This window comes from Nioella sp. MMSF_3534 (genome assembly GCF_030732985.1).
Lineage (GTDB): Bacteria > Pseudomonadota > Alphaproteobacteria > Rhodobacterales > Rhodobacteraceae > Nioella.
Genome location: NZ_JASHJX010000034.1, coordinates 1 through 48,340, shown reverse-complemented (window position 1 = coordinate 48,340; position 48,340 = coordinate 1). Strand labels below are relative to the sequence as shown.

The 48,340-nt window shown below is 62.4% G+C and carries 47 protein-coding genes; 17 read left to right on the top strand and 30 right to left on the bottom strand.

The genetic code is table 11. The annotated features are described in order from the left end of the window. Positions 1–70 precede the first annotated feature (70 nt). From RBB16_RS14470 to RBB16_RS14415, 12 genes are all read left to right on the top strand, one after another. Positions 71–403, top strand: coding sequence for a carboxymuconolactone decarboxylase family protein (locus tag RBB16_RS14470; RefSeq protein ID WP_306046841.1), 333 nt, complete (start codon positions 71–73; stop codon positions 401–403). Positions 404–431: 28 nt separating this feature from the next. Then, complete coding sequence (locus RBB16_RS14465; protein WP_306046840.1) at positions 432–911, top strand: peroxiredoxin; 480 nt, start codon at positions 432–434, stop codon at positions 909–911. A 171-nt stretch (positions 912–1,082) separates the two neighbouring features. Continuing rightward, entirely contained in the window at positions 1,083–2,813 is a 1,731-nt protein-coding gene (locus tag RBB16_RS14460) for a sigma-54-dependent Fis family transcriptional regulator (RefSeq protein ID WP_306046839.1), read from the top strand. Positions 2,814–2,919: 106 nt separating this feature from the next. After that, entirely contained in the window at positions 2,920–4,551 is a 1,632-nt protein-coding gene (locus RBB16_RS14455; protein ID WP_306046838.1) for an ABC transporter substrate-binding protein, read from the top strand. A gap of 84 nt (positions 4,552–4,635) precedes the next feature. Next, entirely contained in the window at positions 4,636–5,493 is an 858-nt protein-coding gene (locus RBB16_RS14450) for a carbohydrate ABC transporter permease (RefSeq protein ID WP_131541800.1), read from the top strand. Further along, positions 5,490–6,422, top strand: a complete 933-nt coding sequence (locus RBB16_RS14445; RefSeq protein WP_306046837.1) for a sugar ABC transporter permease — start codon at positions 5,490–5,492, stop codon at positions 6,420–6,422. Before RBB16_RS14450 ends, RBB16_RS14445 begins: the two co-directional genes overlap by 4 nt. A 9-nt stretch (positions 6,423–6,431) precedes the next feature. Then, a complete protein-coding gene (locus tag RBB16_RS14440; RefSeq protein ID WP_306046836.1) occupies positions 6,432–7,535 on the top strand; it encodes an ABC transporter ATP-binding protein in 1,104 nt (367 codons plus the stop codon). A 3-nt stretch (positions 7,536–7,538) separates the two neighbouring features. Then, a complete protein-coding gene (locus RBB16_RS14435) occupies positions 7,539–8,600 on the top strand; it encodes an ABC transporter ATP-binding protein (RefSeq protein WP_306046835.1) in 1,062 nt (353 codons plus the stop codon). Between the two features lie 607 nt (positions 8,601–9,207). Continuing rightward, positions 9,208–9,369: a Flp family type IVb pilin gene (locus RBB16_RS14430; protein WP_306046834.1), complete on the top strand. Its 162-nt coding sequence runs from the start codon at positions 9,208–9,210 to the stop codon at positions 9,367–9,369. 133 nt (positions 9,370–9,502) lie between these two features. Continuing rightward, positions 9,503–10,945 (top strand): CpaF family protein, encoded by a 1,443-nt coding sequence (locus RBB16_RS14425; protein ID WP_306046833.1) that lies wholly within the window; start codon positions 9,503–9,505, stop codon positions 10,943–10,945. Further along, positions 10,935–11,915, top strand: coding sequence for a type II secretion system F family protein (locus tag RBB16_RS14420; RefSeq protein ID WP_306046832.1), 981 nt, complete (start codon positions 10,935–10,937; stop codon positions 11,913–11,915). The genes RBB16_RS14425 and RBB16_RS14420 overlap by 11 nt, the downstream gene beginning before the upstream one ends. Then, on the top strand, positions 11,908–12,876 hold the full coding sequence (locus RBB16_RS14415; RefSeq protein ID WP_306046831.1) for a type II secretion system F family protein: 969 nt from the start codon (positions 11,908–11,910) through the stop codon (positions 12,874–12,876). The genes RBB16_RS14420 and RBB16_RS14415 overlap by 8 nt, the downstream gene beginning before the upstream one ends. Before the next feature lie 7 nt (positions 12,877–12,883). On the opposite strand, the gene RBB16_RS14410 is transcribed toward RBB16_RS14415, so the two are convergent. Genes RBB16_RS14410 through cpaB form a run of 5 tightly spaced genes read right to left on the bottom strand, consistent with a single transcriptional unit; the run spans position 12,884 to position 17,207 of the window. Beyond that, positions 12,884–14,257, bottom strand: coding sequence for a pilus assembly protein TadG-related protein (locus RBB16_RS14410; protein WP_306046830.1), 1,374 nt, complete (start codon positions 14,255–14,257; stop codon positions 12,884–12,886). After that, positions 14,254–14,694 (bottom strand): pilus assembly protein, encoded by a 441-nt coding sequence (locus tag RBB16_RS14405; protein WP_306046829.1) that lies wholly within the window; start codon positions 14,692–14,694, stop codon positions 14,254–14,256. Before RBB16_RS14405 ends, RBB16_RS14410 begins: the two co-directional genes overlap by 4 nt. Beyond that, a complete protein-coding gene (locus RBB16_RS14400; RefSeq protein ID WP_306046828.1) occupies positions 14,687–15,160 on the bottom strand; it encodes a pilus assembly protein in 474 nt (157 codons plus the stop codon). The genes RBB16_RS14405 and RBB16_RS14400 overlap by 8 nt, the downstream gene beginning before the upstream one ends. Continuing rightward, on the bottom strand, positions 15,151–16,419 hold the full coding sequence (locus RBB16_RS14395) for an AAA family ATPase (protein ID WP_306046827.1): 1,269 nt from the start codon (positions 16,417–16,419) through the stop codon (positions 15,151–15,153). Before RBB16_RS14395 ends, RBB16_RS14400 begins: the two co-directional genes overlap by 10 nt. After that, positions 16,416–17,207, bottom strand: coding sequence for a Flp pilus assembly protein CpaB (gene cpaB, locus RBB16_RS14390; protein WP_306046843.1), 792 nt, complete (start codon positions 17,205–17,207; stop codon positions 16,416–16,418). The genes RBB16_RS14395 and cpaB overlap by 4 nt, the downstream gene beginning before the upstream one ends. Positions 17,208–17,773: 566 nt before the next feature. Between cpaB and RBB16_RS14385 the strand changes: the two genes are divergently transcribed. Continuing rightward, the gene (locus RBB16_RS14385; protein ID WP_306046826.1) at positions 17,774–19,033 is read left to right on the top strand and encodes an aminotransferase class V-fold PLP-dependent enzyme; all 1,260 of its coding nucleotides are present in this window, start codon (positions 17,774–17,776) and stop codon (positions 19,031–19,033) included. A 3-nt stretch (positions 19,034–19,036) separates the two neighbouring features. On the opposite strand, the gene gph is transcribed toward RBB16_RS14385, so the two are convergent. The 15 genes from gph to RBB16_RS14310 form a co-directional block, all read right to left on the bottom strand. Then, positions 19,037–19,705, bottom strand: coding sequence for a phosphoglycolate phosphatase (gene gph, locus RBB16_RS14380; RefSeq protein WP_306046825.1), 669 nt, complete (start codon positions 19,703–19,705; stop codon positions 19,037–19,039). Between the two features lie 40 nt (positions 19,706–19,745). Continuing rightward, on the bottom strand, positions 19,746–20,651 hold the full coding sequence (locus RBB16_RS14375; RefSeq protein WP_306046824.1) for an MBL fold metallo-hydrolase: 906 nt from the start codon (positions 20,649–20,651) through the stop codon (positions 19,746–19,748). Positions 20,652–20,773: 122 nt separating this feature from the next. Then, positions 20,774–22,000 (bottom strand): 5-aminolevulinate synthase, encoded by a 1,227-nt coding sequence (gene hemA / locus RBB16_RS14370; protein WP_306046823.1) that lies wholly within the window; start codon positions 21,998–22,000, stop codon positions 20,774–20,776. Further along, complete coding sequence (locus tag RBB16_RS14365) at positions 21,997–22,431, bottom strand: DUF302 domain-containing protein (RefSeq protein WP_306046822.1); 435 nt, start codon at positions 22,429–22,431, stop codon at positions 21,997–21,999. The genes hemA and RBB16_RS14365 overlap by 4 nt, the downstream gene beginning before the upstream one ends. Before the next feature lie 66 nt (positions 22,432–22,497). Further along, a complete protein-coding gene (locus RBB16_RS14360) occupies positions 22,498–23,757 on the bottom strand; it encodes an NAD(P)/FAD-dependent oxidoreductase (protein WP_306046821.1) in 1,260 nt (419 codons plus the stop codon). A gap of 59 nt (positions 23,758–23,816) precedes the next feature. Further along, positions 23,817–24,491 carry a c-type cytochrome gene (locus RBB16_RS14355; RefSeq protein WP_306046820.1) on the bottom strand — a complete coding sequence of 225 codons (675 nt, stop codon included), beginning with the start codon at positions 24,489–24,491 and terminating at the stop codon, positions 23,817–23,819. 4 nt (positions 24,492–24,495) lie between these two features. Beyond that, positions 24,496–25,536: a c-type cytochrome gene (locus RBB16_RS14350; protein ID WP_306046819.1), complete on the bottom strand. Its 1,041-nt coding sequence runs from the start codon at positions 25,534–25,536 to the stop codon at positions 24,496–24,498. Next, positions 25,520–26,791: a sulfite dehydrogenase gene (soxC, locus tag RBB16_RS14345; protein WP_306046818.1), complete on the bottom strand. Its 1,272-nt coding sequence runs from the start codon at positions 26,789–26,791 to the stop codon at positions 25,520–25,522. Before soxC ends, RBB16_RS14350 begins: the two co-directional genes overlap by 17 nt. 53 nt (positions 26,792–26,844) lie before the next feature. Further along, the gene (gene soxB / locus RBB16_RS14340) at positions 26,845–28,542 is read right to left on the bottom strand and encodes a thiosulfohydrolase SoxB (RefSeq protein WP_306046817.1); all 1,698 of its coding nucleotides are present in this window, start codon (positions 28,540–28,542) and stop codon (positions 26,845–26,847) included. 99 nt (positions 28,543–28,641) lie between these two features. After that, positions 28,642–29,490 carry a sulfur oxidation c-type cytochrome SoxA gene (soxA, locus tag RBB16_RS14335; protein ID WP_071689719.1) on the bottom strand — a complete coding sequence of 283 codons (849 nt, stop codon included), beginning with the start codon at positions 29,488–29,490 and terminating at the stop codon, positions 28,642–28,644. 41 nt (positions 29,491–29,531) lie between these two features. Next, positions 29,532–29,855: a thiosulfate oxidation carrier complex protein SoxZ gene (gene soxZ, locus RBB16_RS14330; RefSeq protein ID WP_071689718.1), complete on the bottom strand. Its 324-nt coding sequence runs from the start codon at positions 29,853–29,855 to the stop codon at positions 29,532–29,534. 24 nt (positions 29,856–29,879) lie between these two features. Next, on the bottom strand, positions 29,880–30,302 hold the full coding sequence (gene soxY, locus RBB16_RS14325; protein WP_071689717.1) for a thiosulfate oxidation carrier protein SoxY: 423 nt from the start codon (positions 30,300–30,302) through the stop codon (positions 29,880–29,882). Between the two features lie 38 nt (positions 30,303–30,340). After that, complete coding sequence (soxX, locus tag RBB16_RS14320) at positions 30,341–30,799, bottom strand: sulfur oxidation c-type cytochrome SoxX (RefSeq protein WP_071689716.1); 459 nt, start codon at positions 30,797–30,799, stop codon at positions 30,341–30,343. A 106-nt stretch (positions 30,800–30,905) separates the two neighbouring features. Beyond that, on the bottom strand, positions 30,906–31,481 hold the full coding sequence (locus RBB16_RS14315; protein WP_306046816.1) for a thioredoxin family protein: 576 nt from the start codon (positions 31,479–31,481) through the stop codon (positions 30,906–30,908). Between the two features lie 22 nt (positions 31,482–31,503). Next, complete coding sequence (locus RBB16_RS14310; RefSeq protein ID WP_306046815.1) at positions 31,504–32,241, bottom strand: cytochrome c biogenesis CcdA family protein; 738 nt, start codon at positions 32,239–32,241, stop codon at positions 31,504–31,506. 81 nt (positions 32,242–32,322) lie between these two features. On the opposite strand from RBB16_RS14310, the gene RBB16_RS14305 reads away from it, so the two are divergent. From RBB16_RS14305 to RBB16_RS14290, 4 genes are all read left to right on the top strand, one after another. Beyond that, on the top strand, positions 32,323–32,700 hold the full coding sequence (locus RBB16_RS14305) for a thioredoxin fold domain-containing protein (protein WP_306046814.1): 378 nt from the start codon (positions 32,323–32,325) through the stop codon (positions 32,698–32,700). Positions 32,701–32,916: 216 nt separating this feature from the next. Next, positions 32,917–33,264, top strand: a complete 348-nt coding sequence (locus RBB16_RS14300) for a metalloregulator ArsR/SmtB family transcription factor (protein ID WP_306046813.1) — start codon at positions 32,917–32,919, stop codon at positions 33,262–33,264. 35 nt (positions 33,265–33,299) lie between these two features. Next, positions 33,300–34,352 carry a YeeE/YedE family protein gene (locus tag RBB16_RS14295; protein ID WP_371931250.1) on the top strand — a complete coding sequence of 351 codons (1,053 nt, stop codon included), beginning with the start codon at positions 33,300–33,302 and terminating at the stop codon, positions 34,350–34,352. Positions 34,353–34,438: 86 nt separating this feature from the next. Continuing rightward, complete coding sequence (locus tag RBB16_RS14290; protein WP_306046812.1) at positions 34,439–35,512, top strand: hypothetical protein; 1,074 nt, start codon at positions 34,439–34,441, stop codon at positions 35,510–35,512. A gap of 125 nt (positions 35,513–35,637) precedes the next feature. On the opposite strand, the gene RBB16_RS14285 is transcribed toward RBB16_RS14290, so the two are convergent. From RBB16_RS14285 to RBB16_RS14240, 10 genes are all read right to left on the bottom strand, one after another. After that, entirely contained in the window at positions 35,638–36,360 is a 723-nt protein-coding gene (locus RBB16_RS14285; protein ID WP_306046811.1) for an alanyl-tRNA editing protein, read from the bottom strand. Next, a complete protein-coding gene (locus RBB16_RS14280; protein ID WP_306046810.1) occupies positions 36,360–38,741 on the bottom strand; it encodes a DUF3772 domain-containing protein in 2,382 nt (793 codons plus the stop codon). The genes RBB16_RS14285 and RBB16_RS14280 overlap by 1 nt, the downstream gene beginning before the upstream one ends. Before the next feature lie 6 nt (positions 38,742–38,747). Then, positions 38,748–39,776 (bottom strand): cysteine synthase A, encoded by a 1,029-nt coding sequence (locus tag RBB16_RS14275; RefSeq protein ID WP_306046809.1) that lies wholly within the window; start codon positions 39,774–39,776, stop codon positions 38,748–38,750. Positions 39,777–39,891: 115 nt separating this feature from the next. After that, positions 39,892–41,007, bottom strand: coding sequence for a gamma-glutamylcyclotransferase (locus RBB16_RS14270; protein WP_306046808.1), 1,116 nt, complete (start codon positions 41,005–41,007; stop codon positions 39,892–39,894). Between the two features lie 9 nt (positions 41,008–41,016). Then, on the bottom strand, positions 41,017–41,460 hold the full coding sequence (locus tag RBB16_RS14265; protein WP_306046807.1) for a TrgA family protein: 444 nt from the start codon (positions 41,458–41,460) through the stop codon (positions 41,017–41,019). 4 nt (positions 41,461–41,464) lie between these two features. Beyond that, a complete protein-coding gene (locus RBB16_RS14260) occupies positions 41,465–42,676 on the bottom strand; it encodes a cyclopropane-fatty-acyl-phospholipid synthase family protein (RefSeq protein WP_306046806.1) in 1,212 nt (403 codons plus the stop codon). Positions 42,677–42,735: 59 nt separating this feature from the next. Next, positions 42,736–44,115, bottom strand: a complete 1,380-nt coding sequence (locus tag RBB16_RS14255; protein ID WP_306046805.1) for a deoxyribodipyrimidine photo-lyase — start codon at positions 44,113–44,115, stop codon at positions 42,736–42,738. A gap of 54 nt (positions 44,116–44,169) precedes the next feature. Then, on the bottom strand, positions 44,170–45,396 hold the full coding sequence (locus RBB16_RS14250; protein WP_306046804.1) for an aminotransferase class V-fold PLP-dependent enzyme: 1,227 nt from the start codon (positions 45,394–45,396) through the stop codon (positions 44,170–44,172). Positions 45,397–45,637: 241 nt separating this feature from the next. Then, the gene (locus RBB16_RS14245; RefSeq protein WP_306046803.1) at positions 45,638–47,287 is read right to left on the bottom strand and encodes a BCCT family transporter; all 1,650 of its coding nucleotides are present in this window, start codon (positions 47,285–47,287) and stop codon (positions 45,638–45,640) included. 362 nt (positions 47,288–47,649) lie between these two features. Beyond that, positions 47,650–48,105 (bottom strand): GNAT family N-acetyltransferase, encoded by a 456-nt coding sequence (locus tag RBB16_RS14240; protein WP_306046802.1) that lies wholly within the window; start codon positions 48,103–48,105, stop codon positions 47,650–47,652. Positions 48,106–48,340: the final 235 nt, after the last annotated feature.

Genomic DNA, 48,340 nt, shown 5'->3' with positions numbered 1-48,340 from the left:
CAGCTCTGACCCCATCCCCGCCCGCCCGGTCCCCTCCCGCCGGGCGGGCCTATTCCCATGGAAAGACAAGATGAGCACACACAAGGAAAAACTGGCCGAGACCAACAAACGATTGATGGGCCTGTTCAAAGCCGATCAGAAAACCATGCTGGCCTTCAAGGGTCTGGGCGATACCGCTGTTCGAGAGGGAAGCATCTCGTCAGCCATGAAAGAATGCATCGCTGTGGCCATTGCAGCGGCACGGGGCTGTGAGGATTGCATCCTCTACCACGTCAACGAAGCGAAAACCCATGGCGCCAGTCGCGAGACCCTTGTCGAGGTGCTGGCCGTGACCATCGAGATGTCGGGCGGCCCCGGCACGGTTTACGCCGCAAAAGCGCTTGATGCCTTTGATAACCTTTGACGATATCCAACACTTCAGGGAGTTTCCGATGGAAGCAGGATCAACGATACCCTCAACGCCGGTGCAGCAATTCATCGGCGGTGAAATCGTCCAGATCGACCTTTCCGAACGGTCGGCCGGCAAGACACTTGTTCTGGTTGCACTGGTCGGGGCGTTTACCCCGCCCTGCTCGGATGATCACGTGCCGGGGTATGTCCAGAACCTTGCGCGCCTGAAAGCGAAGGGCGTTGATGAGGTCATCATTCTGGTGCCGAACGACTTTTTCGTTGCAAAGGCCTGGGCGGACCAGATCGACCCTGATGGCGTGCTGACATTTGTTGCCGATGGCAGTCTGGGCTTCACGAAAGATGCCGACCAGATTCTGGATCTGACCGAGCTGGGTCTTGGGATGCGAACGCAACGCTATGCAGCTGTCATCAGGGATGGCGTGGTGGAAAGCTGCGCGATTGAACCCGACGCCACCGCTGTGTCTGTTTCCGGCGCAGAGGCGGTGCTGGCCGGACTGTGATGCCTTGAATGCAGAAAGGTGCCGGAAGTCGCGAGCAGGCGTTCGCGGCTTCTCCACGTTCTCAGGTCTCGAAAGGATTGGCTCTTTTAAGAGAAAACGGTTAAAAAATGCACAACCTGAGGGGGAGCCGATGACCTCCAGGTTGTTCGACGCTTTGGGAGGGGCGGAGACATGGATCAATCTCGTGCATTTGAACATCACGTTCGGGAAATCGTTGACGCGTCGGAAGGCAAGCAAACCACGCGCGATGCCGTGGTCGTCGAATCCTGGCTGCGCTGCCTGAACGACCACAAGCTTGATCCCGAACACAAGGGCGAAGCACGAATTCTGCCTGAGAAAGCCCTGCGCCAGCATCAGCAAGAAGCCGAGGACCTGTTGTCGATTGCCCGGTTCGGGATGGAAGACCTGTATCGACGGGTAAACTCCATGGGCTACGTGCTGCTGTTGACCGATGCCAAGGGGGTGACCGTCGATTTCATCGGTGACGAAAAGGTCGACCGCGAACTCAAACGGGCCGGGTTATATATCGGGTCCGAATGGTCGGAAGAAAACGCCGGAACATGCGGGGTCGGCGCCTGTCTGGCTTCGGGTGAAGCCTTGACGATTCATCAGACCGATCACTTCGATATGGCGCACACACCGCTCAGTTGCACGGCGGCCCCGATCTACCATTCCGATGGCTCTCCCATCGGGGTGCTTGACGTGTCGCTGTTGATGTCGCCAAGCGAAAAATACTCACAGGCGCTGACGCTGGAAGTGGTCAAATCCTGTGTGCGCCGGATCGAGCTGGCCAACCTGATGAATTCCCGCAAGTCCGACTGGATATTGCGGCTGAACCGGACGTCGGAGTTCCTGGGCGTCGATCCGAACTGTGCGGTTTCGATCGCTGCAGACGGAACGATTTCGGGATTGACCCACGGGGCGCACCGCCTTTTTGCCAAAACCATTGGTCAGAGCTGGAAGAATGTGCAGGGCTTTGTCGGCAAGCCGTTCGAAGACGTGTTCGATTTCGATTTCAATGACATCCCGCGTCTTATGGGGGCGGAAACACCCGGCGAACAGGCCGTCGAGATGGCCGATGGCCAGATCATGTTTGCCGATGTGCGCGCGCCGGTCAGGCCCGAGCCGGCGGCGGCGCGGCCACAACTGCCAGAAGCACTCGCGCGGATTCATGGCGGAGACAGCCGCATGCAGGCGTTGGCCGGAAAGGCCGCGCGGATCGTTGACAAGCAGATCAGCATCATCCTCGAAGGGGAAACCGGGGTCGGCAAGGAATTCGTCGCCAAGGCCCTGCACGAGGCGCGCAAGAAGAAGGGGCCGTTCATAGCGATCAACTGCGCCGCACTGCCCGAGGCGTTGATCGAAAGCGAACTCTTCGGCTATGCGCCCAATTCGTTTACCGGCGCGAATGCCAAGGGCAAGAAAGGGCTGATCGAGCAAGCCAACGGGGGCACTTTGTTCCTCGATGAGATTGGCGATATGCCGCTGGCGCTTCAGGCGCGGCTGCTCCGGGTTCTGGCCGAGAAAGAGGTCATGGCTGTCGGGGCAACCAAGCCTGTGCCGGTCGATATTCGCGTCGTGTCGGCGTCCCACAGGAATCTCAAGGCCCTCGTGGATGCCGGGCAGTTCCGTCAGGATCTGTATTATCGTCTGAATGGCGTCGTTTTGCCGATACCAGCCCTGCGAGATCGTGAAGACAAACACTGGATCATCAAGCAGATTTCCAGCGTTGTTTCACCGGACGGGCCGCTGCGGTTCTCGAAAGAAGCCACGGACGCGCTGGCCGCCTATCACTGGCCGGGCAACATCCGGGAAATGATGAATGTCTTCGAGCTTTGCCTCGCGCTCTGTGACAGCGGCAAGGTTGAAGTGGCTGATTTACCTGAACATATCGCTTCCTAGAGGGTGGGCGTGACGCAATAATCTTGCGCCCACTGCCCTAGAATGGCACGTTCGTTGCTTTCCTCTTTGTGACTTCGACTTTGAATGTCCAAAAGGGAGGAAGATCATGTCATTCAGAACACCCAAACTACTTCACCCATCTCGCCGCCAGTTCCTGAAAAGCTCTTCGGCAACCATGGCCGCCGCTGGCAGCATGGGAATGCTGGGAAATTTCATGGCCGCGCCTGCAAGCGCGCAGGAATTCGCCGCGGGCATGACCGGTGGTCCCACGGGTTTTGATGGGGCGGAAAGGTTCCAGTACAACGCCAGCATGTCCGAAGGGCGTGCGATCGAGGGGATCCGGGCGCTGCGCGCGGCGGGCCGGGTTCCCGAACGGCTGACCATGCTGCTGACGGACGGGGCCATCGGCCAGATCACCCGTCCGTTTCCGGATGGGGCACCGTCGGTCAAGGAGGTCTGGGAACGCGAGACCGGCATCCAGATCGACATCGTCGGCTTCCCGGCGGAAGACATCTTCACCAAGGTCATGCAGGACGTCACGACCCAGGCCGGGTCCTACGATATCTACACCGGCCCGTGGAATTCCACCGGCGATCTCGTGTCGTCCGGCGGTGCGCGCAACTGTTCCGACTTCGTGGCGCAATACCAGCCCGACTGGGGCGACCCGGAACGGGGCACGCCGACGCCTGAGATGGAGCAGCTGCTCTATACCTATGCCGGTGACTACTACTCGGTGTCGCTCGACGGCGATTTCCAGACCTGGTTCTACCTGCGCGGCATCTACGAGTTGCCCGAGGTTCAGGACGCCTTCCTGACGGAAACCGGGCACGAACTGGCTGTGCCGAACACCTGGGAAGAGGTGGACCGGATTTCCGAGTTCTTCACCGGCAAGGATTTCGGTTATGGCACCATGTACGGCAACGGCAACCTGATGAGCCCGTTCTGGGGCCTGGCGACGTTCTATGCGCGTTTTGCCTCGATGGACTTCCCGAACTTCCATTTCTTCGATGAGGACGCCAACCCGCAGCTGAACACCGAACTGGGCATCCAATGCGCGGAAGAGCATGTGCGCTCCTTCGATTGGACGCCGCCCGATGCGCTGACCTACACCTTCGCCGAAGCCTATGATCAGATGTGGAACCTGCGCATTCCCCATACGGCGATCTATACCAACATCGTGAAATTCGGGGACGGGTATAACCCCGACGGCACGCCGCGTTCCGCCGCAACCGGTATGATCGACAGCCATCTGCCGGTCGGGCGCCGTTTTGGCGACCAGATCAACCGGCGGTCTGTTCTCTACTACCACATCACCGCCTGGGTCTCGTCGCAGTCGCAATACCCCGAAGCCGCCTATCTGTTCCTGCAATGGCTGTCGTCCACCCGCACCTATACCTGGATGGCGGGCAATCCGGGCGGCTATTTCGACCCGATGCAGCAGGCGAATTTCCGGGAACCTCTGGTCGCATCGACCTACCAGCAATACTCCATGGAAACGATCCCGGCGACCATCGCCCGCTCGGTCCCGTCGATCAACTTTGCCGGGCAGACCGCGCTCGACAATGCTCTGGATGATGAGCTTCAGGCCGCGATCACCGGGCAGAAAACCCCGCGTGAGGCGATGGACGCAGCCCAGAGCCAGTGGGAGCGGATCATCCGGCGCCAGCGGCGCAACGGGATCGAGGAGGCCATCCTCGCCAGCCGCGAAACCTGGCCGACCATCGTCGACGAGGCGTAACGCTTCGCTTTTTCCAGACATGCGGCGGGCCCGACAAAGATCGGGCCCGCCTGACACGGCACGCAACAAGCGGGGGATAGGCTCGTGAAACCGTCAGCGGGCGCGATGGCGCTCAAATACTTCTTCGTTCTGCTCGCCTGCGCGGTCGTGCTCTATCCGCTTTTGTGGATGGTCACGATGGCGTTCAAACCTCACCCGGAATGGACAACCGTCGCGGGGCTGACATGGTTCCCCGAAAACCCGACGCTTCAGAATTTCGAGTTCATCTTCTTCGGCCGGGCCGAAGGGCTGGTGGTTTCGCTTGACCGGACCATCGTGGGGCCGCTGATCGCCAGCCTCGTGACATCGATCATGGGAACCCTTGTCGCCGTCGTCTGCGGAACCCTGTCATCTTATGCGGTGGTGCGTTTCGGCCTTGCACAGTCGCTGCCCCTTTCGGTCCTGCAACTGCGTCTCTTCCCGCCGCTCGCGGTGATGATCCCGGTCATGGTGATGTGGTCGTTCCTGGGGGCCGTCGATACCTGGTGGGGGCTGAGCCTGATTTACGGCATCGTCACCCTGCCCTTCGCATTCTGGCTGATGAAAACCTTCTTCGAGGAGGTCCCGGTCGAGATCGAGGACGCCGCACGCGTGGCGGGCTGTTCCTATTGGCGGGTGTTCTATCGCATCACCCTGCCCATCGTGAAGCCGGGGCTCGCGACCTGTGCGCTCTTCGTCTTCATCCTGAACTGGTCCGACTATCTTCTGGCGCTTCTGCTGACCCAGAGGGACTGGGTGACGCTGCCTGTCTACATGGCAACCCTCACCTCGGCCATGGGTGGGCAGATGTATGGCATGAAGGCCGCCCTCGGCGTGATCGCCGCCATCCCGCCCGTCATCTTCGGCCTGATGATCCAGAAACACCTGGTGCGCGGCCTGACATTCGGAGCACTCAAGCAATGACCGATCAAACAGCACCCGAAATCAGCAACAACCACGCGAACGCGGGTTACTGGACCCGTGTCGCCCGTGATGGTCAGAAGATGGGCTTCTGGTTCGTCCTGCCGACCCTTCTGCTGCTTGTCTTCATCGTGGTCTTTCCCCTGCTCATGCAGCTTTACCTGTCGTTTACCTGGTGGACACCGCTGGAAGGCATCCCCTGGTACCAGGCCTGGGAGGTGTTCAACTGGGGCGAGAACTATTGGTACATGGTCACCGACCCCCGGTTCTGGGGCGCATTGTGGCGCACCGTTCTGATCATGATCGTGGCGGTGCCCGCGCAGTTCTTCCTTGGCATGGCACTGGCCTATCTGTTCATCGACCAGTTTCCGGGCCGCAAGCTGTTCTACTCGATCATGCTGACACCGATGATGATCGTACCCGCCGTGGTCGGATTGATGTTCTTCCTGCTCTTTCAGGGCACCGGGCCGATCAATGACCATCTCGGCCTGCCGCCGGAGTTTTCGTGCCTGACCGATGTGAACCGGGCGATGATCTCGGTCATCATCGCGGATATCTGGCAATGGACGCCGCTGATGTTCCTGATCCTGCTGGCGGGGATGCTGGGGGTGCCGTCCGACCAGCTTCTTGCAGCGCGGTTGCTTGGCGGGTCGAACTGGCAGAACTTTTTCAAGATCATCCTGCCGCGCATGAAGACCGTCATCATCATCGCGCTCGTCCTGCGCGCGGTCGAGTGTTTCAAGATCTTCGACCTGGTGTTCATCATGACCAATGGCGGTCCGGGTGTGCAGACGGAAACGATCTCGGTCTTTCTCTACAACCAGACCTTCGGCGAGCTGGAATGGGCCTATGTGGCGACCATGGGGCTGTCGATCCTCATCGCGCTCAGCATCCTTGCGATGAAGGGCCTGTCCTACATGGCCAAGAAATAGGGGGCCAAGATGTCATCCATTCAAATCCAGAACGTTACCAAACGCTTTGGCGACTTCACCGCCGTTGACGATATCTCCATCGACATCGAGGAAGGCGAGTTCGTCGCGCTTCTGGGGCCATCGGGCTGCGGCAAGACGACGACGATGAACATGATCGCGGGGCTGGAGGACGTCACCGAAGGGGCAATCCGTTTCGACGGTCAGGACCTGAGCCGCATCCGCATCCAGGATCGCAACATCGGCTTCGTGTTCCAGAACTACGCGATCTTCACCCATCTGAGTGTCTACAAGAACCTGTCCTACGGGCTGGAAGTCAAGAAGGTCGACAGGTCCGAGATCGACCGGCGCGTCAGGGCCATGGCCGACCGGATGAGCATTACACACAGGCTCGATCAGCCCGCGTCCAGCCTGTCGGTGAACGAGATGCAGAAGCTCGCCATCGGGCGCTCGGCCATCGTCGAGCCCAGGATCTTCCTGCTGGACGAGCCGCTCTCCAATCTCGACGCGGGCTTCCGGGCCTATATGCGGGCCGAGCTGAAGGTTCTGCAGCACGAGTTCGGCCAGACGATGATCTATGTCACCCATGACCAGATCGAAGCGATGAGCCTTGCCGACAAGATCGCCATCATCGACCAGGGCAAGCTGATGCAATACGGCGCACCGCTGGACATCTACAACGATCCGCAGAACCGGTTTGTCGCCAATTTCGTGGGCAGCCCGCGCATGAACCTTGTTGACGGCGAGTTGCGGGAAGAGCGCGGGGAACTGCACCTGATGCTGCATGGCGGGGCCGAGATTCCGCTTGCCGGGAAGGTACGGGCGGATTTCACCAGCGATGCCAGGGTTCACAGCGGATCTTTCGGGATCCGCCCGCAGGACATCTATTTCGGTGACCGGCGTGGCCCGACCGACATCACGATGCACGGCAAGGTCGAGGTTCTGGAACGGGTGGGGCCAAAGCGGCTCGCCTACTTGCAGGTGCAGGAAACCATGTTCCTGGCATTCGACGATCACGCACAACTGGAGGTGGGCGATGACGTTCCGTTCTTCCTGCCCTCCGATGCAAGCATGGCCTTTGACCTTGACTCGGGCCGACGGCTGGGAGGCCGCTGAACCATGACGGCGATTGAACTTACGAACGCAGTGAAGTCCTATCCGGAGTTCACGCTCGGACCGATCAACATGTCCGTGGAACAGGGCGAGTTTTTCGGCATTTTCGGGCCGCCATCGACCGGCAAAACCTCGATCCTCAAGCTGATCCTGGGCTTGCTGCAACCGGATGAAGGGCAAGTTGTGCTCTCGGGTCGCGATGGGGCCGGGATGGATGTCGCCGAGCGCGGCATTTCCATGGTGTTCCAGAACCTCGCGCTTTTTCCGCATATGACGGGGCGTGAAAACATCATCTTCCCGCTCAGGGAACGCGGCGCATCGGAGCGCGAGATTGCGGAACGGCTGGATTTCGTGTCCGAGGTTCTGCATGTCAGTCACATCCTGCACAAGAACCCCGCTCAGATGTCGGGCGGCGAACGCCAGCGGATCGCCCTTGGCCGGGCCTTTGCTGCGGATAGCCGCGCGATGCTTCTGGACGAGCCGATTGCCGCGCTCGATGCCCGACTGCGCGAAGAGATGCGGGTGGAGCTGAAGCGGCTGCAACGCGAAAACAACCAGACATTCGTCTATGTCAGTCATGACGAGGAGGAGGTCATGGCGATCTCGGATCGGGTGGCGGTCGTCATCGACGGAAAGATCGCTCAAATCGGCACACCTGACGAGGTCTACAGCCGGCCCGACTCGCTTGCCGTCGCCAAGGTCATCGGGTCACCGCCGATGAACCTTTTCCAAGGGTACTTCGATGAACACGGTGCGCACTTCAAAGCCGATATCCTGCCTGAAAGCGTTGCAATCAGTGGCGCGCCCCCAAAGGGCAGAGAAGGTACGCTCGGCGTCAGGCCAGAGGACATCTGGCTTGGCGAGAGCGACGGAAACCCAAGCTTCGAGGTGACGGTTTCATCAGTCGAACCGCTCGGCAGCTATACCATCATCAACGCGATGCTGGGCGAGCAGATCCTGAAGATCCGCACACCGGGTCAGGTGATCCTGAGAGAAGGCAGCGCTCAGCGTGTCAGCCTGGATTCCCGGCATCTGCACCTGTTCGATCAAACGGGCCAGAGGATCTAGCAATCGCGGCAGGGTACCTGAACGACAAGGAAATGGGGGGAGCAGAAGAGGTTGCTCTTGCATCCGTCGCGGTCACGGCATGGCTCGACACTACGGGACATGGCTTTCAGCTTACCCCGGCACGGACGAAAAGATGTTCGGCGGCGATCGGAAAGGTCGTGGCAGAGGAAATTGTGTTGAGCTGATTTGCCCTGTCATGACCGACCGTCCCAATGATTTGCAGGATTCCCCATGCCACAGCAGACCACCGCCAGAAAGTCGGGGCAAACAGCAATCCTCCTGCAAGAGCTGTCGAAGGCTGTCCTCCCCGTACAGCCGGATTGACCGGACAGCGATCCGCTGCGCAATGCCCTGCGCCCAAATTCGATTCGGATTCGGCGCAAATTTACCTGGTCGCTTTCAGTGTCGGAAACAGTTGTTTTTTACTGTTTCGAGGCCAGAAACCCATTTGGCCGCAGACATATACCAAAGCATTAAAAAACTCGCCAAACGATATTAAAATTTTCAAACGATCCAAATCTTATACACAAGTACACTTCTATGGGTCGCACCGCCATGCAATCTTAATTGCGTTGGGGGAATTAACTACCACTTAGGGGGTAATACAATGAACAAACTTGCTACTTTCATGACGTCCGAAGACGGAGCAACCGCAATCGAATATGGCCTGATCGGGTCTTTGATTGCCGTTGCCATCGTCGGCATCCTGGGCACTGTGGGAACGGATCTGACCACCGCTTTCACAGCAATCAGCACCGCTCTGCAATAATCTTGCGGACCGCCTTTCGGGCTTTCGTGAAACTAAAAAATGCGAGGCCACCCATTTTTTGGCGTGGCCTCGCAATCCGATTGGGGCATCCGGATAAAACGGTATCTGTTCATTTCCAAAAAGGCCCGTAATAATGTTCGGCAAGAAGAATTCCAACGCGTCAACTGCCGGTTTCGGAATGCCCAGTGGGGTATTTCAGGAAACTTCACCGTCAGCCAGTGGGTTTGAGATCCTCGATTCAAGTTCGGAAGACGATGCAAGCCTCGAACAGGAAGACGCCTATCGCGATCTGCGCCGGCTGGTGTTTTCCCGGCTGATCGAAGAACTCGATGCCGCACGGCTGCTGCGCGGGGGGATCATGCAGGGGCGCGCATTGATTGCCGCCGCGCTGGACGAGATCATCATCAGCGACAAACTGAAGGTATCCGCCGCAGAGGAAGAGCGGCTGCTGAACGAAATCAGCGATGACATGCTCGGCTTCGGGCCGCTGGAACGGTTTCTGACCCAGGGCAACATCTCCGAGATCATGGTGAACGGCACCGAGCCGATCTATGTCGAGATCGACGGCGTGCTGCGCAAGACCGATGTCCGGTTCCGGGACACCAACCAGTTGCTGAATGTCTGTCAGAGCATGGTCAGCCTGGTGGGCCGCCGCGTCGATGAGGCCAGCCCGATCTGTGACGCCCGCCTGAAGGATGGATCGCGCGTGAACGTGATCATTCCACCCGTCAGCATCAACGGGCCGTCCCTGACCATCCGGCTGTTTCGGCAGGATGTTCTGACGGTCGATCAGATGGTCAATCGCGGCGTCATTTCCGCGGGCGGGGCCGAATTGCTGCGCATCCTCGCCCGGTGCCGCTGCAACATCCTGATCATTGGCGGAACGGGATCGGGCAAGACCACGATGCTGAATGCCCTGACCGGCTATATCGAGGAACACGAGCGCATCGTCACCTGCGAGGATACCGCCGAGCTGCGCTTGCAACAGCCGCATGTGGTGCGTCTGGAAACCCGTCCGCCGAATGTCGAGGGCAAGGGGCAGATCCCAATGCGGGATCTGGTCAGGAACTGCCTGCGCATGCGGCCCGACCGCATCATCGTGGGCGAGGTCCGGGGGCCGGAAGCATTCGACCTGCTTCAGGCCATGAATACCGGGCATGACGGCTCGATGAGCACATTGCACGCAAACTCCCCCGAAGATGCCATGTCCAGAATGACCGCGCTTGTGACCATGGGGTTCAGCTCGCTTGGGCCCGAAATCATACAGGAGATGTTCCAGCGGTCGATTGACGTCATCATTCATGTGGAGCGCCATCGCGACGGCAGCCGGCGCATCACCCATGTGACCGAAGTGCTCGATGAAGGGCCACAGGAACAGCGCCTGCGCAATCTGATCGTGTTCAGGACCGATGGCGAACAGGTCGGGGACAAGATCGTCGGTCAGCATCGGGCACTTGCGTATCCGGTCGGGGAAATCCTCAGGCGCAGCGAACAATATGGCGAAACCCGAAACCTGATGCGCGCTCTCGCGCGGGACGGGCTGCAAGTGCAAGAGGACCTGGCCCATGCCGGTTGAACAGGGTCTGACCGGCATTATCGCGGCGCTGCGGCCCGATCTGGCCTATATCGCCGGGGTGATCGCGATCTGTGCCCTGGCCCTTTTCATCCTGAATGAACGGATCAACCCCGCGCGGACATATCGGCGGCGGCTTGACGCACTCGGTGTCCAGCCAGCCGGGGCCGCCGTCGGCAAAGCCACACAGATGTCGGACGCCGCCGGTCGCCCGCGCGGACCGCAAACCAGATATCGCGATCGGATGTTGCGGATGTCTGCGCTGAAGGATCCGGACTTTCGGCGATATCTAGGCCTTGGCATCATCGTCTTTCCCCTTGTCACCCTCACGATGCTGTTCGTAGGCGGCTCGTGGATTGCCGCGTCGATGATCGGGGGGGCGTTTGCACTGGGCGGCGCGTGGCTCTATCGCGGGCAGCTTCGGTCCCGGCGCCGGGCGCTCATTGCCGCCGAATTTCCCGCCGCGATCGACACCATGGTGCGCAGTCTGCGCTCGGGCCTGACCTTGACGGACACATTTCGCCTGATTGCGGAGGAAGCCTCGCCCGCCATAGCCGCCGAGTTTCGCCGCATCGAGGTGGAACGGGAAATCGGCCTCTCGGTTCCGGAAGTCATGACCCGGTTCGCAGAGCGGATGCCCTTGCAGGAAATCAAGTATTTCGTGACCATCGTGAACCTTCAAAGCGTGACCGGATCGTCCCTGGCAGACACGCTGAACACGCTGAGCGACACGTTGCGCCAACGCCGGATACTGAAAGACAAGATCATCAGCATGACGGCGGATGCACGCTCTTCGGCGCTGATCATCGGTGCCCTGCCCTTCATCGTCATCGCGGCGCTGCTGTTCCTGAACCCCGACTACCTGAGCGTGTTCTACACCACCGTGTCGGGCAAGCTGATCATCTCGGGGGCTGCCATCTACATGTGCCTTGGGTTCTTCATCATGAAGGAAATGGTGAAATTCGATGCCTGATTATGCAACCCTGCAAGAGCTGTTCTTCTCTGATCTGGTTCTGATCGTCCTCGTGCTCGTGACCTATGTCTCGGCCATTCTGATCATTTTCTGGCCCGCCCTGTTTGCGAATACGCTTCATGCGCGCATGAAGGACCTTGCGGGGACGCTGCCCTTGACTGATCGGAACGGAACAGGGCCCGCGGCGGCATCGGAGTCCCGCCAGACGACTCCGCCCCTGAAAGCCCGCCTGAACAGACGGCTGGCCCGGTATGCGGCCAGTTCGTTCGCGAGTCTGAAAAAGGACCTTCACAATGCGGGGCTCCGATCCCCGCGTGCCGCGTCGATCTTCGTTGTCGCCAAGGTGACGACACCGTTCGTGGCCATGCTGCTGGCATGGGGCTTTCTGAATGCAACGATCATGGCACAGCGCCCGCCCGTGGCCATCATCCTGGCAAGCCTGCTGTGCGGGGTGGCCGCGATCTGGGCCCCCGATCTGGCCTTGAAGAACCTCAGGATTCGGTACCAGGACAAGATCCGGCGCGACTGGCCCGATGCGCTTGACCTGATTTATCTTTGTGTCGATGCCGGTCTTGGGCTGGAGGCCGCGCTATCGAAGGTCGCGCGGGACATTTCCACCAGCGCGCCGGAACTGGCGCAGGAATTCACCTTGACGGTGGCCGAGCTGGCCTTTCTTCAGAACCGCCGCGATGCGCTTGAAAACATGGGGCGCCGGATCAACATTCCCGCCGTGCGCGAGGCCACGCGCGCCATCTCTCAGGCGCAGTTCTACGGGATGCCGCTGAGTTCCACCCTGCGCAACCTGTCCGAAGAAAGCCGTCGGCTGCGCATTGCAGCCGCCGAAAAGAAGGCAGCCACCCTGCCCTCACGGCTGCGGGTGCCGCTGATCCTGTTTCTGATTCCTGTCCTGTTCATCGTGATCCTGGCGCCCGCGGCGATCGACATCCTCGATCTTCAATAGGCTCTGCTCATTCCACCAGGAAAATCACGCTGTTGGATCCGCCCGATCCCGGACCGCCCCCGGTGCCAGCGTAAAGGCTGGGATCGAAGGCCGAGTCCTCGCACAGGACATCAATGCGCGAATTCCCCTGCATCTGGAACCTCTGCGCCGCGAACAGGAAGCAGCCGTCAATGGACCGCCCACCCCCGATTTCGATCTCCGCCTCGGGCAGCAGGATAATCCCCGTCCATTCGCCGGCCTCGAACGTGTATTCCTCGTCATCGCCGTCATTCAGCATCACGACATCCTGAAAGATGGATCCTTCGAAACCGGTCAATCCCCGCAAGCTGGCATCGGTACCTCTGTGAAAATCGAGCGCGCCGCCGTCGACAAGGTAGAACATGACACCCGCCTCACCATTGAGAACCGTGTTGTTCCGGGTGCGCAGATCTGCATCATCGACGATGTAGATCCCCGGCATCAGGGTAATCTCATCACTCAGGGTCACGTCACGGTCAAACCGCATCATGGGAATCCCGCTAGGATGCCCGACGTCTTCCGGCGTCAGCACCCCGCCCCGAATTGTCCGGTCGCCACGATAGCTGGGAACTTCGTCGACAAAGTCGCGCAGGCTGTCCTCTTCGCGCTCGACGATCTGCTGTAGACGCTCGGGAAGATCGCCATTCAGCGGTGCATCCGTCACGATGGACCCGCAGCCAAGGTCGGAAACGCGCTCGGCGTCCCGGTCGTCCACCTCATCGGCCCTGACCGAAAGGCAGGCGGCGCTGATTTCGGCGCTGCCGGAGATATCCAGCCCGTCATCATCGCGGGAATGCACTTCGATCGCGCAATCGGGCATGTCGATCACCGACCCGCCGTCCAGTTCCAAGGTGCTGTCATCCCGACTGTCGAGCACCAGCAGGCATGCGGCGGCAGCGTCTCCGACAACGATATCCGCAACGGCCCGTGCCCGGATCGTGACATCGCTGTCGGAAAAGAGCCGGGTGAAATAGCGCGGGTACTGAACCGAAATCTCGACCGCGACCCCGGTTTGGCTGATGAATTCGACATCGACGACGGCGGTATCTCGGGACAAGCCGCTGCCGAAGGCGACCTGCTCGGCCCGGTCGGCCGCATCCTCTTCATCATCCATCAGCGACAGGTTTACCGCAGCGGAAAACGCGGCCATGTCGGCGGCGTTCTGCGTTTGCCGCTCCAGCATCAGCCATGTCGACACCTCCACCCCGAAGGCAATGCCACCGATCAGGAAGGGCATCACAAGGGCGAACATCGTGGTCATCGACCCGCGTTCATCCTGCACGAACCGCGATTGCCGGAACACCATATTGCCGGCTTTGGGGCGGGGAGTTTCGGGACAGGTGGGTTCGCCGCACTGGATCATCGCAGAATCCGCGTGGCGGTCAGGGTGATCGTTTCATCCAGGATCATCGGCACACGCAATTGGTGCGGGTAGCTCAGGACAAGTGTTGTTTCCCCGCTATTGCTGACCAGCCGCCGGTCCAGCGCGGCGCGATCCATGAAGATGGCGACGGCATTCAGCGCCTCGTCCATGGCCGCGTCCATGAATGCCGTGTCGATGGCCGCGCTGTCCAGCCGGATCGCCGCCGCCCGCGCGATTTCATCGGCAAGGTAGTCGAGCGTGGTCTTGTTGTAGAACGCCCTGCCGATCTCGAAAATCCCGAAGAAAAGCGGAATGGCAAGCAGGGCGACCAGCGCAAACTCCACTGACACCGCAGCCCTCTCGGACCGGCTGAACGCCTGAACCGCGATCAGCGGTTTGCGGGGGCCGCGCGCCCTGACGCAGGGATCATCAATCATCGTCCGCGCTCCATGACAGAGGCACCTCAAGTTCCAGCGCCACCTCGATATCCATCCCGAGACGATCCCCGAGCACGATGCTTCGGAAAGGAAGACCCGCCGCGAATACGAACACGGCAGAAGGCTCGCGCCCCCGTCCGCAGGAGTCCCGCCGGTCGACCGATCTTGTCCCGCAACGCCAGTCGATCACCGGCTCGTTGACTGAAAGCTCCGACATTCTGCCCGTGGCGAGCGTGTCTTCCGCCGTCTCAAGGGCGCGTTCGACTTCTGACAGGCTGCCTCCGGCCATGGCGGTTTGCGCCCCCACCCGCAGGATATGCTGCATCACCATGCGCTGATTGACCGCGAGGGCCAGGTCCGCCGCCGAAAGCAGCATCAGGATCAGCAGCGGTGCAATCAGTGCAAACTCGACAGCACCGGCGCCCCGTTCCGACCTCCAGAATCCGCCTGTCCGCGCTACCACCATTTCCATAGCCTGGACGCCACTTTATCCCAGATGCTGCGATCGTCGCCGATGTTCAGCTCGCCGTTTACCGCCTTTGCGATCTTGAGAAGGCTGCGGGAAATCTGGGCACCTTCATCGCATTCGAAGACAGACCGCCCAACAGCCTGGGACTTTCGAACCAGCTTGTGGTTGTAGGGCACGTCCACCACCGTGTTCAGGCGCAGGAAGTCCTGAAACTCGGAGGTCTTGATATGTTTCTCCCTGCCGCCGCGCAGCTTGTTGATCACAAGCGTGGGCGCCTCCTTGTCGGGCCTTGCCGCGCGGACCGCGTGCACCAGATGCCCCGCATCGCGAAAGCCGCGCAGTGTGGGTTCGGCGGTGATGACCACGGTATCGACCCGCTGAATGATGGTCCGCATCCTGCGGGACCAGATCGGCGGAAGATCCAGCACCACGTGCTGGCGCAGCGCATTCGGAAGATTCAGGATGGCGCGGATGGCATTGATTGGCAGTTCGCTACGATTGTCCATGCGCGCATCCACCGTCAGCAAACGCAGCCGGTCATGCATCACGGTGGAAATCCGCTCGATCAGAATATCGTCCAGCTTGCTTCCCCGCCTGAGGATATCGGTCAGGGAGTAGGTGCTTTTCGCGTTGAAATTCAGGCCGACGGTCCCGAATTGCGGATCGAGATCCACCAGCAGCACATCCGTGGACATGGCGCGCGACATGGTGGCCGCGACGTTCTGCGCGATCATGGACGACCCCGCCCCGCGAGATCCGATGAACGCGGTTATCTTCCCGAGCCGGACATCGGACCAGTCCGCGTAGATTTCCTTGATCGTTTCGATGACCTGCCTGGCTCTGAGCGGTGACACCAGCAGATCGCTGACACCGATCTTCACAACGCTCCGATAGAAATCCGCCGAATAGGTGGACCGCGCGCCAAGAAGAATGACCCGCGTTCCCGCTTCGCAATGGACGCTGAGCGTTTCGAGCTTGCGCAGCAAGACCGCCGGATCATCGCCGCTTTCGACGATCAGAAGATCGGGAGATTTCTCTTCCTTGAAGGCATGGATCGCGGTGTCGAGATCGCCGGTGCGGATCTTCCATCTTGTCCGGTTGAGCGAAATGTCACCCTTGGCGCGGTTGAGTTCCCGGATCGCCTGTTCGGACCTTGCAAAGGCCCCGATCCGAAGCGCGGGCAGAAGCGTGTTTTCGCCGGGCGTGGCCGACCTGATCGTTTCCGGAAATTCCGATGGATTGAGCTGTTTGTTCATCGCATTTCGAAGCTGACGACGCCCCCCCGGTTGACGCGAATGATCGGGCTGTTCACTGGCGCCGGTCCCGCGATTTCATCGGCAGACCTCAGTGCAAGCCGCAACCGCCCGTCCTCTTCTGCGGCCGATACACGGCCGATCTGGTCGGGCGACAGTTCCAGCGTCGCGTTTCTTTCATTCGGCGGGTCGTCCTCCGAAAGCTCTTCCCGCTGGCCGAACTCGGTCATGTCGTCCAGCGCAAGAACCCGGACATTGGCGGCAATGATCATGCTTGCCGCGGTCTCGGAGTCCGGCGGGTAGAACGTGTAGACCACATCGACCCGATCTCCGGGCATGATCAGCCCCCCGGCCATGGCCTCCTGGTCGATCAGAACGGAAAAGGCCCGCATCCCCGGCAGCAACCTGCCAGACAGGCTGCGTTCGGACATGTCGCGCAGATCCTGCAACAGGATCGGGTCGCCCGCGGCGATGTCGCGCGCGGCGATCCGGCCGATCAATTCATCAACCGACACGGATGCATCGCCATCGAGGATAAAATCGGGCGACACGGACTCAATGGGCATGCGCGCCCATCCGAGATCGGACGCGGACAGTTGATACCCCGTTTGAATGGCCCGCGATGCGACTACAACACTCGCTCTCGCCCGTTCCACTTCGGGTTCCGCGCGCGCAATTTGCAGGTTCTGGTTTGCAGCAATTCCCTCTGCCACGGCGTCATTGTCCAATGCATGGCGCAATGCGGCGCTGCCGCTGGTCAAAAAGATGATGAGGAGAAAAGCTCGTATCATTTCTTTCTCTTTCGGCATTCGCGCTTGGATCTTGCGACTGTCTTTATCTTCAGAAAAACCCTGATGGTTGAATGCAGCTTGTAGTCTGGGCAGGCATTGTGGCGTCCGCGCTGAAAATGCGCTATGTCGTTCTCTGAAAATATCTCTGCCGCCACGATTGTCGCAATGGCTGCATTTGGAACGGAACCATACCTTAATTATTTCTCGCAACTCTTTCGTATACAAAGGTCCTTCATGCACTTGGCATTCAATTGAGAAATGATCGCAATGCTTCCGCTTCTTCAATAATGCATCATTATAGCTTTCATCATTTCGATATCGGAAACAATAAACCCCGGTTCACGGCCATATCTTCATTGACGCCGATAAAGGAACAGACTGTTCCAATCCACACGCAAAGACTGCCCGCCTGACGCGTTGAGCCCTTCTGCCGTCATCAAGGCTTGCGCTTGACAGCACGCCTTCAAACCGGTCTTCCATAGCCGAAACGGTTTCTCGCCGCGCCTGCCCGTTGTCGCGCGACGCACCAAGGCGACCGTCACTCGCGCCATGACAGGACAGACGACATGATCCAGGACACCCCCGCCCTTCTCGACGCAATCCGCGCGCGCTTTGCCCATGTGGACAGCTGTCCCTTTCAGGGCCCGCGCATCTTTTTCGAGAATGCAGGCGGCGCGCTGACCCTCAACACGGTGGTTCAGACTTCGGCCAAGTTCGCCGCCCTGCCCGACAATCCCGGCCGCATCAACCCCGCCGGTCAAGGTTTGCAGGCGATCATCGACAAGGCCAAGGCCGATCTCGCGGTGTTCATGAACGCGCCGGGGGGACAGTTCTTTGCCGGTGAAAGCGGCACCGAGCTACTGTTCCGCCTGATCCGCACGGCTTGCGTGAATGCGCCGATAGGGGCCAAGGTCATCGGGTCGTCCATAGAACATCCCGCCAGCCGCAGCGCCGCGCGCCGTTGGGCCGGGATTGCCGGGTTGGACTATGTAAACGTGCCCCATGACAACACAACGGGCCGCACCACGCCCGAGGACTATGCCGCCCGGATGACGCCCGATGTCGCCGTTGCCACGATCCTGCACGGCTCCCCGGTCACTGGGATGGCGATGGATGTGGCGGGGATCTCGGCTGCGATCCGCGCCGTATCGCCCGATTGCCTGATCATCGTCGATGGCATTCAGCACGCCGCCCATGGTCAGCTCGACCTGGGGGCCTATGATGTCGATGGCTACGCGATCTCGCCCTACAAGGTGTTTTCCCGCCACGGCTATGGCATCGCCTGGATTTCGGACCGGTTCGGCAAGGTGCCCCATGACATGCTGATCGACGCCCCCGCCACGGGATGGGAATTCGGCACCCGCGATGCGGGCAGCTATGCCACCATGTCGGATGTCATCGACTATTTCGACTGGTTGGGCGGCGAGGTGTCGGACGCCACAGACCGGCGCGACCGGATCGAAGCGGCGGGCCGCGCCATTCACGACTACGAAACCCATCTGACCAACGCAATGATCAACGGCACCGGCAACCTGCCCGGACTGCGGGATATGGACCACATCACGATCCTTGCAGGCGCAGACAACCCGGCGCGCGAGGGGCTGGTGTCGATCGTGGTCGCGGGCCGTGCGTCCGAGGATGTGGTCGAAGCACTCAACCAGCAGGGCATCCGCACCCATACGCGCAAGGCCGATCACTACAGCGGTAATGTGCTGACCCCTCTGGGCCTGACCGACTGCATCCGCGTGTCCCTGTGCCACTACAATACCGAGGGCGAGGTCGCACAGCTTCTGGCCGCGCTGAAGGACATGGCGCCCGAGAGCTGAGGGTTAGCGTTTCAGCAGATTGTCTACCAATCCGCCCAGATGCGCAAAGTCATCAAAGGCGGCTGCATGGGGCAGCCTGTTCACCGGCGTCTTACGATAGCCTTCGGTAAACAGCAGGAAGGACACGCCGAGCCGCTCGGCGGTTTCGGCATCGACCTCGCTGTCGCCCACATAGATCATCGGCCCTTGCCCAAGCGCCTCGAATGCAGCCTCCAACGGGGCGGGGTCGGGTTTCTTGACGATCAGGCTGTCGCCGCCAATGACAGTGTCGAACCAACCATCCAGGTCCAGATGTGCCAGAACCGCAAGCGCGGGCTTGATCGGCTTGTTGGTGCAGATCCCCAACCGGTGCCCTGCCGCCTGCAGACCTGACAGCGCCGCTGCCACGCCGGGATAGGGATGGGTGCGCCCCACGGCCCGGTCATAGCGCGCGACAAAGGCGTCATGCATCCGCCCTTGCGCAGCGTCCGGAAGACCGCGCGCACCGCGCATCCGCGCCACGAAGACCGCCGCGCCGTTGCCAACGAAACGGCGGGTTTCCTCCAGCGTGATCGGCGCGCAGCCCTCCAAGGCCAGCACCTCATTGGCAATGGCGTGAATATCGGGCGCGCTGTCGATAAGCGTGCCGTCGAGATCGAAGACAATGCGGGCCGAAACGGAAGGCGTGGTCATGCCCCCGCATCTCAGACGGCGCGGGCGGGGTCAATGGGCGTCAGCCGTCCTGCACGAAGCGATAGGCCCCGTCCATGCGCTCTGCCCGGCCTATGCCACCGCCGGGCAGGTGGAAGCCCACAACCGTCAGGTCATCGGCCACGATCCGGTCCAGCAGCGTCAGCCGTGTCTCGGCCGCCATGGTCTGGTCCTGATCCGATCCCGACAGCAGCCCCGGTGCCTCGAACCCCACGTGATGGTTGCCGATCGCATCGCCCAGGATCATTGCATTGCCCACGGCAAAGGACATGTGCCCCGGCGTATGTCCGGGTGTCAGCACGGCGGTGACACCGGGCAAGACCTCGTTGCCGTCATCGAAGCTTTCGACCATGTCCCCCAGCATCTCCAACCGCCGCGCTGCACCGATGGCAAAGGCCTGGCGTGCCGCGCCGATGCTGTTCATCGTCTCGGGATCGCGCCAATAGGCCAGTTCGCCTGCACCCATGTAATGGCGGGCATTGTAGAACATCGCCTCGTCGAAATCATCCAGCGCGCCCCAGAGATGATCGGGATGGGCATGGGTGAACACCACATCCGTGACATCCGCGGGATCGACCCCAAGCGCGAAAAGCGCGTCCGGCAGTTCCCCCACCGACGGCTGAAAGGCCAATCCGGACCCTGCATCGAACAGGACCACCCGCCCCTGCCCGCGCAGCAAGGTCACGTTGCAGGGCGGCGTCAGCGGCTCGCCCGGCGCAATCCCGTTACGCGCAAGGATCGGTGCAACCTCATCGGCCGGCATCGGCCCAAGAATGAAATCCGCCGGCAGCATCAGGTTGCCGTCGCTCAGCGTGTCGAGCTGCCAATCCCCGATCTGCATGGACGCATGCAACCAACGCGGCATCGCCATCGCCGCCCCAAGGCCCGCCGCCCCCGCCATCAGCATCCGCCGCGTGATCCCGCTCATTGATCGTTCTCCTGTTCCATCTGGGCCGTAACCCTTTCATCTTGGCAAAAATACCTCAGGGGGTGCGGGGGAGAATCCCCCGCGGATCGACGCGCGCCGCGCGGCGATGCTCCGCTATCCGATCACGCCACGACCCGTGCCAGCGCGCACTGACTCCAAAGATCGTGCAGCGCATCCGCCAGCCGGTCGACCTCCGCATCCGAATGCAGCGGCGAGGGGGTGAAGCGCAGCCGCTCCTCACCCTTGGCCACGGTCGGATAGTTGATCGGCTGCACGTAGATCCCGTAGCGGTCCAGCAGGATATCGGACAGCCATTTGCACTTGACCGGGTCCTTGACCATGACCGGCACGATATGGCTCGGGTTGGGCTGGTGCGGGATGCCCATGGCATCCAGTCGCGCCCTGAGCCGCGCCACCTGCCGTTGCTGCGCCGCCCGCAACCGAACGCCCTCAAATCCCTTCAGCACCTTGATCGATTCCGTCGCCGCCGCGGCAATCGCGGGCGGCAGGGCGGTGGTGAAGATGAAGCCGCTGGCAAAGCTGCGGATGAAATCGACCAGCGGGGCCGACCCGGTGACATAGCCGCCCACCACGCCGAAGGCCTTGCCAAGCGTGCCCTCGATCAGCGTCACCCGGTCCATCAGACCTTCGCGCTCGGCAATGCCGCCCCCGCGAGGGCCGTAGAGGCCAACTGCGTGAACCTCGTCGAGATAGGTCATCGCGCCATGCCGCTCGGCCACATCGAGGATCTCCGCGATCGGCGCGATGTCGCCATCCATGGAATAGACGCTTTCGAAGGCCACGATCTTGGGCGCGTCGGGATCGAGCGCCGACAACCGACGGTCCAGATCTTCTACATCATTGTGCCGCCAGATCTGTTTGGCGCAGCGGGCGTGCCGGATGCCTTCGATCATCGAGGCATGGTTCAGGCTGTCCGACATGATCGTGCAGCCCGGCAGCCGCGAACCGAGCGTCCCCAGGGAAGCCCAGTTCGACACGTAGCCGGAGGTGAACAGAAGCGCCGCCTCCTTGCCATGCAGGTCGGCCAGTTCGCGCTCCAGCATCACATGGGCGTGGGTGGTGCCCGAGATATTGCGCGTCCCCCCTGCCCCTGCGCCGCAGGCGTCAACGGTCTCGTGCATGGCTTTCAACACGCGGGGGTGCTGGCCCATGCCCAGATAGTCATTGCCGCACCACACGGTGACCTCATCGGCCCCCGCGCCGTGGTTCTTCGCAAGTGGAAAATCCCCACAGCGGCGTTCCAGTTCCGCGAAGATGCGGTAATTCCCGTCGTCCTTCAGGGCGTCAAGCTGCGCCCTGAAGATGCTGTCGTAACGGTCAGATGTCATTGACCGGCTGCCTCGCGCGCCAGTTCATCCAGCAGCGCCATCACCGGGGCCATCGACTCCTCTGGCATCACCCGATAGCCGATCATCACCTCGCCTTCCATGCTGGCAATGAAGATGCCATAGGGGCAATTGGCGATGTTCATTGGGTCGGCCTCCATCACCTGGCGCGACACGACGGCCGAGCAGAACAGGTAGATATCCGCCTCGTCGAACAGCACCACGTCGCTGCCGGTGTCTTCGCGGGTGCGTTCCAGCATCTCGCCCACATGGCTCGTGTAGTCGATCACCAGACCCCGGCCCACGATGGCGCTTTCCACGCCAAAGGCCGCATCCTCGAAACTGCCGTCGAAAGGATAGGTCACGGCCTGCTGCGCCAATGCGCCGGTCGCGGTGGCCGCTACCAGGGCGGCGGCTAGTGCAAACTGTTTCATCGTCTGATCCTTTCGTGGTTCATGAAGTGGCCCCGCAGCACCCTGCCGCGAGGCCGAATGGTTCCATCAGCCGAACATGTCGGAGGTGATGGAGTCATACCAGCCAAGCGACTCGCGGTAGGTTTCCGCCCGCACTTCATCGCTTTCGCCAAGCTGGCTGACGAAGGTATCCACCGCCTCGATCCGGTCTTCGCCCGCCTGGTAGGTCGCCCCCACCTTGATGCCGTCATCGGTGGTGATCAGCGACCAGCAGGTGTTCGAGAAACGCGCCGGGAACAGGCGGCTGTCGGTCAGCGCGTGGCGCACCGCCATGGCGGCCACCTTGGCCTGGCTGTTGGCGGCAAAGCCCGATTTGGGCATCGCGCCCTGACGGGCGGAGTCGCCCAGAACATGGATGTTTTCATCCATCACCGACTGCATGGTGGCGGGCATCACCGTGGCCCAATCGCTTTCGGTCAGGGCTGCGTCCTGAAGGATGCTGCCTGCCTGCATCGCCGGGATGACGTTGCAGACATCGACCGCCTCGACCTGCCCGTCGACGACCACTTCCATGCTGTCGGGGCGCACCTCTACATTGCCGCCACCGAAATCGGGGCCGATCCGTTCGATCATCCCCGGATAGTGGCGGGCCCACCCGTCTTCGAACAGCGCCTGTTTCGAGAAGCTTTCCTTCGGGTCGAGGATCAGGATCCGCGCCGTCGGGTTGTTTTGGCTGAGGTAATGCGCAACCATCGAGACCCGCTCATAGGGCCCCGGCGGGCAACGATAGGGGTTGGGCGGCGCGACCATGGCGAAGGTGCCGCCTTCACGCATGTTTTCCAGCTGCGCGCGCAGCAGTTCGGTCTGCGATCCGGCCTTGTAGGCGTGGGGCATCGCGTTCTGCGCGGCGGTGGACCAGCCGGGCACCGCACCCTCCTTGAAGTCGATGCCGGGGCTGACGATCAGCCGGTCATAAGGAACCGAGCCACCGCCCGCCAGCGCCACGGTCCGCGCATCGCGGTCGATGCCGGTGGCCCAGTCATGGACGACATTGATGCCGTAATCGGCTGCCAGCGTGCCATAGGAGTGGCCGAGCGATTCAATGGTGCGGAAGCCACCCAGATAGAGGTTCGAGAAGAAGCAGGTGTAGTAGTGGCGTGTTGGCTCGATCAGGGTGACATCGATCATGCCGTCGCTGTCATTTGCGATGTAGCGCGCGGCGGTCGCCCCGCCTGCCCCGCCACCGATCACGACCGCACGCGGTCGCGCCTGGCCAAGTACGACCGGGGCCGCGAGTGTTCCGGCCAATGCGGCCGTGGTTCCGAGGAATGTACGTCTGTTGATCATGGTACCGGAGCCTCCCTACTCCACTTTTGTCTGCCCGCTCCTCCAAGCGGGCATTGGCCCTACTCCTCCAATTCGGCGAAATAGGCCGCCAACGAGGCGATTTCCTCGTCGGTCAATCTGGCGGTCACCGTGGTCATCACCTGATGTTCCCGGTGGCCGTCGCGATAATCGTGCAAGGCGAGGATGAAGGCTTCGGGCTCCAGCCCGGTGATCACCGGAATGCCTTCGTCGCTGCCACTGGCACTGTGACAGGCCACGCATTCGGACGACAGGTATTCGCCGTATTCCACGTCGCCTTCGATCGTAAAGATTTCGGGCGACAGGCGCCCCAGTTCCGAAGAATGCACCACGGGCGCGTCGCCGGTCAGGTAGGCGATCACATCCATTCGGTCCTGAAGGTCCGGCAGGCCCCGAAAGCTCATGCGGGATCCGGGGATGTATCCACGCGGGTCCTGCAGGAACCCGTCCAGCGTTTCCACGGTCCAGATCAGGCCACCTTCGCCTGCCTCGCGGATCGCCGGGGAATAGCGGACGCCGTCCAGCGTACCAGCGGTCCGGCCAAGCACCCCGTAGAGATTGGGGCCGGTGCGGGACGGGCCGTCCGGCTCTGCCACATGGCAGGAATTGCATTGTCGAAAGAGGACGGCACCGCGTTCGGCGTCACCCTCTTGCGCCAGGGCCACAGGGGCCCCGGCGAGGGCTGCGAGGATCGGAAGGAGGACCCTGCGCAACATCTGCTTATTCCACCGACCGGAGGTATTCGATGATGGCGTTACGATCCGCCTCATCCGCCACCCCGCGGAAGGCCATCCGCGTGCCGCGCATATAGGCGCGCGGGTTTTCGAGGAAGGCATGGAGTTCCTCCGGCGTCCAGACCAGCCCCTCTTCGGCAGCCGCCTGCATCGGGTTGGAATACCGGAAACCTTCGACAAGCCCGGCCGGTGCGCCAACGATCCCGGTCAGGATCGGACCGGTGCGGTTTTGCGCCCCGTCGCCCACCTGGTGACAGCTGGAACACTGCCGGAACAGGCCCTCGCCCGCCTCTGCCAGTTCCATGTCGATGGCATTCGGATCTTCTGCCGCTTCCTCGGTCGCGGCTTCTTCCACGGCCTCTGCGCCACCGCCTTCGCGGGCCTCACGGGCAGCCGCGTCATCGGGCGTCACGTCGAGGATGTTGGCACGCATTGTAATTTCCACGCTTTCCGCGCAGTCGGTCATGCAGACCTCTCGCGGGCCCCAAAGCGGGCTTTCCTCACGGTCATCCATGTAGAACCCGTCGGCATTCGGCATCACGATATCGCCGAAATTCTCGTTCGACAGGACGAAGTCATCCTCGAGCACGATGTCGTTCATGTAGAGCAGGAAGGCCGTGATCGCGTAGACCTCGTCATCACTCAGCGACTGCGCGTCGCCGAAGGGCATGGCGCGATGCACGTAGTCCCACACGGTCGACAGATACGGCCAGTAGGAGCCGATCGTTTTCAGCGGGTCGTCCGACGCAAGCGAGCCATGCCCGCCTGCCAGCGGCGGCCAGCGGCCCGCACCTTCGGCGAAATCGCCATGGCAGGACGCGCAAAGCTCCAGGAACACGTCTTCACCGTCCAGAACCGACCCGGAGCCAACCGGCAGGCCAAGCCCGTCGGGGCGAATGTCGATATCCCAGGCGGCGACCTCTTCGGGCAATGCCTCGCGGCCCAGGCCATAGGTCTGTGCGCTTGCGGCCGTCCCGAGGGCCGTCAGCGTGGCGGCGGTCAGGAGAAGCTTAAGCGATTTCGACATTTTCAACGCTCCCGTCGGCTGCCACGGCGTAGGTCTGGATGCCGTTATTGTGGTAGATGGAGTTCTCGCCCCGCACTTCGCGCAGTTCGTCCTTGGTGGGCTGCACATAGCCGGTGCTGTCATGGGCACGGCTCTGGATGATCATCGGCGAGCCGTCCCATTCGAAATCATAGTAGAAGCGATGCAGCGACTTGTCCCAGCTGGGGCCGTCCATGCGGGCCTCGTGCCAGTTGATGCCGCCATCCAGCGTCACATCCACGCGCGGGATGGTGCCGCGACCGGACCAGGCCAGACCGGTCAGCACCATCTGGCCGGGGCCATGGCTGATCGGCTTTTGCGGGCTGGGGCTGGTGATGACGGACTTGGCGTCCATTTCCCAGGTGAAGCGCCGCGCGCGGCCATCGGCAAAGAGATCGGTGTATTTCGAGGTCTCTTCCCGGTGGTGCCAGGGCTGATCGCCGACCTCCAGCCGCCGCAGCCATTTGACCCACATATTGCCTTCCCAACCGGGCACCACGAGGCGCACCGGATAGCCCTGTTCGGGGCGCAGCGCCTCGCCGTTCATCTTGAACGCGACCATGCAGTCGTCGAGCGCCTTTTCCATCGGGATCGAACGGGTCATGGCCGAGGCATCGGCGCCTTCGGCCAGCAACCATTCGCCCTCGGGCTGCACACCGGCCTCTTCCAGCAGGGTGCGCAGGCGAACGCCGGTATACATGACATTGTGGATCATGCCGTGAGTGTACTGGCAGCCATTGAGCTGCGCGCCGCGCCATTCCATGCCGGAATTTGCCGCGCATTCGAGGAAATAGGCGCGGTTTTCACGGGGGAAGCGCATGAGGTCTTCCAGCGTGAAGACCAGTTCGCGGTCCACAAGGCCGTTGATCATCAGCCGGTACTGGGCCGGGTCAATCTCGGCGATACCGCCATGATGGCGTTCAAAGCACAGCCCGTTCGGGGTGATGATCCCGTCCAGCTCGTGAATGGGCGTGAAATTGACCGAGGAGATCGGATCTGCGGTCAGCCATTCCACGTTGCGGCGCACCACATGCGCCTCATGCTCCGACGGATGGCCATAGGGCCGCGCATCGACGCCTTCGCCAAGGTAGCGCGCCCATGGCTGTACCTCGGTGATGGCCGGATCGGGCGCATCTGCCCGCGCTACGGTTCCCGTGATGGCGGCCGCCCCGGCCACGGCGGTTCCTGCAAGGAACCCCCGGCGGGTGGTGCCGTTCTTGTGGGGGCTGTCGGTCATGTCCGTCCTCCGCTCAGCTTCGTCTGTCATTGATGTCTTGCTCATTTCGTTGCTCAGCCTCCGGTCACGATCACGGACTGGTTGGGCGGTATGTCCACGGTGCCCATCCGGCGGATATAGGCCTCGGCCACCTCCCAGATCGGCGGGCCTTCGGTGCCTTCGTTGACGCTGGCCCACCCGGCGACCGTGTAGGTCGTGGCGGGGTCAATCAGCTCACCGGTGCGTAGCAGGGTCATGTCGCTGATGCGGCTGCCCTGAGGCTGGCTGATGTCGATGCGGTAGCCCATGCCACCCACGCGCACCATGTCGCCGCCCTGCTGATAATAGGGATCGGTGTTGAACAGGTTGTCGGCCACGTCCTCCATGATCACATGCAGGAATTCGCCCGTCATTTCCGTGCGGTAGCAGTTCGGGTAGCTCATCGCCGTGGCGCTGAAGAGGTCTTCCTTGGTGATGTCCTGCCCCGCGGGCACGCTGGTGCCCCACCGGAAGCCGGGCGACAGCGCGATATCGGCGTCGCGTTCTTCCAGCATGGCCTGGCACAGCAGATCGTCCCAGGTGCCGTTGAAATTGCCGCGCCGGTAGAGCGTATTGGCGGTCTGGCCCAGAACCTCGCCCAGTTCCGCCTCGTAGGGCGCGCGTTCTGCGTCGATCAGCGCGGCCATGTCGGCATCGGGGGTGATCACGTCCGAGAAGATCGGGATCAGGCGATAGCCATAGCCCTGAACCCCGCCGTCACGCACATCAAGGTCAAGGCGGCTGACGAATTTGCCGTGGCTGCCGGTGGCGATGACAAGCGTATTGCCGACGATCACCGGTTCGGGCAGCGCGTCATGGGTGTGGCCGGTCAGGATCACGTCGATGCCGGGCACCCGGCTGGCCAGTTTGCGGTCCACGTCAAAGCCGTTATGCGACAGCAGCACCACGACCTCGGCCCCTGCCCCGCGCACTTCCTCGACCATCTCGGCCACGCGCGCTTCGCGGATACCGAAGGACAGGTCGGGGAACATCCAGCCGGGGTTTGCGATCGGCATGTAGGGGAAGGCCTGCCCGATCACGGCGATATTGACGCCGTTCTGTTCGAACATGCGGTAAGGCTCATAGGCCGGTTCGTCCCACATGGAATCGAAGATGTTGGCGCCGAGGAACGGGAAGGTCAGCTCGTTCTCGACGATCTCGGTCACCCGGTCGATGCCCAGGGTAAATTCCCAATGCGAGGTCATGGCATCGACGCCAAGCGCGTTCATCGCGCGGACCATATCGCCACCGTTGGTGCGCAGCGCGGTCAGGCTGCCCTGCCATGTGTCGCCGCCGTCCAGCAGCAGCGCGCCGGGGCGTTCAGACCGGATATGATTGATCACCGTCGCGGCGCGGTCGAGCCCGCCAAGACGCCCATATTGCGCGGCCAGCGCCTCGAAATCGCCATAGGTCAGCGCATAGGCCTCGGGGCTGCCGGGCTGGATATTGTAGAGGTCGAGGAAATCCGCGCCGGTCACGTGTGGCGGCAGGCCATTCACCTCGCCCACTCCCAGATTGATCTGGGGTTCGCGGAAATAGATCGGTTTCAACTGCGCATGGATGTCGGTGATATGGATCAGCGTGACATTGCCCACGGCCTCCATGTTCAGCAGGTCATCCTGGGTCATCAGGCGCTGTTGGGCAGCCAGGCGGCCCCACCGTCCGGTGCCAGAGGCCCCCAGAATGGCAGAAGCTGCAACCGAAGCCTGGAGAAATTCGCGGCGGGAAATCATGCGTCAGTTCCGTTTTGCAAGCATGTGTCTATTGTTCCCCCCGACCAAAGGTCGGAGGGTCTTGTCGTGTTTTCAGGCCCTTAGCGGGTCTTCTTGATGTCAGTTGCGGACCGAGGGAGCCTCGACCGACAAACCGTTACCACGCGAAGAGACGTAGAGTTCCAACGCGGTCAGCTCATCCGAGCCACGCCCGAAGGTTTCCGCGCGCGTATCGGTGATGCAGCCCCGCAAACGGCGGTGAATGGACCCGACACCGGCCCATTTCAGGCGGTAGACGGGGAAGCCGTTCAACTGACCCTGAGACAGGTGGTCGGCCCGGAGCATGTTGCCATAGTTGTCTTCGTGGCAATTGGCGCAGGACAGGTTCAGCTGGCCAAAGCGGGTGTAGTAGAGATCCCGGCCCTGTTCCCAGTATTCCTGTGCTTCGCCGTCGATCTGCACATTCATCGGCAGGCCGCGCGACTGATACGAGATCATGGTCGTCATCGCCAGCATCGGGCCGCTTTCCCAGCCCCAGGCTTCCGCCTCCATGCGCTCTGTCCGGCAGTTGTTGACGTAGTCTTCCATCGCCCACAACTCGCCGTCCTCGTTCACATGCGGCATCTGGGTGCGAACCCCGGCCATGCTTTCTGCGTCGCCGTGGCAGGACGCGCAGGATTCCCCTGCCTCGCCATCCACCTGCGTCCACAGATCCAGCCCCTCATCCACATAGAGCATGCCCGGATTGTCAAAGTCATCCATCTGGACGGCCTGAGTCTCGTCCGAACGGAATACCCAACCCGAGATGATCTCGGGAACATATTCCATGTGCTCCGGCGCTTCGGTACGGGTGACGAACACCTGTCCGTCGATCACCAGCTCGGCGCTTTCGTCACCGAGAGCCGGGGCCACCATAACGGTCCCGGCCAGCAGTACGGCCATCGTGGCTCTGCGTGCGTTTCCTGGCATCTTGGTCCTCCCTGTTATTCTCGTTTCCTGGATGCCAGCGATCAGAAGCTCTGGTCGTTGGTGGATGTGTAGACATCCCCGTCATCGTCATACCAGGTGAAGGTAAACGTGCCGGGTTCGGGCACGGTGGCATCGAACTCGAAATAGGGGTTGGTCGAGATAGCCGGTTCCAGCGTGACGTCGATCACCATTTCACCGTTATATTCGGCGGTGAAGCGGTTGATGATCTGGCGTGGGATCAGGTTGCCATCGCCATCTCGGCGAAGGCCCGATTCCATCGGGTGGCTGATCAGGGTTTTGACTTCGACAACGGCACCGGCCTCGGTGGCACTGTCGACTCGAACGCGGGGGCGAACACCTTCCATGGGTCTTACTCCTCCTTCTTTCGCTCAGCCGCCGCAGCCGCCGATGGTGACTTTGACTTCTTGCGCGGCCATCTGGTAGCTGCCGTCGGCCATCTCGGCCACGACCACCACATCCTGGGTTTCCGCAAGACGGATACGCGTCGAGGCCCGCGACACTGCGGCCAGCGGGCCGAAGGCGAAGGTCACGACACCCGGATTCGGGTTGCCGGCGGCAAAGATGGTGATGCGCGCTGCGCCTTCGGCTTCCACTTCAACCGGCACGGTATTGCCGTTTTCCGCGATTTCCGGCGCGGTGATGATGATCCCGCCTTCGGATGCCTCCGCGCCGCCGGTGAAGGCCGCCATCGCGTCTTCCAAAGACTGGGCCGAGGCCGAGCGCGGCAGGATTCCCGCCACGGCTGCGGCGCTGAGCGCCGTGATCAGCGCTTGTCTGCGCGTCAGGTTCATTTTCGTCTCCTCCTGAGTGTCTCGTATTAAGCCGACTGTCAGTCCTGAAGCGTCATCAGGTAGGCGACCACGTCTTCCACCTGCTGCGCCGTCAGGATCGACTGACCGGTCAGATCTTCGCGTACATTGATGAAGCCTTCGCTCACGTAGAAGGCTGGCATGATCGTGTCAGGGAACACGTTTTTCGAGTTCACGATGATCCCGCGCAGGTCCGCCTCGGACCAGCGGTCTCCGACACCGTCCAGCATCGGCCCTACCTCGCCATGGAACGGCTGATCCGCCATATCGCTGTTCTCGTGACAGGCCAGGCAATTGCCAAGGCGGCGATTGATGAAGACCTCGCGTCCGGCCGCAGCATCGCCCGGCACACCGGTCAACGAAGCCTCGACCTCTCCGTATTCGCCGAACACGACGTCAGCATGCGCAACCTCGTCCGCGAACGCCGGAGCGGCGACCATAAGCACGCCAGCTGCAAGAGCTGTAAGTTTCACGTCCATTCCTCCCGTTTGTATTCTTCCGTCCACAATAGGGCGTGGGGACGATTCCTTGCAACATTAAATTCGCATTTATGAATTTGTAGCGCAGGAATCTTGCCCGTCACCATCACTCGATGATCCCCATTTCTGTAAGTCTTCTCGCATGATAGCGCTGGAATCCCTCGTCGCCATCATAGCCGTGTTCCTGCACCCAATGGAGCAGATTGAACGTGGTCCACCCGCCAAAAGCCCCCGGCATCGTCGCCACGCTGGCCTGCACGGCGGTCTGATCCTCGGGCACCTCTTCGGGCATGAACATCAGCGTCGGCGTGAACAGAATCCCCCACCGGCGGGCGATGTCCCGCTCGCTCATCGCCTCTCCGTCGAAGTCGGTGACTTCAAGGCTGCCATGCAGGTTCAGCCGGACCACGAAGAAATCCTCGTCCAGCATGGCGGCGATATCCTCGCGCGAGAACACGTTTTCATGCATCTCGTTGCAGTAGATGCATCCGCGCTGCTCGAAGAGGATCAGCAGCCGCTGGCCGTTGGCATTGGCGTCACCCAGATCCTCGCGCAGGTCGAGGAAGGTTTCCTCGATCCAGGTTTCCACATGAAGGCCGTTATCGTCCAGTTCGGCGAATGCCGGAAATGCCGTGGCCACGCCGAGAACAAGCCCGGCAAGCCCCGAAAGTAGATGATTCATGGTGCGTTCCTCCCGATCATGGTCATCCGATGCCCGTCCAGTCCGGGCCATAGTCGATCATCCATTGCGCCACGACATTGATCGAATCCGTTGCGATCAGCACGGCAAAGACGATCAGCAAGACGCCCATTCCCTTTTCCACCTTGCCCATGTGCCGGCGAAACCGCCCCATCCAGCGCATGAACGGCCCGACAAACGCGGCGGCAACGATGAATGGCAGTGTCATGCCAAGCCCGTAGACCATCAGCAGCAGCGCGCCCTTCGTGGCGGTGCCCGCATCCGCCGCCGTGAACAGGATCGCGGCCAGAACCGGACCCACGCAGGGTGTCCAGCCGAAGGCGAAGGCCAGCCCGATCACATAGGCCCCGACGATGCCCTTGCCGCGGTCGATCTGGTTGTCGGCGCGCAGCTGGCGGTAGAGGATCGGGATCTTGACCACGCCAAGGAAATGCAGCCCCATGGCCAGGATGATCGCCGCCGCGATCCAGCGCAGTACCGGCATCGCATCGCGCACCGCCTGCCCGAAACTGGACGCGGCCATGCCGAGCGCCATGAAGATGGTCAGGATGCCGAGGCTGAAGGCAATCGCGGGCAGGATCGCCTGCCTGCTCGCACCTCGGTTTTCGCGGGCTGCGGCCAGGTCATCGGCGCTCATCCCCGCAAGATAGGACAGGTAGAAGGGCACAATGGGCAAGATACAGGGCGACAGGAAAGACAGAAGTCCCGCAAGCGCCGCGCCGCCAAAGCTGATGTCGAACATGCGCCTGCCCTCCCCTGCACTTGCCATATTCACACATTCAAAATACATTATATGTGAAAGGCGTCAATCATGGGTATGCCGATGAATGCCAAACTTCTTGTCGCGGCCTGTGTCGCAGCGCTTGGCCTTGCCAGCACTGTGGCGGCGGATACCGCCCTCGTGATGGTCGAACAGGATGGCTGCGTCTACTGCCGCCGCTGGCACTCGGATGTGGGCGAGATCTATCCCCTGACGGAATTCGCCGAAACCGCCCCGCTGCGCATCGTGGATTTGCATGACCTGCCCGACGACCTGACCTTCACCAGCCGCGTTGTCTTTACCCCGACCTTCGTTCTGGTCGAAGACGGGCAGGAAATCGCCCGCGCAGAAGGCTATGTCGGGGATGAACTGTTCTGGATGCATATGGACCTGCTGTCGCGTCAGCTGTCCGAGCATCGCAGCGCGGTCTCGTCCCCGTGAGGAGCACCGCCCCCTTTTGCCCCCCGCCGGGCCGGGGTTCCGCTTGGAGGTCAGAGACACGCGGCTTTGGCAGCAGGACGAGATTTGCCAAACGGGCTGAAACCACAGGGGAAACCTTCGTAAACGCTGGACTATTCCACCCTGATCGGTCCATATGCCCCACAATTGCGCCAAAAGGCGCAGTCGACCCGACAATTTTACAAGGGGCGTGGAAAAATGGGTCTACCGGCGCGGCTAGCGGACCTTGAGGGCGACGAGATGGAGCGGCTTGCCAACAACGCAACCGAAGCTGCCCAGTTGCTCAAGGCTGTCAGTCATGAAGGCCGCCTGATGATCCTGTGCCACCTTGCCACCGGTGAAAAATCCGTGACCGAGCTGGAACAGCTGCTGGCCGCGCGTCAGGCGGCGGTGTCGCAGCAACTGGCCCGTCTGCGGCTGGAAGGTCTGGTCGCCACCCGGCGCGACGGGAAAGTGATCTGGTATCGTCTCTGCGATGAGCGCGCGATCAGAATTCTTGAACTCGTCTACGATATGTTCTGTAATCCCGAGATGCCCGAGGCCTGACCGACGGTGGCCCGGTGCGTTTGGGAGGACGCCTGATGCCAGAGATTTCCGACGCCGGACTTGCGGCCCTGATCGGGCTCGCGACGGGTATGATCCTTGGCCTCGCCTCCCGGATCGGCCGGTTCTGTTCGCTCGCCGCGATCGAGGATGCCAGCTATGGCGGCAACGACAACCGCTTGCGCATGTGGGGCATTGCGCTCGGTGTAGCGATCCTGGGCACCCACCTGCTGATGTCGGCGGGCCTGCTGAACCCTGCGGATATCTTCTATCTGGCCCGCTGGTCCATTGTCGGGGCTGTCGCGGGTGGTCTGCTTTTCGGGGTTGGCATGGCATTGGCCGGCAATTGCGGCTTCGGCGCGCTGGCCCGGATCGGTGGCGGCGATTTTCGCTCTGGCGTGGTGGTGGTCACAATGGGCATCACCGCCTATGCCACCATTTCCGGCCCGCTTTCGGGGCTGCGTCTGGCCCTGGTTCCGGGCCAGTCCAGCGAAAGCCCTTCCGGCATCGCCCAGATGGTCGAAGGCGCCACCGGCCTGCCACCCCTGGCGACCGCCACCCTCATTGCCGCCCTCCTGGCGGGGCTGGCCATGCGCGGCGCCGACTGGTCAGAGTTTCGCCCCCACGCGATCTGGGCGGCCATCGTCGGGGTGACCATCGCCGCCACATGGGGCGCCCTGCAATGGCTGCATTTCGAAAGCTTCGAGTCGATCAGCGTCGCAAACCACACATTCGCCGCCCCGATCGGAGAAACCATCCTTTTCGCCATGACCTCCAGCGGCACGGCCGTGACATTCGGCATGGGCTCGGTTCTGGGCGTGGTCGCAGGGGCCTTTCTGGGCAATACCCGCCTGGGTCACTTCCGGTGGGAAGCCTGCGACGATGCCCGCGAGCTGGGGCGGCAACTGGTCGGGGCCTCGATGATGGGCGTGGGCGCGGTGCTGGCCAGCGGCTGTTCCATCGGTCAGGGGTTGTCGGCCTTTTCCGTGCTCGGCCTCTCTGCCCCTGTGACGCTGCTCAGCATCTATGCAGGTGCCCGGATCGGTCTGCATTTCCTGATCTATGGGCAGGGTTTCCGCAACGCGGACTAAGCGTTTCCGCAGAAGTCTTTGTGATCGGGCCATAATCCCCTAGACTTCGCGCAAGGCGGGGGCCGCAGGGAACAAGGCAGGCGCATATGGCGATAGATTGGAACAAGGAACGCCAGAATGGCTTCGTCCTGCTGGCCCTGCTGGCCTGGCTGATCGGGGCCAGCCCGCATCTGATGGGGTGGGCTCTGTCGGGCACGCCCCCCGACGCGCTGGTCTGGAACCTGACCCACTATCATGTCAGCTATCAGGAGTTCGGCTTTCTGCGCCGCGGGCTGATCGGGTCCGTCATGGCCCCCCTCTTCGCGGTACTGCCGGACGGGGGCCTGGCCGAATACGGCGTGATGCTCGGGCTCGATCTTCTGTTGTGCATGGCTCTGGCCGTGGCCGCCTCCCGCCTGTTCCTGCCGCTTGCGGATGCCGCCCCCGGACAGCGATTCCTTGCCGCCGCCGTACTGATCGCGCCCGTCGGCATGATGCAGATGGGCTATGACGTGGCACGGCTCGATCATGTGAACTTCGTGCTGGCCGGGCTGGCAGTCGCGTCAGTCCTGAAGGGGCGCGCTTGGCGCGCCGCGCTCCTTATGACCACCGCCATGCTGGTGCATGAGGCGGTGCTGTTCTACGGCGTCCCCGTTGTGGTCGCCCTGGCCCTGCGCCGGTCGCTGACCGATGCCGTGACCATCGCCCTGCCAGTCCTTGCCGCCACGATCGCGCTGATGCTCTGGGGCGGGTCCGAGATCGACCTGGCCACCGCCCTGCCGCCCGAGGCCAATCTCGCCGCCTCGGTCTGGACCCGGGAGATCATGGAACCGGCCCGCGGCTTCCCGCCCTCACATTACCTGATCGCGGCCTATGCGGCGCTTGTGCCGCTGCTGCTGCTCCATCGTCACTACCGGCTGAACACCGCGGCGCCCGACCTGCTCCTCTTCGCCCCCGCCGCCACGCTGGCGCTGTTTGCCCTTGGCGTCGACTATGGCCGCTGGTCGCACTGCCTGTTCTTCTCTGTCCTGCTGGTTCTGGCAGCGGCCCCGATGCTCGACCGCAGGCGCGGCGCAGACCTCTCGCCCCTGCCCGTCAAGATCGCCATCGCGCCCTGGCTCTTCCCCCTCGGCCCGATCGGCATCGCGCTGCTCTACCCGTTCATCCCCTGGATTGTCTGACCCCTTCATCTTGGGTGAAATACCTCGGGGGGTCGCAGGGGGGCAGCGCCCCCCCGACGGCGCGGCGAGGGCTCCCTGAAAGGGGGCTCGAGACGGGCCGTTCCCCGCCCGACGCCTGCCACGGATCACTCGGCCAGAATGACACTCACCCGGCGGTTCTGGCGGCCCTTCTTCTCGATCTTGCCAAGCGTCACCTTGCCGATCTCGCCGGTGCGCCGCACATGGGTGCCGCCGCAGGGCTGCAGGTCGATCTGGCTCGCCCCCTCTTCGCCGATCCTGACCAGCCGCACCCGGCCCGCGCCCATGGGCGGCATCACCGACATGGTCTTGACCAGACCGGGATTGGCTTCAAGCTCCGCGTCGGTGATCCATGTCTCGCTGACCGGCAGATCGCGGTCGATCAGGGCGTTCAGCTTGCCTTGCAGCACCATCTTGTCATCGGGCGCGTCGGGCATGTCGAAATCGAGCCGCCCCTTCTCGGCGGAAATCGCGCCACCGGTCACCGGCAGCGGGATCACCACGGACAGAAGATGCAGCGCGGTGTGCACGCGCATATGGGCAAAGCGCCGATCCCAGTCGAGCCGCTGTTCAACCGTCGCGCCCACGGGAGGCAGCTCTCCGGCCTCGGCGGGGACCATCACGATCTCGCCCCCCTCGCCCTTCACGGTCGTGGCAATCCGCAGCCGTCCGCCCGCCCAATCGAGCGTGCCGCTATCCCCCGGCTGGCCACCGCCCTGCGCATAGAAGAGCGCGCCATCCAGAACCACGCCGCCCTCGTCGGTGATCCGCACCACCGTGCCGGGGGCGGATTTGCGATAGGCGTCTTCCATGAATAGCTGTTTGGTCATCAGGTCTGCTCCTCTTGCGGGGGCGCATCGGTGTCATCCCCGTCTTCTTCAGTCTCCGCCCCGGTCAGGGCGGCCGTGGTCTTCAGCGCGTCGGGATTTCGGATCCAGATATCGCGCTGCGCAAAGGGAATTTCGATCCCGGCCTCGGCAAAGCGCTTGGCAATCTCGTGATTCATGTCGCTCTTGACGCTCAGCATCCAGTTCACATCGCGCAGGATCGCCCGGATCTCGAAGTTGAGGCTATCGGCCCCAAAGCCCTGGAAGATCACATTGGGCGGCGGCGTCAGCAGCACCATGGGATGCGCCTCGGCCACCTCTTTCAGAATGGTTTCAACCTGCCGCGTATCGGTCCCGTAGGCCACGCCCACGGGCACGATGACCCGGCCCGTGGCGTTGTGATGGGTCATGTTCGTGACCACACCGGAAATCAGGTCGGCATTGGGCACGATCACATCGGACCGGTCGAAGGTCTCGATCCGGGTCGAACGCACCGAGATTTCGCGCACATAGCCCGCGGTCGTCCCGATCTGGATCCAGTCGCCTTCCTTGATGGGGCGTTCCACCAGCAGGATGATGCCCGAGACGAAATTCGACACGATGGCCTGAAGGCCGAAACCGATGCCGACGGACAGGGCACCGGCGACAATGGCGATAGAACTGAGGTCGATCCCTGCCACGGTGATGGCCACCAGCGCGGCGAGAAAGATCCCCACATAGCCGGTTCCCGTGACAACCGCGTTGCGCCCGCCCGCGTCCAGTTTGGTCTTGGGCAGGACCGAATTGCGCAGGGTGCTCTGGATCAGGCGGGTTGCGGTGTAGCCGACGACGAACACGATTGCGAAGCTGAGGAAACTGCGTGGGCTGATATGCACGCCGCCAAGGTCGAAGCCGAGGATCAGCTGTTCCCACAGATCCGCAAGCTGCGCCTGCCGCATGCCCCAGATCAACGCGAACACCGGCACCGAGGCCAGGGTCAGCAGAAAGCCGATCAGGGTCGGAGTCAGCGCCTCGTCCAGCCCTTCCTGCCGTCCGGTGAAGGCGCCGTAGACATTGGCCACCAGCCTTTGCAGCACCCCAAGAAGTGCCAGCAGCGACAGGGACAGAACGGCGGGAAACAGAAAGCTCGATCCGGCGGTGAAGTAGCCCACCCCGGCCAGCACCGGCCCGGCAAAACCCAACAGCAGCACGGCGCGGCCGATCAGCCCGAAGACGCGGGTGCGCAGGCTGGCCGGGTCTTCCAGGTCTGACTGGGCCTTGGCATGCAACACCAGAAACCGCCCGAGACGGGCCAGAAAGAGGCCGGTCAGGATCACCAGCGGGAAGAAGATGACAAGCCGTTCCGCAGGCTGGAAACCTTCGCTTTCGGCGATGGCATCGACCAGTTGCGACACCCCCATCAACAGGCCGAGCCAGCCCGCCGCGCGCCGCCCTCGGGCCAGCTTGACCTCGGGCAGATTCAGTGGCCGCGCGGCCGTCTCGCGGGCCGGGAACACCTGCCGCCCGATCCAGATGGCGGCCGCGACGGTAATGGCAATCTGCGGAATCGCCGCCAGGATGACCGAGCCGCGCAAACCCACGAAGCTGCTTTCCTCCACCGCCTGCGCCAGGGCAATCACCCCGAGCGCCGGCAGCCCGTGCTGCGCGATCGACAGGAAAAACACCGACAGCCGTGCCGTGGGCGAGCTTTCTTCCTGTTCCACAGGGCCGCGCATCATCCGTCCGACCCACCGCCACCCGCGCAGGATCAGCACCATGCCAACCAGCAGATAGAGCAAAACCAGCGGCAGGTTCTCGCTGAATTCCTCCTGGTAGATCGGCGAACTCCACAGCCGCAGGTTCTCGTTGGCCAGCGAATTGAGATAGGAAAAAACAGCCGTGATCGCGCCGGGCCAATTGGCCGGGTTTATCGGTGACGGCTGCAACGTCAGCAACGCCCCGGCCTGTCGGCTGGCGAGCAGGCGGTCGATCTCGCCGATCAGCCCCTGCGCACGGCGCAGCTCTGCCTCTGCCCGGCGTCCGGGGGCCTCGGCCTCGGCCAGCCGGGCGCCAAGATCGGTCCGCTGGCTGGAAATCGCATCCGGCTCGGGGCTGCCATCCTCTGGCACCGGGCCAAGCGCCACGATCTGGGCGCGCAGCGTCTCGATGCGCGCGGCATTGGTTCCGGTCGCGGCCCTGAATTGCTCGCGATACTCGGCGATCTGCGCCCGCAGTGTCTCAAACGCCGGATCGGAGGCGCGTTCGGCGTCGATCACCCCTTCGGCACGGTCGGCCAATTGCGTCCACTGGTCATAGTCCGGGCCGAGCGACGTATCCTGCGCCCAGACCGGTGCGCTCAGCGCGGTCAGAACGACCAGACAGAGGACAAGGAAGCGGCGCATCATCACCCGTTACTCGAAAACGGATGGCAGATCGCGCGGGGCGGCATCCATCCATGCAGGAACCGGCAGGCCCTTTTCGCGCAGGAAGTCAGGGTTGAACATCTTGGACTGGTAGCGTGTGCCGTAGTCGCAAAGGATCGTCACGATGGTATGGCCCGGCCCCATTTCGCGCGCCATGCGCACCGCACCGGCCATGTTGATGGCCGACGACCCGCCAACGCAGAGCCCCTCTTCCGACAGCAGGTCAAAGGCCATGGGCAGCGCTTCCGCGTCGGAAATCTTGTAGCTCATGTCGGGGCGGAATCCCTTGAGGTTCGCGGTCTCGCGCCCCTGCCCGATGCCTTCGGTGATAGAGCCGCCCTCGGATTTGAATTCGCCCGTCGTATAGAAATTGTGGACGCCAGACCCATCCGGGTCCGCAAGGCCGATCTTCACGCCCTTGGGCTGCAAAGCCATGCCGACCCCCGCGATGGTTCCACCCGAGCCCACGGCACAGATGAAGCCATCGACCTTGCCGCCGGTCTGATCCCAGATTTCCGGCCCGGTGGTCTCAACATGGGCCTGACGGTTGGCGACATTATCGAACTGGTTGGCCCAGATCGCGCCATTGGGCTCGCTTTCGGCCAGCGCCTTGGCCAGCCGTTCGGAATAGCGCACGTAGTTGTTGGGGTTCTTGTAGGGGGCTGCCGGCACCTGCACCAGCTCCGCGCCTGCCAGCCGGATCATGTCCTTCTTTTCCTGGCTTTGCGTCTCGGGGATGACGATGACCGTCTTGAACCCCATAGAGGCGCCCACCAGCGACAGGCCGATCCCGGTATTCCCGGCGGTTCCTTCCACGATGGTGCCGCCGGGCTTCAGATCGCCGCGCGCGATGGCGTCGCGGATGATGAACAACGCCGCGCGATCCTTCACCGACTGGCCGGGGTTCATGAACTCGGCCTTACCGAGGATCTCGCATCCGGTGGCGTCGCTCAGCCGGTTCAGCCGGATCAGGGGCGTGTTGCCCACGGATGCTGCAAGATCTTTGTTGATGGTCATGTCCGGTCACTCCGCCGATATCTTGTGACCGCCGCGAAAGCGGTCCTTGTTGCTTAGCAGGGATAGGCGCGCACAGCGCCAAACTCAAGCAGGTAACACCGCAACGGCGATGTGCCTAGGCGCGCAGCCGGTCGCGGTTCAGCATCAACCATTGCACCGACAGAACCAGCGGCGCGTTCACCAGCTCACCCGCCTCCAGCATGGTGACGAGCTGTTCATAAGGCACCAGCAGGTTGCGGATGTTTTCGCCCTCGGACTCCAGACCACCCACCTTTCTGCGGTCATCGGCAAGTTCGGTGATGCCGATATAGGATACCAGATATTGCGCAATACCCCCCGGCGAGGGGTAATAGCCTGCCACCTTGTGCAGCGCTGTCAGCTCGGCATGTGCCTCTTCGCGGGTTTCGCGATAGGCGGTCTCCTCATAGCTTTCGCCCGCATCGACGATGCCTGCCACAGGTTCCAGCAGCCAGGGCTGCGGGTCGCCCTGCGCATAGGCCCCGATGCGCAGTTGTTCCACCAGCAGCACCAGGTCGCGCGCCGGGTCATAGGGCAGCACCGTCACCGCATCACCCACGTTGAAAATGGCGCGCGCACCGGTGTCGGACCACCTGCCATCGAAGCGGCGAAACCGGGTCTGGTATTCCTCGACCGTGAAGAATTTCTCGTATGGTCGCTCCAGCGAGGTCAGTTCCACCTCGTCGCGCGTCAACGGGCTGGAGACTGTCACCGGCCTGCGGCGGGCGGCTGCCAGAACGTAGGATTGCGCACGCGCGCGGATGATCGGGAAGCGCGCTGCGACCTGCTCGGGCGTCTCGCGTCCGAAGGCGCGCATAACCTCGCCCGCCGCGATCAGCGTCAGCGGCCCCCATTGGTCCACCCAATCCGGCAGGTGCCAATCCGCACCGGGCTGCCACGGGGCCTCTTTCGGCATGAACACCCGCGCCGGGACCGGGCCGGTCGCGCCCTCGGCGGTGACATCGACCAGATCGTAGGAAAATGCCCCCTCGTAGAAATTCAGCCGGGCGATGTCGTCTTCCGTCAGCCCATGGGCCAGCACACCCTCGGCGGCGCGGCCTGCATCCGCGACCAGCATGGGAAAGCTCTCGCCCTTGGCCCAGGCCACGCGATATCCCGGCAGGCGGGCGGGTTCCGGCGTGAGCACACGGCCAAGAACGATATCCAGCAGCGGCTGATGCCGCAGCGTGCCAAAGAAAAACAGGGGTGTCATCGGGTCAGGTCAGCTCCAGCGGCGGTTTACAAACTCGGCCACGATCCCCGCAACCGCGCCTCCCCCGAACAAGATGATCAGCGTGGGCACCGCCGTCAACACCGACAGCCCATATTCCATCAAAAGTTCCAGCGCCGCGATCACCGCCTCGCCCGGCCCGTCATAGCGCAGCCGGGTGGACCGATAGAACATCTCGAAGATACCGAAAATGGCAACCGCCCAGAAGGCGATCATGAAGGACGTCCGCACCCCGGTGGTGATCGCCATGGAGACGCCCTCGCCCACGTTGCGGCCCATGGTCATCCAGCCCTGCCCGATGCCAAGCGCCGTCACGATGGGGATCAGCCAGAACCGCGGCTGCCCCGGCGGCAGGGTCTCTGCATAAGCCGCCGCCGCGAAAAAGCCGATGATGGCGAAGAGGACGGCGGAAACAAGCTTGGCGGTGGTCGGCATCGGATCAGCCCGGTCTGGTCACGGAAATCTGTGTGACATCAGTATTGCCGCTGTGAAAGCTTGCCGCGCAAGAGGTGAGATAAAAATTCCACATCCGGCGGAACCGGTCGTCAAAGCCAAGCGCCGCCACATCGTCCCATCTTTCGTTGAACGTCTCGTGCCAGCGGCGCAGCGTCTGGCTGTAGCTTTCCCCGAATTCGTGGCTGCCCGAGAACTGCAAGCCAGCCGCTTCTACCTGCTGACGTAGCACCGAGGGGCACGGCAGCATGCCGCCCGGAAAGATGTATTTCTGGATGAAATCGACGCCCCGCTTGTAAACCTGCCAGCGCGCATCCTGCACGGTAATGATCTGCAACGCCGCGACCGCGCCGGGCTTCAACCGGTCGCGCACGGTGGAAAAAAAGACCGGCCAGTATTTCTCGCCCACGGCCTCGAACATCTCGATCGAGGCGATGCCGTCGAACTGGCCCTCGGTCTCGCGGTAGTCCTGCATGCGGATCTCGACCCTGTCCGACAGCCCCTGCCGTTCCATGCGCGCAACCGCGTAGTCATGCTGTTCCCGGCTGATCGTCAACCCGGTGATCCGCGCGCCGCGCTCCTTCGCGGCATATTCCGCAAACCCGCCCCAGCCACAGCCGATCTCCAGCAGATGGTCGCCCGGTTTCACGCCGATCTTGTCGGCCAGGGCCGCATATTTCGCCCTCTGCGCGGCCTCGGTCGATTCCTGCCCGGTTTCGAACAGGGCCGAGGAATAGGTCATCGTGTCATCGAGCCAGAGCGAATAGAAATCGTTCCCCAGATCATAGTGATACGAGATATTCTTCTTCGCTTGCCGCTTGGAATTGCCCTGCATCCAGAAGCGCAGCTTCTCATAGGCGCGGACAAGCGCCATGCCGAGAAAGCCGTCATAGACCTCGTCATTATCCGCATGGACCGCATCCATCAGCGCCTGCAGATCGGGGGTGGACCAGCCGCCCTCCAGATAGGCATCGCAGAACCCCAGATCGCCCTCACGGATCAGCCGCGCGAACACATCCGGGTCATGGACCTCGCAAATGCCAAGCGGCCCAGGGTTCGAGCCTTCGGCCCGGAAGACACGGCCATCGGGCAGGTGGAACTCCAGCCGCCCGTTTTTCAGCTTGCTGACCGTCTGGAAGACTTGCGCGAAATAGCGCGGCAGGTCGGATTCACCGACTGTCGTCGTTCTGACACTCATATCCCATCCCCTTGTCGCAAGCGTATCATGGATGCGAACTCCGTGTTCTGGCAAGAAATTTAACCCTTCAGGGCTTTGTAGGCCGCCAGAGCACGTTCCCGTCCCTCTGACAGGGAGATCATCGGACAGAGCCTGTTCCGGATCGTTCGGGACCTTGGTATAGCGGCGGCGAAGTCCCGCGCTCCTGCCCCATGCAGCCAATGCGTGCGGTAAACTGCCTTCCGGTCGAACTTCTCCGCCTGCGTATCCGGGTTGAAAATGCGGAAGAAGGGCGCGGCATCGGGGCCGGAGCCTGCCACCCATTGCCAGCCCATGGCGTTCGAAGCCGGGTCCCAGTCCACCAGCGTATCGGCAAACCAGTCGCACCCGATGCGCCAATCCACCATCAGGTGCTTGGTGAGATACGACGCCACCAGCATCCGCGCGCGGTTGTGCATGCGGCCGGTGACGTAAAGCTCCCGCATGGCGGCATCGACAATTTCGACCCCGGTCTCGCCAAAGCGCCAGCGCTCTGCCGCCTCGCCATCGCCCTGCCAGGGAAAATCGTTCCATTCAGGCCGCCAGTTGCCGGTCAGGATTTCCGGCGAATGGAACATCAGGTGATAGGCAAATTCGCGCCAGACCAGTTCCTTGAGGAAATGTTCCGCCCCCTTGCCGCCTGCGCCCTCCATCGCGCGCCAACCGGCATTCCAGCATTGCCTAGGGGAAATCTCACCATAGGTGAGCGGTTCCGACAGGCCGGAGGTGGCATCGAGCGCGAGGAAATCCCGGTCGTCACGGTAGCTGGCGACACGCCGGTCCATAAACTCCGCCAACCTGTCCTGCGCGGCCTTTTCCCCAAGCAGCAGATGTTTTTCGACAATTGCCGCGCCACGGTGCATCGGCGCAGACAGGGCCCAGTCCCGGAGGCTCTCGCTGTCAGGCATCCGATCGGGAAAGGTCAGCTTGGGAACCGGCAGGGGCGCGGGGACATCCCTGTCCCGCACCGCGCGCCAGAAGGGCGTGTAGACCCGGTAAAACCCGCCGGTTCCGGTTTCCACGGTCCAGGGTTCGAACAGCAGATGGGCGTTGAAGCTTTCGGCCTCGATCCCCCGGTCCCTCAGCGCCGCCTTGATCTTGCTGTCGCGGTCCCGCGCCTGCGGGTCATAGAGCCGGTTCCACACCACCTTGGTCGCGCCGGTTTCCACAATCAGCGCCTCCAGAACCTCCAGCGCGTCGCCTGTGCGCAGAATGACCGAGCCACCGGGCGGGCCAAGAGTTTTGCAAAACTCTTCCAGCGCCCGGCCCAACCGGAAGGAAGGGGCCGCGCCGAGCGCCGTGACAGAGCCGTCGCGGATCACCACCGGGATCACCGGACGCCCCCGACAGGCCGTCAGTGCCGGGTTGTCCGCCAGCCGGAAATCCCGGCGCATCCAGTAGATGATCGGTGCCATGCTCATGCCCTGCCTTTTGTCGCCAGACAGCTAGATCGCACCCGGCACCGGTCAAGCCCGTCAGAGCACCTTGTCGAGCGCCCCGATCAATTGCTGGATCTCCCCGTGATGGGTGTAATGGGTAAAGCTCAGGCGCAGCACCCCCTTGTCCAGATCCACCCCCATGGCGCCAAGCGGGCGCACGGCATAGAAATCACCACCACCCGCCATGATGCCATGCGGCGCAAGGTCAGCCGCGACCGCCTCTCCCGGCCGGTCCAGCGAGACGGCCACCGTTGGCGCACGCCCGGTTGGCGAAGCCGCCCCGATCAGGCGCAGGGAGTTTTTCGACGACAGGTAGGCCAGAAGCGGTTCGAGCAGCGACACCTCCTGTTCGCGCATCAGGTCATGCGCAAAGCGGGCCGCCCCTGCCCCGCTGGCCGGTCCGCCGTGATGGGCCGAGAGCGCCTCCATGTAATCCGCCATGCCCGCGCTGGCAGCCACCTGCGCATGGTCGGGGCCAGCGGGCGTGAAACGCTTGTAGAGCGACCCCTCGTTGAAATAATGCCCCTGGTTCGGCAGCACCTCGCCAAGTGCGCGGCGGATCACCATGATGCCCTGGTGCGGCCCGTAGGTCTTGTAGGCGGAAAAGAGGTAGATATCGGCGCCGAGCGCCCCCACATCCTCGAACCCGTGCGGCGCATAGCTGACCCCGTCGACGCAGGTATAGGCCCCCGCCGCCCTGGCCTGCGCGCAGATCGCGGCGACGTCATTCACCTCGCCCACCACGTTGGAACAATGCGGGAAGCAGACCAGCCGGACCTTTCCATCGGCCATCAAAGGCGTCAGCGCGGCGGGGTCCAGATGCCCGGTCTCGGGGTCGATCTGCCATTCGCGGACCTCGATCCCCTCATCGGCCAGCCGCCGCCATGGCCCGGAATTGGCCTCGTGATCCTGGTTGGTCACGACAATCGCGTCGCCCTCGCCCAGATTCTGCCGGAAGGCCTGCGCCAGCACATAGGTGTTCTGCGTGGTGGACGGGCCGAAGGACAGCTCATCGGTCTCGACCCCCAGCATCGCCGCCAGTCGCATCCGCGCCTCATCCATCTCCTCGCCCCCAAGGCGGCTCGCCTCGTAGGGGGCATAGGGCTGGACCTTGCGCTCCGTGTAGAAGCGGAACAGCCGGTCGATCACCTGCTGACAGGTGTAGCTGCCGCCCGCGTTCTCGAAAAAGGCCTGCCCCTGCAGGGAGGGTTGCGAAAAAGCCGGGAACTGCGCGCGCACCCAGTCGATATCAAGTTGGGACATTCTGTGATCCTCAGTCTCGTTGCCTTGCTCGGGACTGCCCCGCCAAGGGCGGGCATTCCCATCCTGGCAGGTCTTCCAGCCGAGCCGGCGACCCGACCCGGATCAGCGGCAGCCCCGCCTTATCGACGGAACGACAACAGGGCTACGACAGAGGCGTCACGCGGTCAATCGCGGGATCGGAAAAAGAAGATCCCCCACCGGTTGCCCGGCGGGGGATCCCCATCACATCAGATGCCGCGCATCATTCGCGGTAGACGCTTTCGACACCGTTCTTTTCGCGGATCGCGTCACGCCAGATGCCCTTGATCACGGCAAAGCCCATCAGCAGCATCACGAAGCTGAACGGCAGCGCGCCGATGACCATCGCGGTCTGGATCGCCCCGAGCCCGCCGATGACCAGCAGCGCCCCCACGACCAGCGCCAGGGCTGCGCCCCAGAACAGGATATGCGGACGCCCCTTCGGGCCTTCGTCCCCACCGGAATTGATCGTGTTCACGATCAGAACGGCGGAGTCGGCCGAGGTCACCAGGTAGGTCAGCAGCAGGATCACGACGATCAGGGCCATCACCCAGGCAAGACCAGAGGACAGCATCACGTCAAGCATCGCAAAAAGCTGCGATTCCGCGCCTGCACCGGTGATCGCATCGCCCGCATCGCCATTCAGCGACAGGTCAATGGCGGTGCCGCCGACAATGGCGAACCAGACAAAGCACATCACAGAGGGGATGATGATCGCGCCCAGAACGTATTCACGCACGGTCCGACCGCGGGAAATACGCGCCAGGAACACGCCCACGAAGGGCGCGAACGCAATCCACCAGGCCCAGTAGAAGACGGACCAGCCGCCCTGCCAGCCGGCAAGTTGGGTTGCGACCGAGTCTTCCACTCCGTCAGCGCGCCAGACGGTGAACATCATCGAGGGCAGGTTGACCAGGTAGTCGAAGATCCCGACGAACAACGCCTGAAGTCCGAAGAAGGTAGAGCCGAAGATCAGGAAGAAGGCCAGCAGGAAGAAGCTCAGCCCCATGTTGATATTCGACAGCCACTTGATGCCCTTGCCCACGCCGGACAGCGCCGAGAGGGTCGAGGCCCCCATGATCACCAGAAGCGCGAAAATGATCGCCGCGGTCGAGGCGCTGCCATCTTCCCGCAGCAGCCAATCGCCAAAGCCGATCCGATGGATACCGGCCACGAACTGGTTGACGCCAAAGCCAAGCGTCTGCGACACGCCCAGAACGGTGGCCACAACGGCGACGATGTCGACCACATGGCCAAGCGTGCCCGACAGCGACTTCCCGAACAGAGGCACCAGCGCCGACCGGATGGTCAGCGGCAGGTTGCGGCGATACGAGAAATAGGCCAGCGCCAGGCCGACCAGCGCATAGCAGGCCCAGGCCCCGATGCCCCAGTGCAGGAACGACCACTTGTAGGCGTTGCGCACGTTATCGGCGGACGAGCCTTCCGCGTCCCCCATGATCACGTCAGGGTTGGTGGCGAAATGATAGATCGGTTCCGCCGTTGCGAAGGTCAGCATTCCGATACCGATCCCGGCCCCGAACATCATCGAGAACCAGGAGAAATTCGAAAACTCCGGTTTGTCCTCCGGCAATCCGAGCGTCAGGCGGCCCGAGGCCGGCATGATCGCCAAGAGAATGCAGACGATGATGAAGAAGGCCACGACCCAGATATACCAGGTTGCGAAATTCGCCAGCAAGAAGCTGTTGAGGCTGCCAAGCACGCTGGCGGCGTTGTCAGGAAATGCGACAGCCCAGATGATCAGCGCACCAACGAGAATTTTTGCGGTAACGGTGACGTCTTTGCTGAACCCGTCATAGAAGCCGCCTTCGGCGGTCTTGATCGGCAGTTCCATCAATGGGGGCGTTTTTGCCATAGAGTTCTCCTCCCAGATGATTTGGAAAAACGGTTTTTATTGGATTGTCCCCTGTCTCCTTTCCGTGCCGACCCCGGAGATGTTTTTCCGAAAAGAACCGGGTCCGGTCGCAGTCTCTCCCTTTCGGCAAGCCTTAGTGCGGGGGGGCATCGCTTCTTGTATAAAAACGGCACTTCCCCCACCGGCTGCGGCGCATTCGCGCCTGCGCTCCTCTCACAACTAACACGTGTGCGGGCAATCGGCTAACCTTTCCCTGCCCGGCGGGGCATTGATCATTGCGCAAGCAACAAAACAAGGGTCTCACGAGGTGAGACAGCGCTGATCTGAGCCCGTTGCGACACCGTTCAACCGGATCTTCCCGGTTAGAAATCCCGCTGAAACCGTCGCATCCGAGATCGGGATTCCCGAAACCCCATGGCAAGGTAGGCCCGACCGGCCACGTCGTTTTCCGGCATCGAAGACACGCTCAGACTCCGTGCTCCGAGTGTATCGGCAAGCGCTTCTGCCGCCCGAACCAGAGCGCCCCCTACTCCCCGCCCGCGCAGGTCTTTCTGGACATAGAGATGATGCAGATCCATGGCCCTTTCCCCGAACTGCGCCCGCGCGCGCGGGCACAGCATCGCGTATCCGCAAAGCGCGCCGTTCACCTCTGCAACAAGGACATGCAGCCAGGGGGCTTGCCCAAGGCAGTCGCGGGCCAGCGTGGCGGGGGTGACGGTCGGGGTATCGCCATGAAACCGCGCCAGGTGGCGCACCATGTCGGCCAATGCCTCCAGATCCTGGGGCGTGACGGGTCGGATGATCGGTTGTAGGGCCATTTCCATGTCTCCGGCTTGGGCCACCGAAGCCGGGATGACATGAAAAAACCGCCTCAGGTGGCGGTCTATTCTATCTGCACATGCGTCCCGCCCGTTCTATGCGAACGCGCGATAGGTGACAGTCATGGCAGCACATTGGGTCATGGGCCTTTTCTGCGCCTCTCTGGCCTTGCGGTCAAGCCCGCCCCTGCTTTCATCTTGGCAAAAATACCTCAGGGGGGTGCGGGGGGAGGAT

Excerpts from the sequence above, each read along its gene's own strand:
- RBB16_RS14470 (WP_306046841.1), top strand. The coding sequence starts at position 71 with ATGAGCACACACAAGGAAAAACTGGCCGAGACCAACAAACGATTGATG.
- RBB16_RS14465 (WP_306046840.1), top strand. The coding sequence starts at position 432 with ATGGAAGCAGGATCAACGATACCCTCAACGCCGGTGCAGCAATTCATC.
- RBB16_RS14460 (WP_306046839.1), top strand. The coding sequence starts at position 1,083 with ATGGATCAATCTCGTGCATTTGAACATCACGTTCGGGAAATCGTTGAC.
- RBB16_RS14455 (WP_306046838.1), top strand. The coding sequence starts at position 2,920 with ATGTCATTCAGAACACCCAAACTACTTCACCCATCTCGCCGCCAGTTC.
- RBB16_RS14445 (WP_306046837.1), top strand. The coding sequence starts at position 5,490 with ATGACCGATCAAACAGCACCCGAAATCAGCAACAACCACGCGAACGCG.
- RBB16_RS14440 (WP_306046836.1), top strand. The coding sequence starts at position 6,432 with ATGTCATCCATTCAAATCCAGAACGTTACCAAACGCTTTGGCGACTTC.
- RBB16_RS14435 (WP_306046835.1), top strand. The coding sequence starts at position 7,539 with ATGACGGCGATTGAACTTACGAACGCAGTGAAGTCCTATCCGGAGTTC.
- RBB16_RS14430 (WP_306046834.1), top strand. The coding sequence starts at position 9,208 with ATGAACAAACTTGCTACTTTCATGACGTCCGAAGACGGAGCAACCGCA.
- RBB16_RS14425 (WP_306046833.1), top strand. The coding sequence starts at position 9,503 with ATGTTCGGCAAGAAGAATTCCAACGCGTCAACTGCCGGTTTCGGAATG.
- RBB16_RS14420 (WP_306046832.1), top strand. The coding sequence starts at position 10,935 with ATGCCGGTTGAACAGGGTCTGACCGGCATTATCGCGGCGCTGCGGCCC.
- RBB16_RS14415 (WP_306046831.1), top strand. The coding sequence starts at position 11,908 with ATGCCTGATTATGCAACCCTGCAAGAGCTGTTCTTCTCTGATCTGGTT.
- RBB16_RS14410 (WP_306046830.1), bottom strand. The coding sequence starts at position 14,257 with ATGATCCAGTGCGGCGAACCCACCTGTCCCGAAACTCCCCGCCCCAAA.
- RBB16_RS14405 (WP_306046829.1), bottom strand. The coding sequence starts at position 14,694 with ATGATTGATGATCCCTGCGTCAGGGCGCGCGGCCCCCGCAAACCGCTG.
- RBB16_RS14400 (WP_306046828.1), bottom strand. The coding sequence starts at position 15,160 with ATGGTGGTAGCGCGGACAGGCGGATTCTGGAGGTCGGAACGGGGCGCC.
- RBB16_RS14395 (WP_306046827.1), bottom strand. The coding sequence starts at position 16,419 with ATGAACAAACAGCTCAATCCATCGGAATTTCCGGAAACGATCAGGTCG.
- cpaB (WP_306046843.1), bottom strand. The coding sequence starts at position 17,207 with ATGATACGAGCTTTTCTCCTCATCATCTTTTTGACCAGCGGCAGCGCC.
- RBB16_RS14385 (WP_306046826.1), top strand. The coding sequence starts at position 17,774 with ATGATCCAGGACACCCCCGCCCTTCTCGACGCAATCCGCGCGCGCTTT.
- gph (WP_306046825.1), bottom strand. The coding sequence starts at position 19,705 with ATGACCACGCCTTCCGTTTCGGCCCGCATTGTCTTCGATCTCGACGGC.
- RBB16_RS14375 (WP_306046824.1), bottom strand. The coding sequence starts at position 20,651 with ATGAGCGGGATCACGCGGCGGATGCTGATGGCGGGGGCGGCGGGCCTT.
- hemA (WP_306046823.1), bottom strand. The coding sequence starts at position 22,000 with ATGACATCTGACCGTTACGACAGCATCTTCAGGGCGCAGCTTGACGCC.
- RBB16_RS14365 (WP_306046822.1), bottom strand. The coding sequence starts at position 22,431 with ATGAAACAGTTTGCACTAGCCGCCGCCCTGGTAGCGGCCACCGCGACC.
- RBB16_RS14360 (WP_306046821.1), bottom strand. The coding sequence starts at position 23,757 with ATGATCAACAGACGTACATTCCTCGGAACCACGGCCGCATTGGCCGGA.
- RBB16_RS14355 (WP_306046820.1), bottom strand. The coding sequence starts at position 24,491 with ATGTTGCGCAGGGTCCTCCTTCCGATCCTCGCAGCCCTCGCCGGGGCC.
- RBB16_RS14350 (WP_306046819.1), bottom strand. The coding sequence starts at position 25,536 with ATGTCGAAATCGCTTAAGCTTCTCCTGACCGCCGCCACGCTGACGGCC.
- soxC (WP_306046818.1), bottom strand. The coding sequence starts at position 26,791 with ATGACCGACAGCCCCCACAAGAACGGCACCACCCGCCGGGGGTTCCTT.
- soxB (WP_306046817.1), bottom strand. The coding sequence starts at position 28,542 with ATGATTTCCCGCCGCGAATTTCTCCAGGCTTCGGTTGCAGCTTCTGCC.
- soxA (WP_071689719.1), bottom strand. The coding sequence starts at position 29,490 with ATGCCAGGAAACGCACGCAGAGCCACGATGGCCGTACTGCTGGCCGGG.
- soxZ (WP_071689718.1), bottom strand. The coding sequence starts at position 29,855 with ATGGAAGGTGTTCGCCCCCGCGTTCGAGTCGACAGTGCCACCGAGGCC.
- soxY (WP_071689717.1), bottom strand. The coding sequence starts at position 30,302 with ATGAACCTGACGCGCAGACAAGCGCTGATCACGGCGCTCAGCGCCGCA.
- soxX (WP_071689716.1), bottom strand. The coding sequence starts at position 30,799 with ATGGACGTGAAACTTACAGCTCTTGCAGCTGGCGTGCTTATGGTCGCC.
- RBB16_RS14315 (WP_306046816.1), bottom strand. The coding sequence starts at position 31,481 with ATGAATCATCTACTTTCGGGGCTTGCCGGGCTTGTTCTCGGCGTGGCC.
- RBB16_RS14310 (WP_306046815.1), bottom strand. The coding sequence starts at position 32,241 with ATGTTCGACATCAGCTTTGGCGGCGCGGCGCTTGCGGGACTTCTGTCT.
- RBB16_RS14305 (WP_306046814.1), top strand. The coding sequence starts at position 32,323 with ATGAATGCCAAACTTCTTGTCGCGGCCTGTGTCGCAGCGCTTGGCCTT.
- RBB16_RS14300 (WP_306046813.1), top strand. The coding sequence starts at position 32,917 with ATGGGTCTACCGGCGCGGCTAGCGGACCTTGAGGGCGACGAGATGGAG.
- RBB16_RS14295 (WP_371931250.1), top strand. The coding sequence starts at position 33,300 with ATGCCAGAGATTTCCGACGCCGGACTTGCGGCCCTGATCGGGCTCGCG.
- RBB16_RS14290 (WP_306046812.1), top strand. The coding sequence starts at position 34,439 with ATGGCGATAGATTGGAACAAGGAACGCCAGAATGGCTTCGTCCTGCTG.
- RBB16_RS14285 (WP_306046811.1), bottom strand. The coding sequence starts at position 36,360 with ATGACCAAACAGCTATTCATGGAAGACGCCTATCGCAAATCCGCCCCC.
- RBB16_RS14280 (WP_306046810.1), bottom strand. The coding sequence starts at position 38,741 with ATGATGCGCCGCTTCCTTGTCCTCTGTCTGGTCGTTCTGACCGCGCTG.
- RBB16_RS14275 (WP_306046809.1), bottom strand. The coding sequence starts at position 39,776 with ATGACCATCAACAAAGATCTTGCAGCATCCGTGGGCAACACGCCCCTG.
- RBB16_RS14270 (WP_306046808.1), bottom strand. The coding sequence starts at position 41,007 with ATGACACCCCTGTTTTTCTTTGGCACGCTGCGGCATCAGCCGCTGCTG.
- RBB16_RS14265 (WP_306046807.1), bottom strand. The coding sequence starts at position 41,460 with ATGCCGACCACCGCCAAGCTTGTTTCCGCCGTCCTCTTCGCCATCATC.
- RBB16_RS14260 (WP_306046806.1), bottom strand. The coding sequence starts at position 42,676 with ATGAGTGTCAGAACGACGACAGTCGGTGAATCCGACCTGCCGCGCTAT.
- RBB16_RS14255 (WP_306046805.1), bottom strand. The coding sequence starts at position 44,115 with ATGAGCATGGCACCGATCATCTACTGGATGCGCCGGGATTTCCGGCTG.
- RBB16_RS14250 (WP_306046804.1), bottom strand. The coding sequence starts at position 45,396 with ATGTCCCAACTTGATATCGACTGGGTGCGCGCGCAGTTCCCGGCTTTT.
- RBB16_RS14245 (WP_306046803.1), bottom strand. The coding sequence starts at position 47,287 with ATGGCAAAAACGCCCCCATTGATGGAACTGCCGATCAAGACCGCCGAA.
- RBB16_RS14240 (WP_306046802.1), bottom strand. The coding sequence starts at position 48,105 with ATGGCCCTACAACCGATCATCCGACCCGTCACGCCCCAGGATCTGGAG.